The organism is uncultured Desulfosarcina sp. (genome assembly GCF_963664155.2).
Taxonomy (GTDB): Bacteria; Desulfobacterota; Desulfobacteria; order Desulfobacterales; family Desulfosarcinaceae; genus Desulfosarcina.
In genome coordinates, this window is the sequence record NZ_CAXXXH010000001.1 from 1383451 (window position 1) to 1441121 (window position 57671).

Annotated in this window: 53 protein-coding genes and 1 tRNA gene (2 of these 54 only partly in view); 31 read left to right on the top strand and 23 right to left on the bottom strand. The window is 55.6% G+C overall.

All coding sequences use genetic code 11. The features are described from left to right. The 10 genes from ACHZBS_RS06160 to ACHZBS_RS06205 form a co-directional block, all read right to left on the bottom strand. Positions 1-537: the 5' portion of a lysophospholipid acyltransferase family protein gene (locus ACHZBS_RS06160; protein WP_319405646.1), read on the bottom strand. The gene continues 339 nt to the left of window position 1, outside the view; only the first 537 of its 876 coding nucleotides appear in the window; it begins with the start codon at positions 535-537; its stop codon lies beyond the left edge, outside the window. A gap of 4 nt (positions 538-541) precedes the next feature. Beyond that, complete coding sequence (locus ACHZBS_RS06165) at positions 542-1303, bottom strand: glycosyltransferase family 2 protein (RefSeq protein ID WP_319405647.1); 762 nt, start codon at positions 1301-1303, stop codon at positions 542-544. Continuing rightward, the gene (locus ACHZBS_RS06170) at positions 1300-1722 is read right to left on the bottom strand and encodes a hypothetical protein (RefSeq protein WP_319405648.1); all 423 of its coding nucleotides are present in this window, start codon (positions 1720-1722) and stop codon (positions 1300-1302) included. The genes ACHZBS_RS06165 and ACHZBS_RS06170 overlap by 4 nt, the downstream gene beginning before the upstream one ends. Then, positions 1712-2014 (bottom strand): TRL domain-containing protein, encoded by a 303-nt coding sequence (locus ACHZBS_RS06175; protein ID WP_319405649.1) that lies wholly within the window; start codon positions 2012-2014, stop codon positions 1712-1714. The genes ACHZBS_RS06170 and ACHZBS_RS06175 overlap by 11 nt, the downstream gene beginning before the upstream one ends. Positions 2015-2176: 162 nt before the next feature. Next, entirely contained in the window at positions 2177-3919 is a 1743-nt protein-coding gene (locus ACHZBS_RS06180) for a DegV family protein (RefSeq protein WP_319405650.1), read from the bottom strand. A 2-nt stretch (positions 3920-3921) separates the two neighbouring features. Beyond that, positions 3922-4329, bottom strand: a complete 408-nt coding sequence (locus ACHZBS_RS06185; RefSeq protein WP_319405651.1) for a thioesterase family protein — start codon at positions 4327-4329, stop codon at positions 3922-3924. 277 nt (positions 4330-4606) lie between these two features. Then, entirely contained in the window at positions 4607-5008 is a 402-nt protein-coding gene (locus ACHZBS_RS06190; RefSeq protein ID WP_319405652.1) for a response regulator, read from the bottom strand. Between the two features lie 17 nt (positions 5009-5025). Continuing rightward, positions 5026-9054, bottom strand: coding sequence for a response regulator (locus tag ACHZBS_RS06195; RefSeq protein WP_319405653.1), 4029 nt, complete (start codon positions 9052-9054; stop codon positions 5026-5028). A 531-nt stretch (positions 9055-9585) separates the two neighbouring features. Further along, positions 9586-10362, bottom strand: coding sequence for an enoyl-CoA hydratase-related protein (locus tag ACHZBS_RS06200; RefSeq protein WP_319405654.1), 777 nt, complete (start codon positions 10360-10362; stop codon positions 9586-9588). 195 nt (positions 10363-10557) lie between these two features. Next, a complete protein-coding gene (locus tag ACHZBS_RS06205; protein WP_319405655.1) occupies positions 10558-12189 on the bottom strand; it encodes an AMP-binding protein in 1632 nt (543 codons plus the stop codon). 476 nt (positions 12190-12665) lie between these two features. Here ACHZBS_RS06205 and gatB point away from each other — a divergent pair, with 476 nt between their 5' ends. The 3 genes from gatB (at position 12666) to ACHZBS_RS06220 (ending at position 16583) form a co-directional block, all read left to right on the top strand. Continuing rightward, entirely contained in the window at positions 12666-14093 is a 1428-nt protein-coding gene (gatB, locus tag ACHZBS_RS06210) for an Asp-tRNA(Asn)/Glu-tRNA(Gln) amidotransferase subunit GatB (protein WP_319405656.1), read from the top strand. A gap of 440 nt (positions 14094-14533) precedes the next feature. Continuing rightward, positions 14534-14719 (top strand): four helix bundle protein, encoded by a 186-nt coding sequence (locus ACHZBS_RS06215; protein ID WP_319405657.1) that lies wholly within the window; start codon positions 14534-14536, stop codon positions 14717-14719. A gap of 136 nt (positions 14720-14855) precedes the next feature. Next, positions 14856-16583, top strand: a complete 1728-nt coding sequence (locus ACHZBS_RS06220; RefSeq protein WP_319405658.1) for a VCBS repeat-containing protein — start codon at positions 14856-14858, stop codon at positions 16581-16583. 193 nt (positions 16584-16776) lie between these two features. Here ACHZBS_RS06220 and ACHZBS_RS06225 read toward each other — a convergent pair whose 3' ends face one another. Together ACHZBS_RS06225 and ACHZBS_RS06230 are read right to left on the bottom strand one after the other, a co-directional pair. Next, complete coding sequence (locus tag ACHZBS_RS06225; RefSeq protein WP_319405659.1) at positions 16777-16905, bottom strand: hypothetical protein; 129 nt, start codon at positions 16903-16905, stop codon at positions 16777-16779. 270 nt (positions 16906-17175) lie between these two features. Beyond that, positions 17176-18264 carry a hypothetical protein gene (locus ACHZBS_RS06230; RefSeq protein ID WP_319405660.1) on the bottom strand — a complete coding sequence of 363 codons (1089 nt, stop codon included), beginning with the start codon at positions 18262-18264 and terminating at the stop codon, positions 17176-17178. 538 nt (positions 18265-18802) lie between these two features. Here ACHZBS_RS06230 and ACHZBS_RS06235 point away from each other — a divergent pair. Further along, complete coding sequence (locus ACHZBS_RS06235) at positions 18803-18925, top strand: hypothetical protein (RefSeq protein WP_319405661.1); 123 nt, start codon at positions 18803-18805, stop codon at positions 18923-18925. A 44-nt stretch (positions 18926-18969) separates the two neighbouring features. Here the strand turns inward: ACHZBS_RS06235 and ACHZBS_RS06240 are convergent, their stop codons facing one another. The 3 genes from ACHZBS_RS06240 to gltX all read right to left on the bottom strand — a co-directional run bounded on the left by ACHZBS_RS06240 (position 18970) and on the right by gltX (position 21486). Further along, on the bottom strand, positions 18970-19455 hold the full coding sequence (locus tag ACHZBS_RS06240; RefSeq protein ID WP_319405662.1) for a hypothetical protein: 486 nt from the start codon (positions 19453-19455) through the stop codon (positions 18970-18972). 283 nt (positions 19456-19738) lie between these two features. Next, positions 19739-19812: transfer RNA gene (locus tag ACHZBS_RS06245), tRNA-Gln, on the bottom strand. Positions 19813-20076: 264 nt separating this feature from the next. After that, positions 20077-21486 (bottom strand): glutamate--tRNA ligase, encoded by a 1410-nt coding sequence (gene gltX, locus ACHZBS_RS06250; protein WP_319405663.1) that lies wholly within the window; start codon positions 21484-21486, stop codon positions 20077-20079. A 407-nt stretch (positions 21487-21893) separates the two neighbouring features. Here gltX and rpmF point away from each other — a divergent pair, with 407 nt between their 5' ends. The 18 genes from rpmF to ACHZBS_RS06340 all read left to right on the top strand — a co-directional run bounded on the left by rpmF (position 21894) and on the right by ACHZBS_RS06340 (position 39111). Continuing rightward, positions 21894-22076, top strand: a complete 183-nt coding sequence (rpmF, locus tag ACHZBS_RS06255) for a 50S ribosomal protein L32 (RefSeq protein WP_319405664.1) — start codon at positions 21894-21896, stop codon at positions 22074-22076. A 23-nt stretch (positions 22077-22099) separates the two neighbouring features. Continuing rightward, on the top strand, positions 22100-23752 hold the full coding sequence (locus ACHZBS_RS06260) for an acyl-CoA dehydrogenase family protein (protein WP_319405665.1): 1653 nt from the start codon (positions 22100-22102) through the stop codon (positions 23750-23752). Beyond that, complete coding sequence (fabG, locus tag ACHZBS_RS06265) at positions 23749-24495, top strand: 3-oxoacyl-[acyl-carrier-protein] reductase (protein ID WP_319405666.1); 747 nt, start codon at positions 23749-23751, stop codon at positions 24493-24495. Before ACHZBS_RS06260 ends, fabG begins: the two co-directional genes overlap by 4 nt. 97 nt (positions 24496-24592) lie before the next feature. Continuing rightward, entirely contained in the window at positions 24593-24820 is a 228-nt protein-coding gene (acpP, locus tag ACHZBS_RS06270) for an acyl carrier protein (RefSeq protein ID WP_319405667.1), read from the top strand. 135 nt (positions 24821-24955) lie between these two features. After that, complete coding sequence (gene fabF / locus ACHZBS_RS06275; protein WP_319405668.1) at positions 24956-26197, top strand: beta-ketoacyl-ACP synthase II; 1242 nt, start codon at positions 24956-24958, stop codon at positions 26195-26197. Between the two features lie 246 nt (positions 26198-26443). After that, the gene (rpiB, locus tag ACHZBS_RS06280) at positions 26444-26896 is read left to right on the top strand and encodes a ribose 5-phosphate isomerase B (RefSeq protein WP_319405669.1); all 453 of its coding nucleotides are present in this window, start codon (positions 26444-26446) and stop codon (positions 26894-26896) included. Positions 26897-26916: 20 nt separating this feature from the next. Next, entirely contained in the window at positions 26917-28179 is a 1263-nt protein-coding gene (gene glyA, locus ACHZBS_RS06285) for a serine hydroxymethyltransferase (protein ID WP_319405670.1), read from the top strand. A 13-nt stretch (positions 28180-28192) separates the two neighbouring features. Further along, positions 28193-28702 (top strand): dCMP deaminase family protein, encoded by a 510-nt coding sequence (locus ACHZBS_RS06290; RefSeq protein ID WP_319405671.1) that lies wholly within the window; start codon positions 28193-28195, stop codon positions 28700-28702. A gap of 63 nt (positions 28703-28765) precedes the next feature. After that, positions 28766-29227: a transcriptional regulator NrdR gene (gene nrdR, locus ACHZBS_RS06295; RefSeq protein ID WP_319252498.1), complete on the top strand. Its 462-nt coding sequence runs from the start codon at positions 28766-28768 to the stop codon at positions 29225-29227. A gap of 9 nt (positions 29228-29236) precedes the next feature. Further along, positions 29237-30337, top strand: a complete 1101-nt coding sequence (gene ribD / locus ACHZBS_RS06300; RefSeq protein WP_319405672.1) for a bifunctional diaminohydroxyphosphoribosylaminopyrimidine deaminase/5-amino-6-(5-phosphoribosylamino)uracil reductase RibD — start codon at positions 29237-29239, stop codon at positions 30335-30337. Positions 30338-30376: 39 nt separating this feature from the next. Then, positions 30377-31042 carry a riboflavin synthase gene (locus ACHZBS_RS06305; RefSeq protein WP_319405673.1) on the top strand — a complete coding sequence of 222 codons (666 nt, stop codon included), beginning with the start codon at positions 30377-30379 and terminating at the stop codon, positions 31040-31042. 264 nt (positions 31043-31306) lie between these two features. Beyond that, complete coding sequence (locus tag ACHZBS_RS06310; protein ID WP_319405674.1) at positions 31307-32533, top strand: bifunctional 3,4-dihydroxy-2-butanone-4-phosphate synthase/GTP cyclohydrolase II; 1227 nt, start codon at positions 31307-31309, stop codon at positions 32531-32533. An 18-nt stretch (positions 32534-32551) separates the two neighbouring features. Next, positions 32552-33025, top strand: coding sequence for a 6,7-dimethyl-8-ribityllumazine synthase (gene ribE / locus ACHZBS_RS06315; protein ID WP_319405675.1), 474 nt, complete (start codon positions 32552-32554; stop codon positions 33023-33025). Positions 33026-33027: 2 nt separating this feature from the next. Next, positions 33028-33468 carry a transcription antitermination factor NusB gene (nusB, locus tag ACHZBS_RS06320; protein ID WP_319405676.1) on the top strand — a complete coding sequence of 147 codons (441 nt, stop codon included), beginning with the start codon at positions 33028-33030 and terminating at the stop codon, positions 33466-33468. Between the two features lie 167 nt (positions 33469-33635). Next, on the top strand, positions 33636-34286 hold the full coding sequence (locus tag ACHZBS_RS06325; RefSeq protein WP_319405677.1) for an MBL fold metallo-hydrolase: 651 nt from the start codon (positions 33636-33638) through the stop codon (positions 34284-34286). Between the two features lie 57 nt (positions 34287-34343). After that, positions 34344-35426 (top strand): flavodoxin-dependent (E)-4-hydroxy-3-methylbut-2-enyl-diphosphate synthase, encoded by a 1083-nt coding sequence (gene ispG, locus ACHZBS_RS06330; RefSeq protein WP_319405678.1) that lies wholly within the window; start codon positions 34344-34346, stop codon positions 35424-35426. A 23-nt stretch (positions 35427-35449) separates the two neighbouring features. Next, positions 35450-36970 carry a proline--tRNA ligase gene (gene proS / locus ACHZBS_RS06335; RefSeq protein WP_319405679.1) on the top strand — a complete coding sequence of 507 codons (1521 nt, stop codon included), beginning with the start codon at positions 35450-35452 and terminating at the stop codon, positions 36968-36970. Beyond that, on the top strand, positions 36970-39111 hold the full coding sequence (locus ACHZBS_RS06340; RefSeq protein WP_319405680.1) for a bifunctional (p)ppGpp synthetase/guanosine-3',5'-bis(diphosphate) 3'-pyrophosphohydrolase: 2142 nt from the start codon (positions 36970-36972) through the stop codon (positions 39109-39111). Before proS ends, ACHZBS_RS06340 begins: the two co-directional genes overlap by 1 nt. A gap of 4 nt (positions 39112-39115) precedes the next feature. Here ACHZBS_RS06340 and rpmB read toward each other — a convergent pair whose 3' ends face one another. The 4 genes from rpmB to ACHZBS_RS06360 all read right to left on the bottom strand — a co-directional run bounded on the left by rpmB (position 39116) and on the right by ACHZBS_RS06360 (position 42004). Further along, the gene (gene rpmB / locus ACHZBS_RS06345; protein ID WP_319405681.1) at positions 39116-39307 is read right to left on the bottom strand and encodes a 50S ribosomal protein L28; all 192 of its coding nucleotides are present in this window, start codon (positions 39305-39307) and stop codon (positions 39116-39118) included. Between the two features lie 152 nt (positions 39308-39459). Next, a complete protein-coding gene (locus ACHZBS_RS06350) occupies positions 39460-40137 on the bottom strand; it encodes an outer membrane protein assembly factor BamD (protein WP_319405682.1) in 678 nt (225 codons plus the stop codon). A 135-nt stretch (positions 40138-40272) separates the two neighbouring features. Further along, positions 40273-40602: a thioredoxin gene (gene trxA, locus ACHZBS_RS06355; RefSeq protein ID WP_319405683.1), complete on the bottom strand. Its 330-nt coding sequence runs from the start codon at positions 40600-40602 to the stop codon at positions 40273-40275. Between the two features lie 184 nt (positions 40603-40786). Beyond that, positions 40787-42004, bottom strand: coding sequence for an HDOD domain-containing protein (locus ACHZBS_RS06360; protein WP_319405684.1), 1218 nt, complete (start codon positions 42002-42004; stop codon positions 40787-40789). 206 nt (positions 42005-42210) lie between these two features. On the opposite strand from ACHZBS_RS06360, the gene purN reads away from it, so the two are divergent. After that, the gene (purN, locus tag ACHZBS_RS06365; RefSeq protein WP_319405685.1) at positions 42211-43047 is read left to right on the top strand and encodes a phosphoribosylglycinamide formyltransferase; all 837 of its coding nucleotides are present in this window, start codon (positions 42211-42213) and stop codon (positions 43045-43047) included. Between the two features lie 53 nt (positions 43048-43100). Here purN and ACHZBS_RS06370 read toward each other — a convergent pair whose 3' ends face one another. Next, positions 43101-44270, bottom strand: coding sequence for a TraB/GumN family protein (locus ACHZBS_RS06370; RefSeq protein ID WP_319405686.1), 1170 nt, complete (start codon positions 44268-44270; stop codon positions 43101-43103). Positions 44271-44443: 173 nt separating this feature from the next. On the opposite strand from ACHZBS_RS06370, the gene ACHZBS_RS06375 reads away from it, so the two are divergent. The 3 genes from ACHZBS_RS06375 to ACHZBS_RS06385 are packed head-to-tail and all read left to right on the top strand — an operon-like array spanning position 44444 to position 48502. Next, entirely contained in the window at positions 44444-45256 is an 813-nt protein-coding gene (locus ACHZBS_RS06375; protein WP_319405687.1) for a CbbQ/NirQ/NorQ/GpvN family protein, read from the top strand. A 1-nt stretch (position 45257) separates the two neighbouring features. Continuing rightward, on the top strand, positions 45258-48029 hold the full coding sequence (locus ACHZBS_RS06380; protein ID WP_319405688.1) for a hypothetical protein: 2772 nt from the start codon (positions 45258-45260) through the stop codon (positions 48027-48029). 32 nt (positions 48030-48061) lie between these two features. After that, positions 48062-48502 carry a hypothetical protein gene (locus ACHZBS_RS06385; protein WP_319405689.1) on the top strand — a complete coding sequence of 147 codons (441 nt, stop codon included), beginning with the start codon at positions 48062-48064 and terminating at the stop codon, positions 48500-48502. Between the two features lie 36 nt (positions 48503-48538). Here ACHZBS_RS06385 and ACHZBS_RS06390 read toward each other — a convergent pair whose 3' ends face one another. After that, a complete protein-coding gene (locus ACHZBS_RS06390) occupies positions 48539-49951 on the bottom strand; it encodes an FAD-dependent protein (RefSeq protein WP_319405690.1) in 1413 nt (470 codons plus the stop codon). 198 nt (positions 49952-50149) lie between these two features. Here ACHZBS_RS06390 and ACHZBS_RS06395 point away from each other — a divergent pair, with 198 nt between their 5' ends. After that, positions 50150-50281 (top strand): hypothetical protein, encoded by a 132-nt coding sequence (locus tag ACHZBS_RS06395; RefSeq protein ID WP_319405691.1) that lies wholly within the window; start codon positions 50150-50152, stop codon positions 50279-50281. Positions 50282-50398: 117 nt separating this feature from the next. On the opposite strand, the gene ACHZBS_RS06400 is transcribed toward ACHZBS_RS06395, so the two are convergent. Next, positions 50399-51889 (bottom strand): ABC transporter substrate-binding protein, encoded by a 1491-nt coding sequence (locus ACHZBS_RS06400; RefSeq protein ID WP_319405692.1) that lies wholly within the window; start codon positions 51887-51889, stop codon positions 50399-50401. A 219-nt stretch (positions 51890-52108) separates the two neighbouring features. Beyond that, a complete protein-coding gene (locus ACHZBS_RS06405) occupies positions 52109-52615 on the bottom strand; it encodes an ATP-binding protein (protein WP_319405693.1) in 507 nt (168 codons plus the stop codon). Positions 52616-53075: 460 nt separating this feature from the next. Here ACHZBS_RS06405 and ACHZBS_RS06410 point away from each other — a divergent pair, with 460 nt between their 5' ends. The 4 genes from ACHZBS_RS06410 to ACHZBS_RS06425 form a co-directional block, all read left to right on the top strand. Beyond that, positions 53076-53942 (top strand): ParB/RepB/Spo0J family partition protein, encoded by an 867-nt coding sequence (locus ACHZBS_RS06410; protein WP_319405694.1) that lies wholly within the window; start codon positions 53076-53078, stop codon positions 53940-53942. A gap of 14 nt (positions 53943-53956) precedes the next feature. Further along, the gene (locus ACHZBS_RS06415; protein ID WP_319405695.1) at positions 53957-55048 is read left to right on the top strand and encodes a hypothetical protein; all 1092 of its coding nucleotides are present in this window, start codon (positions 53957-53959) and stop codon (positions 55046-55048) included. 534 nt (positions 55049-55582) lie between these two features. Further along, positions 55583-56491, top strand: coding sequence for a hypothetical protein (locus tag ACHZBS_RS06420; protein ID WP_319405696.1), 909 nt, complete (start codon positions 55583-55585; stop codon positions 56489-56491). 71 nt (positions 56492-56562) lie between these two features. After that, positions 56563-57671 carry the 5' portion of an ATP-dependent helicase gene (locus ACHZBS_RS06425; protein ID WP_319405697.1) on the top strand. The gene runs 826 nt beyond the window's last position, so the window shows 1109 of its 1935 coding nt (coding positions 1-1109); its start codon is at positions 56563-56565; its stop codon lies beyond the right edge, outside the window.

Consider the following 57671-nt stretch of genomic DNA (forward strand, 5'->3'; position numbering starts at 1 on the left):
GCGGAGAAACCGGATGCCTTCGACGATATCGAAGGGGGACCCACCGGCATCATCCACACCGACGATGTGGATATCGCTCCCGCGGACAGTCCGCTTCTGCAGGCCTTCGATCTGTTCTTTCTGTTTGACGCCCATGAAAAGCAACAATTTCAGGTCCGGAAGCGTCTTTTTGAGCAACCTGGCCGCCACCTCCCAGTTGCCCATGTGGGACATGAGCAGAATGCCGCCCCGGCGCTCCATGGCATCCCGCAGACGCTCCCACCCGTCGAATTCAGTGGTGATTTTCCCCGGATCGGACAGCAGCAGGCGATCCCGGAACACGTGGGTGAAATCCAGGAACTGGCGAAACGTACACCAGCGGTGATAGGCCCGGCTTTTTCCGGGAAAAAGCGCCCGATAGAAGCGCATGCCCACCGCCACCCGCCTGGGAAAGAGAATAAAATACCCGGCGGCGATGCCTCCCGCAATCAGGCTGAAGAACCACAGCCCCAACAGACGGGTCAACAGGGAAAGGAGTCGATAGAAGAGGGCTTTCATAAGATTAACCGGACCGAACGCGTCTACCGACGGGGGGCCACAGGGTCGGCGTGAAGACCCGGCGGGTGATCAGCCGGCTGAAGACGCCGACATTGCGCATAAAATCGACGAACGGGTGAAAATGAGAGATCCGGGGAAGCGACGACCCGTAGTCAGCGGAGATGGTCACCTCTACCACCGGAATCCCCTGCCACGCGGCCCTGACCAGCACCTCCACTTCGAACTGGTACCGTCTGGCAACGACACCCAGGTCAATCGTTTCGGGCAGCGGGTAAATCCGGAATCCGCTCTGGGAGTCGTCCAGCCTGGGGCCGCCGGACACCCGCACCCAGAAATTGGAAAAGGCCCGGCCCTTGCGGCTGGTCCACGGGGCGTCGGCCATTTCGCGGCGGCCGGCCACGATGACCCGCCGGTTGGCGGGGATGGCCGCCATCAGGTTCAGGGCCTCCGCGGGGTCGTGCTGGCCATCGGCATCGATGGTGACGGCGTAATCCGCGATCCCGGCGGCCGCACGCATGCCGGTAACCAGGGCGGCCCCTTTTCCCCGGTTCAGCGGATGGGCCAGCAGGCGGATGCCGGGAACGGATCTCAACAGGGATGCCGTATTGTCGGTGGAGCCGTCATCCACCACGAAGACGGGGCATCCCAGCGACATCGCCTGGCGCGCCACCGCGGTGACCCGATCGCCGTGGTTGTAAGTGGGAATGATCACGGCAAACCGGGGTTTACCGGGCCGGTTTTCAGCGGATGCCGGGTCGGTGGTCATGGGCCTGTTGTGGTTGCGCCGTCTTCGTGCCGTAAAGGTACGCCGGCGGTCTCCCCGTAGAGAAAGACACGCTGGGTCTTCCAGATGCCCAGGATGCTGAACACCTCCTGATCGGCAAAGTATAGGGGGTCAACACCGTTTTGCCGGGCGATGTCGCCAAGGGCATTGGAGTTCACCCGGGCATACATGCCCAGACCGGTGAACGGCTCTTTGATCTCGATGATGCGGTCGGAACCGGGCGGGTGTGCCGACATCGGCGTGGACTTCAGGTCCAGCGTCAGGGGCAGCTTCACGTGGGTGTAGACCAGGCCCACCAGCGGCCCCGTACCGCAGCCGGACAGGCCCACCAGCATGGCCACCACAGCCGCCAGGAACCCGACGATTCCCGAACGGGCCGGCAGTCTTGAATCAGTCGCCATAAACCACCACCCGCCAGCGGGTATAGAGACCGAACAGGACGTTGAAGACCTCCTGATCCGCATGCCGCAGGGTGGTGATGCCGCCGTTGGCGGCGGCGGCGGCATAACTGGCATCGCCCCAGGCAAACAGCCACAACAGGCTGCGCGCCTCGGCCACCCCCGTCTTTTCACCCAGGGTGGTCCGGTCAAGATCCAAATCCAGGGGAGATTTCACATTCACATAAGCGCAGCCGGAAAGGACCATCAGGCCGGCTGCAACGATCAGCACCACTACCATTCGGGTCTGTTTCATAAGTGATCCTCTTGATTATTTTCTTCTTTATCCGTGCCCATTCAGAATTGGCAGGTTAGGGCTCAGGCCAAGGCCGCAGCGTTTTCGCAACCACAGGCGTAGCAGCGCTACGTCGAGGATTGCGCAAATGTGAGAACGCCGGCCTGGGCCGCAACCTGCCAATTATGGATGGGCACCAGCTAAATCAGGGCAAAACGCCACCCCCCACGTCCCCGGCCCCATATGCGCCCCGGCGGTCAGGGAAAGACGGCTGACGGTGATCGCCGCCTGCGGGAATTGCATCTGAATTTCAGGCCCAATGGCTTCTTGAACCCGCTGCTCGTTGTCGGAAAACTGCAGCAGGATAGTCAACCGACGGTCCGGCGAAAACCGCTGCTTCAAATACCCCAATGCAAAAGAGAGCTGGTCGGCGCGCTTTCTGACCGTGCCCACCCTGGCGGCACCGTCGGCTGTAGGACTGATCACCGGCTTGATGCCGAACAGGTCGCCGAAAAAGCCCTTGGAGGTGGAGATCCGTCCGCCGGCGGCCAGAAATTTGAGCTGATCCAGAAAAATAAGCTCACCGCAGCCGTCGATGGCCTGGCGGGCAAACGCCGCCACGACCTTCAGCGGCTCTCCCGACCGGGAAAACCGGGCTACCATCCTGGCGATAAGGCCTAACCGGCCGGATGCGGCGCCGGTATCCATCACCATGAAACGGTCTGCCATGCCGCGCGTCTCCCGCCAGTCGCTGGCAGTGGCAAAATTGCCCGTATAAACCGATCCCACGGTCAGGTACAGCACAGCATCATGGCGGCCCAGTACGCTCTGGTAGCTTTGATGCTTCTGGAAAACGGAGGCTTGGGCAGTGGATACCCGCCGGCCGGCAGCCATGGCCCGGTACATCCGGGGTGCCTCGAACAGGGTTTCCGGAACGCTGCGATCGTCCACCACCAGCTGACTGTCCAGCAGGGTGATGCCCAGCACACGGGCCTCCTCCCGGGTAATGGAGCCGGCCGCGTCGGTCATCACGTGAACCGATTGACTATCACCCCTGGAAAACGAAATGGCGCCACGGGGGTCCATGGGTTCCACCTGCCAATCGACAATTTCTCCGAGGGTCTCGATCCGCGACCGGGTTGCCTGCTGATTGCGGGTGTGGAGGTGAAGCCGGAGACGATGTCCGTCCGCAACGGCCACCACGCTTTCCCCCAGGCCGGCAGTTCCCGGCGCCAGTCTGGCTGAATCCGCCGCACGGATGATCGTGTTCACGCAATACCCCGGAAATTGCCCACCTTTGATATCGCCCGCCACATCCAGCAGGCCGGCAAATCGCTCGGTCACCGGCATCATATCCGCCGTCTCGCTTTCCAGCCGGCAGAAAAAACCTTCGAAGAAGATGAACATGCCCAGGGCACCGGCGTCCACCACGCCGGCCCGTTTCAGTTCCGGAAGCAGTTCCATTGTTGAGCGCACGGCCCCGTCCAGATGGTCGACGATGCCGTCGACATCGTGCTTGAAAATACGGGCCGGCCAGTTCTCCGTGGCCTGGACCAGGGCGTCGAACAGGGTCAGCATGGTGCCGGGTTTGGGATCGGCCACGGCATGCCACGCGGCATCCCTGCCGGCGGCGAACGAAGGCGGCATTCCGCCGGATTCCGCTTCCGTCAGAAACCGGCAAAAAAACGCGGCGGCGATATTGCCGGAATTACCCGTGGCTGATCGGATCAGCGCCTGGGGAAGCGCGGATGGAACACTCTTGGCGCCACCCAAAGGGCCGAGGCTGATTTTCAGGTTGCGGCCCGTGTCGCCGTCGGCAACGGGAAAGACGTTGATCTCATCCAGCAGGTCCGCCCAGGCGGCCACCCGCTCACAACCGGCCACCAGGGCACGGATGAAGGCCGGAGGAGTGAAGGATCGATCCATGGTCACCCCCCCAGTGCCCGGGTGATCTCCGGGGGAATTTCGAATTCCAGGGTCATGTCCGGAAGCTTCACCGCCACCTGTTCGCCCCTTCCCCGGGTGCAGATCTGGCCGGTGTCTGTGCGGCGGATCTCAAAATCCATGGCGATCTTGTAGCGGGCTTCAGTGACTGTCGCGCGACAGATGAAGGTATCGTCAAACCGCAGCGGCAGGATGTGCTTGATGGAGGACCGGGTAATGGGAAACACCATTTGCCGGGATTTGAGATAGCCGTAAAGATCGACGCCCACGGATTCAAAGAGGCCGAAGCGGGCCACGTCAAAGTACTTGAAGTAATTGCCGTGCCAGACCACCTGCATGGGGTCCAGATCGTGGAAAGGGACTTTCATCTGAATGTCGTGGGTGACGGCCATCCATCTCCTTGTTGCATGGCAGGTTCAATTCGATCTATTTTTAAAGGAATTCACAGGCCAGAGCAATACTAAAAGGGACAGGATAACCGGATTCCAGGATCCGGCAGGGCTACAACCTACGGAAACGGCCCGGCCGGAATCCTTCAGGCCACCGGCAATGGGAACGGCCGATTTTATGTGTTAAGAAAACAGCGCATCATACCTTATTATCCTTTTTCATCAGCCGTCACCGGTTACCTGAACGCAAGCGGATGTTTTGAAATCGATTTCATGGCGCCTAAGTCGGTGTGGTTAAACCTATTTTGTTCAGTTTCCGGGTAACCCGCTCCAATGAAAACGGTTTTTTGATGTAATCATCGCATCCAGCCTCGATGCTGGCCATGACGGTTTCCTGATCGGCATGGGAGGTTACCATCAGTATCTTAACCTGCTTGTCTTTGGGAATGGAATTCTTGCGTTCCAATATCCGTATCATTAAAAGCACTTCCGTCCCCCCCATGCCCGGCATCGATACGTCAAGGGTGATCAGGTCAAACGGTTCCCGGATTAACAGTGCTTGCGTGTACGCCTCAATAGCCGCCTTGCCGCTGTCAACGGCATGGCACACGCCGTAGTGCTGCAGGATCTTTTCCATTTTTTTTCGGCTGACCAACTCATCGTCCACGACCAACATTTTCATCGGCACCCCCTGAACCATTATGCGACCAGCAATTGGGCAAAGGCTTCGATCCGCTGGAGTTCTTTTTTCAAATTCTCAACTTTTTCGTTTGCTTGTGTCAATACCCCGGTCTTGCCGTCCTTCTCAAGGTCGGCCGCCGCGCGGGCCAGCGCATCGGCCGTCAGGTTGGAGGCACCCCCTTTGATGGAGTGGGATTCGCTGATGACGGTATCTGCCTCCCCGTTAGCCACCGCTTCGCGCAATGTTTCAATCTGGCCGGTCACGTTTGTAAGGAATCCGGTTAGGACTTCCATCAAAAATTCCCTGTCATTGTCGAACTCTTCAAGCGCTCGCACATAGTCCATTGGCGCCGCATCCGGATCGTGATGCGTTTTATTCGCTGAAGAAATGGACACGGCGGGCAGCGGATGCGCGGGATCAACCCACTTGGCCACCATGGAAAGCAGCTTGTCCTTTTTCAGCGGTTTGGAGATATAGTCGTCGGCCCCGGCGCTGAGGCACTTCTCACGGTCCCCTTCGAGCGAATGGGCAGTCATCGCGATAATAGGGATACGGCAGGTTTCAGTGCCGTCCCCCGTCTTGACCGCTTCCATCTTCCGGATGGTGCTTGTGGCCATATACCCATCCATGACAGGCATCTGGATGTCCATTAATATCATACTGTATTCATTGCATTCGTATGCCCTCACCGCCTCCTGGCCATTTTCGGCCAGATCGACCAGGAAGCCGGCGTGGCGAAGATGGTTCAACGCAACCTGCTGATTGGTCGGATAATCTTCGACCAAAAGTATACGAACAGGTTGATTTCTGTTCTCAACAATCGAATGCCGGGTCACCAGCCGTCTCGATGCCGGATCGGTCCCCTGGCAGAATCCACAGATCAACTTGATGGCCTGTTCGAGCTCGGCCATCTTGACGGGTTTGTGCAGATACGCGTTAACACCATGTTGACGGCATTTTTCACCGTCACCGATGGTGCCAATTCCGGAAAGGAGAATAATCGGAATCTCCTTCAGGTCGTCATGGGCTCTTATCCTGGCGGCTAACCCGAATCCGTCCATTTCAGGCATACGAATATCCGATACCAGCAGGTCAAACGGGCGCGACGATGCAACCGCGGCTTCTAATCCGTTCAAGGCCGCTATGGAGCCGTCGCACTCGTGGACCTCGCATCCGAACAGAGTAAGGTATTCCATGATGATCATTCTGGCAACCTCGATGTCATCGACGACCATTACCTTCAGGCCGGAAATTCCATTTTCACTTGGCTGCCGGGCCGAATTTTTCTCGGGTGCTTTTTCAAATACCGCCGTGAACCAGAAGGTGGATCCTTTGCCCGGGTCGCTGACCAGACCGATCTCTCCACCCATCATTTCGACCAGTTGCTTGGAGAGGGTCGTCCCGAGGCCGGTGCCGCCATACTTGCGCGTGGTTGACCCGTCGGCCTGGGTGAACCCCTCGAAAATGGATTCCTGGCGATCCAAGGGGATGCCGATTCCCGTATCGGTAACTTCGAAGTGAACCCTGACGTGGTTTCCCCGATCCTGTACCGTTTTCGCCCGTATAATGATCTCGCCGGCTTCAGTAAATTTCAATGCGTTGCCGGCCAGGTTGTTCAACACCTGGCGGAGCCTTCCCGGATCGCCGATCAGACGCGAGGGAACACCCGGAGAGACGAACGAGGCAAACTCCAACCCGTTGTTTTTCGCTCGCATGGCAATGCTGCTGGTTAAATCTTCGATAAGCCGCCGGAGGTCAAAGGGCGTGTTGTCGAGTTGAAATTTTCCGGCTTCGATCTTGGAGAAATCGAGAACGGTGTTGATCATTTCAAGGAGGTGGCTGGATTCCTTATCGATGGTTTCGATGATCTTGCGCTGCTCCGCCGTAAGCGTCGTATCCATGGCTAGCTCGGCCATGCCGATGATGCCGTTCAGCGGGGTGCGAATCTCGTGGCTCATATTGGCAAGGAACTGGCCCTTGGCGACGTTGGCCGCCTCGGCAGTAATTTTCGATTGGTGCAGTTCCTGTTCGGCACGTTTGCGGTCCGTGATGTCAATGAATGTCTTCAACAGCACCGGCTCATCGTCAAGGGTCAGTTGAATAACGCTGTTCAGAATGGGAATCGTTTCTCCGGAGCGGGTCTTGAGGACCCACTCGCACCGGTCCATTTCCCGGCCTTCATCCATCACCGGGCATTCACCCGTTTTTGAGGGGCTGAAGGTATCGTGACAGACCTGCCCCTGAACCGCTTCCTGTGTTTCGTAGCCCATCAGGGAAAGCGCGGATTGATTGGCATAACGAATCACTTTGTCGATGCCGACAATGACCACGCCATAAGGCATGGAATCCAGGATTGTCTGCAGCACGGCTTTTGAGCGCCGAAGCTGGGAGGTCTGGTCCGCTACCATGCCCTTGAGGTTGTCACGATGCTGGACCAGCTCTGCTTCGATCTGTTTGCGGTGGGTAATATCCTTGACGATGCCTCGGAAGCCGACGGGTTCCCCCTCGCTGTCGTTTTTTATGGAAGCGGACGTTTCTACGTGAACCACCGTGCCGTCCTGCCGGGTGAGGACATAGTAAACGGCCTTTTCCGGCAGCCCGGTTTTATATACGCGGGAAAACATGTCGACGACACCGGAAATATTGCCTTCATCCACAAATGCACTATAGTTCATGCCCAGAATTTCATCCCGGCCGATTTTGACAAGATCACAGAGCGCCCGGTTGCAGAAAGTGATGTGTCCTTTGAGATCCACCTCAAAGAAGGCATCGTTGATCTCCTCCAGGATCGTCCTGTATTTCTTTTCGCTCTCCTTCAGCCGTTTCTCTGCGGTCTGGCGGGATTTGAACAACCCGTCAAGGTCGTCTTTAATCATCGAAATAGCGTCAAAAACGGGCAGAAACGGATGGGACGGATCGATTTCAAGGCGACTTCCCACGCCGGCCTTCTCCCATTCGATACGCCCGACAAAATGCATCAGGTCATCGACATAATCCTGCGTGGTGCCTTCGGCCGACATGAATCGGTCGGACGGTTTTCCCGGATCGTTGGCATCCGAAGCCGTTTTCCCCTGCCGGTCCAGGCTGACCAAATCGGTGGCCTCGGTAAAATCGTCTACCAATCGGACACCAAAGGGCACGAAACTGATGCCCATCAGAATGGCTGCCCGAAGGAATCGATTGGCGCCATAGATGACAAGCTGCTGGAAAGGGGATTCCTTGTAGAGGGATTTGAAGCCTTTCAGGTGCTGCTTTCGGGTGCTTAAATCCTTTACGCCGGTTCCCTCGACACCGTGCACCAGGTAAAAAGAGCGGTCGCCCGGACCCAGGGCACGTATGGCTTCCCGCTGGGCTTCGAAAATGGGCGCTATGTATTCCTGCGTTAAGACGCCCTTTGCGACACAGTGGATGATATTCGGCTGGATTACCTCCACGGAAAAATGAAAATCGTCAAAGTGGAGTCCCCTGGAAAATCCCCGGGGTGAAGCGACCGGCAAGGGCGCGTTTTTTTGAGCCGGCCGTTCGGGCAATCGGAAAAAATCGACACCGAGCAACTCCCCGGCTCTTTTCAGGGCCAGTTCATAGGTATCCAGCAACTCGACATTGAAATTCATGATGTGCAGGGCTCTGCCCAGCCGCACACTCAGGTTCATCTGGAAAGTCGTGTTATAAAAAATCACGGCCAGAAGATGACGGTCCTGTTTGGCAAAATAGTCGATGTACGTTTTCCGTGCGGCGGAATCAGCCCCCTTCAGTTCGGAATAATCTTCCAGAAGAATATATTTGTGATTCTCATGCGGTTTGGCGGCAAAGATGCCGTCCATAATGCGGCAATATTTCTGCACCCCAGCAAGGTCCGTATAACCCGTTGCCTTGGTCGTAATCAAAACGCCTGCAATCACCCCCGTGGTGTAGGCATGCTGCTTTGAGACATAAAGCCAATCCGCCTGGCGAACAATCGGCAGGCCGGTCTCCGGGCAGGCAAGCTGGTATGCATGAATTTTTTCTACTGCTGCCGATGAATATCTCAATTCCTTTTGACGCATAACCCCTCGTGTCTCAGTTCGTTAAAGAACATCTCTGCAGGCAGCGGTCGATGCAGTCGCTTTCACGGTTCAACCCGGTGTCCAAAAATGGATGCCTGCCTGGGCAAAAGGCCAAATTGCTTTCGCCACACAACGCTACTATCGGCATCATGTCTGTTTTCTTGAAGGGATGAATTTAGCGGAAGGCAAGGGAATCGGTCAGTGCATAATCGGGGACTAAAGCCAACGGGGGGAAGGTGGTGCCGATGGTTGCGGTCATGGGCGAGTACGACCTGGTTTTTAACCTTGATTTTACTGATGCGGAAAGCGCCTTCGCCATCAGCCCCGACTAGTTCCGCAACTTCCGGGCCTCAACGGGTTAATCGTGATCCGGGCATGACACCCGGGGAGGATCAATGCTGTCCGTATCAACTTAAAATAAGCCGCCGCAATCCGTCGCCGGCGCACGTGCATATGGAAAAAGGCCAACCGCCGCAAAGGGGGGTTGGCCTTTCACACCCGGCCAACCGATCGATCTTCAGCCGGGCGCCGCTACTTTTCCTGCCATGTCGGCTGGCGCTTTTCCAGAAAGGCCGAAACCCCCTCTTTGGCGTCTTCGGTGGAGCACAGCCGGGCAAAGGCCTCGTTCATATAGGCAAACGCTTTGTCGTAATTCAGGTCGGCGGCGGCATAGAAAGCCGACTTGGCGTTCTGAACGGCAACGGGGCTCTTGTCGGCCAGCACGGTAGCCCAGCGCCGGGCTTCCATCTCCAGGTCGGCCGCCGGCACCACCTTGTTGATCAGCCCCATGTCCAGGGCTGCCGGAGCCTTGAGCAACTCCCCGTAAAGCAGCATTTCCATGGCCCGCTTACGGCCCACGGAGCGCGTCACCGGGATCACTGGCCCCACGCAGTTGAGGCCCACATTGATGGCGGTCAGGCCCATGCGGGCGTTGTCGGCGGCAATGGCCAGATCGCAGGCGGCGACCAGGCCGGCCCCATTGGCCGCTGCCACGCCGTGTACCTGGGCAACCACCGGTTTTTTCATGCGGCTGATGGTCACCAGGGGGGTCTCCATGCATTCGATCCACGCCTGGTATTCCATGGTGCTCTTGCCGAAGAAATCGCTCACATCAATGCCCGCGCAAAAGGCCTTGCCCGCACCTTTGAGGATAATCACCCGCACCGCCGAATCGCCCTCCAGTTGAAGCAATGCGGCGGTGAGTTCGGATGCCAGGGTCAGGGTAAAGGTATTGAGGCTGTCCGGACGGTTCAGGGTGATTTCGCCGATGTGATTCTCCAGGATGTCGACAATAACGGTTTCGGCCATTTCAATCCTCCTTTGGCGGTGATGGGTTAAAACATTCATGCAGCACAGCGTTGGGTCCGATGGCCGCCGGTTGAAAAGCCGCCACCGGGTGCATCCGGATCGGATCCGTTGCCCAGTTTTCCCCTGTATACCAGAAAAGGGAGGCGGATGCCTCCCTTTTTTAAAAACCGGCAATGAATGAAAAACCCACCCGTTTCAGCGCTTGCCCCATTCCGCATCCCGGAGTTCGATGCGGCGGATCTTGCCGCTGACGGTCTTGGGCAGTTCGGTCACGAAATCGATTTTGCGGGGGTATTTGTAGGGTGCCGTGACTTTTTTCACGTGGTCCTGAAGTTCCCTGGCCAGGGCGTCGCTGCCCTCGAACCCGGGAGCCAGGATGACGAAAGCCTTGACGACTTCACCGCGGGTGGGGTCCGGACTGGACACCACGGCCGATTCGGCCACCGCCGGATGCTCGATCAGGGCGCTTTCCACCTCGAAGGGGCCGATCCGGTATCCGGACGTAAGAATCACGTCGTCGGCCCGGCCCACGAACCAGAAATATCCGTCTTCGTCCACGTAGGCCCGGTCGCCGGTAAGATACCAACCGTTGCGGTAGCTGGCCGCGGTGCGGTCCGGCTCTTTCCAGTACTCCTTGAACAGCCCCACGGGACGTTCGGGCTTGACCGCCACGGCAATGTCCCCCTCGGTGTTGGGGGGCAGCACGTTGCCCTGGTCGTCGATGACCTTCAGGGTAATGCCGGGGGTGGGCTTGCCCATGGAGCCGAAGCGCGGCTCGATGCAGGGAAAACTGCCGCACAGGCAGACGGTTTCGGTCTGGCCGTAGCCGTCGCGGATCGTGCAGCCGGTGGCCTTTTTCCATACCTCGATGATCTCGGGGTTCAAGGGTTCGCCAGCGCCCACGCAGTGGCGCAGGGAGGGGAAGGTGAACCGGCTCAGGTCCTGGAGCACCAGCATGCGATAGATGGTGGGGGCGCCGCACATGGTGGTCACGGGGTACCTGGCCAGCAGGTCCAGCGTGGTGAGGGGGTCGAAACGATCAGTATGGTGGATGAACTGGGCCGCCCCCTGGCTCCAGGGGCCGAAGTAGCTGCTCCAGGCGGCCTTGGCCCAGCCGGTATCGCTGATATTCCAGTGCATGTCCTCGGGTTTGAGGTCCAGCCAGTATTTGCCGGTTACCTGGTGGCCGATGGGGTAGGAAGCGTGGGTATGAAGGGCCATCTTGGGAAAACCCGTGGTGCCGGAAGTGAAATAGACGATGCAGTTGTCGTCGCTTCTGGTCCTGGCGGTCTCGAAATCAGCCGGCGCGGCGCTCACCGCATCGGTGTAGAACGTCCAGCCGTCTCTGGCCTGGGTGATGACGATTTTGCTCTTGACCGTGGGACACGCGGCGGCCACCTCATCGAACCGGGCGGCGATCTCCGGGTTGGTGATGATGCAGACGGCCTCCGAGGTGGTGGCCCGGTATTTGAGGTCCTTGGCGGTCAGTTGAGTGGTGCCCGGGGCCACCACGGCACCCATGCGGATACAGGCGGTGAATGCTTCCCACCACTCGATGTTTCTCGGCAGCACCATCATGACCACGTCACCGGGTTTCACGCCGCCGTCGGCCAGGACATTGGCGACCTGACGGGAGGCCCGGCCGACGTCCGCGAAGGTCTTTTTGATTTCCGTGCCGGCGTCATCCACCCAGAGCATGGCCAGCTTGTCCGGATTTTCGGCCCAGCGATCGATCACGTCGCCGGCAAAGTTGTAAAAATCGGGTACCTGCCAGGTGAAACGGCTGTATTCGATGTCATAATCGGTCATGTTGGGCAGTTGGGTCATGGTCTTTCCGCCTCTCTGTTTGAATCGTTGCAAGGATACCGGCGACGACGGTGTGTCCCACCATCGGCAAGGTTGCCGGGTGCAGGGGCCAGGGATGTAATTATCAAGCCTGTTTTACCGATTGGTGTTTACTAAGGCGGCCGGAATAATACCATCGGCGGCATGCCGATTTTATTGTGAGCCCGAAGACCTACCCGGCGATGGGAAGTTTTCCGATCGATCATCGGTTTTCCGCCTACTGGATTCCCCCGCCAACGCGTGAAACGTTCCCGCCTGCGCCTAAATGGCGCAACCGGGAACGTTTCACGCGATGACCCGACGATATTGATTTTTACATGGCCCATTCATTCCAAAGCGCCGCCACACCAACCTTTACAATCCCTGCCGTTGGTGATAGTGCATGCTCTTGCGACGCATCGGGAAGACTTTCACCGATAGCCGAAAACCCGAAAAAAGAACCGCAATGGAATGATCAGATGGAATTTACCCCCGTCATCGGCCTTGAAGTCCACGCCCAGCTGAAAACCCGGACCAAAATTTTCTGCGGCTGCTCCACCGCCTTCGGTGCCCCCCCCAACACCCACACCTGCCCGGTGTGCCTGGGGATGCCCGGCGTGCTGCCGGTGCTCAATAAAAAGGTGGTGGACTACACCATCAAAATGGCCCTGGCCACCCACTGCGCCGTTCAGCCGGAAAGCCGGTTCGCACGCAAAAACTACTTTTACCCGGACCTGCCCAAGGGCTACCAGATCTCCCAATACGAACTGCCCATCGCCACCAACGGCTACCTGGATATCGAGGTCGAGGGCAGATCCCTGCGCATCGGAATTACCCGCATTCACATGGAAGAGGATGCCGGTAAGCTCATCCACGATCCGGACCGCCCCATCAGCCGGGTGGACCTGAACCGGACCGGTACGCCGCTGATGGAGATCGTCAGCGAGCCGGACATCCGCAGCCCCGAGGCCGCCGGCGAGTACCTGCGCCGGCTCCGCGCCATCCTGCGCTACCTGGACATCAGCGACGGCAACATGGAGGAAGGCAGCTTCCGCTGCGACGCCAACATTTCCATCATGCCCGAGGGGTCGACGGTCTTCGGCACCCGCACTGAAGTGAAAAACCTCAACTCATTCAAGCACGTCGAAAAAGCCCTCTATTATGAAATCGCCCGCCAGAAGGAGATCCTGCTCGATGGCGGCCAGGTGGCCCAGGAGACCCGTCTGTGGCAGCCGGACAAAGGGCAGACCGTATCCATGCGCGGCAAGGAGGATGCCCATGATTATCGCTATTTCCCCGATCCGGATCTGCTGCCCCTGGTGGTCGACGACGCCTGGGTCGACCGCATGCGCGCGCAGATGCCCGAGCTGCCGGCCCAGCGCCAGGCCCGGTACATAGCCGACTACGGTCTGTCCTCCGCCGATGCTAAGGTATTGACCGGCAGCCGCGAACTGTCCGACTATTTCGAGGCCTGCCTGACTGAATTCGACCAGCCCAAAACCGTGGCCAACTGGATCATGGGCGACCTGCTGGGCCTGCTCAACGCCAAGGGGGTGGAGATCGAAAATACACCGGTCTCACCCGAAAACCTGGCCGGCCTGCTGAAGCTGCTGGATGCGGATGTGATCAGCGGGAAAATCGCCAAAACGGTCTTCGAGGCCATGGCGGCAACCGGCCAGCCGGCTAAAACCATTGTCGCGGAAAAGGGCCTGGTCCAGGTATCGGACACCTCGGCCATCGATCCCGTCGTCGATGCGGTCATCGCCGGCCACCCCAATGAAGCCGATCGCTATCGCGGCGGCCAGAAAAAGCTCATGGGGTTTTTCGTCGGCCAGGTGATGAAGCAGACCCGGGGAAAGGCCAATCCGAAGGTAGTGAATGAGATACTGAGGAAGAAGTTGGGATAAAAAAGGTGGGATTAAATGGGCACGAATTAATGCATTTGGAATGCCGCAAAGATAAATGGTCAAATAACAATATTCAAATGACAAATTCCAAATAAATCACAATGACCAAATTCCAAATATCAAAAAAGGCCGATCTTCATTCCCGTTTGGAATTTCGATATTGAGATGTGGAGTTTATTTGGAATTTGGATCTTGTGATTTGTAATTTCTTAAATCGTCATCTTTTTACTGCTAAGAGACAAATCAAATAATTTATCAAAATGCCCGAAATCAGCAATGAAAAACCTTATGATCTTGAAGAAAGAACATTCCAATTCGCCAAAAAAGTGAGGCTTTTTGTAAAAACATTGCCCAAGACGATTGCGAATATCGATGATGGCAGACAACTGGTCCGAGCTTCAGGTTCGGTGGGTGCGAATTATATATAAACCAACGAATCTTTGAGCAAAAAAGATTTTTTGATGCGAATCAAAATCAGTCGCAAGGAAGCCAAAGAAAGCGCTTATTGGCTCAAGCTAATAAATGAAACAAACAATTCGCAGAACATCCATGAAGCCAAAGATTTGATCCAAGAGGCACTGGAACTGAAGAAAATCCTTTCATCAATATTGGAAAAATCAAAGTAGTTGCCGACCGCCGAGATTCTCTATTGTTTGAGATTTTGATATTGTGATTTGGAATTTATTTGAAATTTGGATATTGTAATTTGGAATTTTTTAAGTCTCCCTGGTTAAAAACAACATTCAGATACAGGAGCCTCCATTGAAGAACCCATCATATCGTCTGATCCGCAACACCCTATTGACCCTATTCTCCCTGCTGCTGCTTTTCGCCGCCGCTCCGGCCCTCGCCGCCCCTGCGCGGGTGGCCATCCTCCCCTTTGACGTGCATGCGGAAAAAGACATGACCTTTCTTCAGGAAGGCATCCTGGACATGCTCGGATCCCGACTGGCCTGGCAGGACAAGGTGGAGGTGATCAATAAGAGTGAAACCAAAGCAGCCCTGGCATCCGTGGAAGGATTCGACGGCCAGAGCAGGGCGCTGCTGGTGGGCGGGAAGCTCCAGGCGGACTACGTCCTTTTCGGCAGTCTGACGGTGTTCGGCGAGAGCGTGAGCATCGATGCCAAGATGGTGGATGTCAGCGGCCGGCAGGCCCCCCTGCCCTTTTTCGCCCAGACCCGCGGCATGGGCGAGGTAATTCCCCAGATCAACCAGTTCGCCACCACCATCAACACCAGCGTATTCGGCCGCGAAGTGGCCCAGCGGCCGACGGCGGCCCCGGCACCGCAGACGGGCAACGTCGCGGCACCCCAGGTCCAGCCGGCATCCCAGGCGCAAAACCCGCGTATGCATCCGGAAAAAATACTGATCTCTGGCGGCACCCAATCGGATTCAACGCCCATCATTGCGAGTCAGGCCGATACACCCAATCCCGCCTTTCTTTCCACCGCGCCGGCGGGAGCTGTCGGCGGCGGCAGTACGACCTGGAAAAGCCGGAATTTCAAAAAACTGATCACCGGGCTGGATGTCGGAGATGTGGACAATGACGGTTTCCAGGAAGTGGTGCTTCTCACGGACAAGCTGGTTTCCATTTATCGCATGCAAAACGGCCAGTTTCTTAAGGTGGCCGAAACCGCGCCTACCCGCACCAGCACCTATATCGGAGTAGATATAGGCGATGTCAACGGCAACGGGATACCGGAAATCTATGTCAGCAGTCTCGGCCCCAATAAAAACACCGTGGATTCTTTTGTCTTGGAGTACACCGGGAAAGAGTACAACCGGATTTACGGTCCCGACAACTGGTACTACCGCATCGCCCGGACCATCGACCATGGTGTCGTTCTGCTGGGACAGCGCCAGCTGACCGCCGATAACAGCGTTTTTACCGAGGCGGTCCACGAAATGATCTGGCAGGGCAGCAGCATAGTACCCGGCACACGGCTGTTGTCCGGTGGCAAGACCAACCTTATCGGAGGAACGTACGGTGACGCGACCAACAGCGGGAATAGCCAGATCCTGGCTTACGACAGCTCCGATCGGCTGCGTCTTTACAGCGGCCCGGGTGAAGCAGACTGGGAAGACAGCGATATTTCCGGCGGCAACCTGCTTTTCTATACCCCCCGAAAAACGGAACCGGGGTATGAGAAAAAGATCTACTATCCCATGCGGGTTCGAATTACCGATATCGACCGGGATGGCAAAGCGGAAATTATGATCGCCAGCCACGAGGACAGGCTGAGAAATATGCTCGAGAACCAGCGAAGCTTCAATAAAGCCCATTTGGAGTGTCTCCAATGGGATGGCGTTACATTTGCTTCACAATGGAAAACCCAGACCGTCAAAGGGCGCATCGCCGATTTCAAAGTGGCCGATTATGATAACGACGGGCAGGATGAACTGCTTATCGCCCTCGTTACAAAGGAAGGTGCCGCGATCTTCACCGATTCTATCAGCAGACTCATTGGTTTTGATCTGAATCAGCAATAACGATGTAAAATTTCCGATACGTTTAGAAAGTAAAACCGCCGCTTGACCTTTAGAAAAGCGGCGGTTTTTTATTCTCATTTCGGGTAGCATCAAGACGCTTTCCACTTTTGGTGGCAACATGATATAGGCAGCGACTTCTCTTTATGATAGCGTCAGGAATTTTTCACACTTTTGAGTGCGGTGGCAAAATGGTTCAGGCAGCGGCTTCTTCTTTCTCCATCTCCTTGAATAATTCCATATTCAGATAGCGGCGGGTTCCCCAGCGGGTACCGGCAATATGGCGAAGCCAAAAGCTCCCCACGCATAAGGGCTGAATTGTCATCGGGAAAGGCACCCGCCGCTCAGGTTCGTCGCCGCACCTATCCCAGAATGCGTTCCGCTTTTTTTCAAGCGCGAAGGGTTGCGGATATCATTGCGAAGGGAGGCCGTAAGGGTACGATCATTTGAAGAGGCCGGATGACGCCACCCCTGTGGAAACGGCCGAGAACCACAAGGCCGGGAAATACGGAAACCAGCAAAAAAAAACCCGGGGCAGTTGCCCCGGGTTTTTAATTTTTGGTGCATCTAATCAGACAGTCATGAGAACGCCTGCTTAGAAGTTGATCTGCCACTTGGCGCCGAAGTAAGTGAAATCACCATAGTCTTCGTCAAACGCTTCGTAGTCCACCTTGCCGATTTCAGGAACGATAAAGAAGCCGGGAGCGATGTTAATGGTGGCATTCACGTAGTACTGGGTGGCATTGACATCTTCGGAATCGTCAATATCCCACTCGTAGGACTGATGGCCGTAGCCAGCCTCGATGGTGATCATATCGGAAGCTTTGAAGCCCAACACGGCCAGATAGCCCAGAGCGTCGCTGTCAACCAGGTCACCATTGGCATCAACGCCCGCATTGTTGGTTGCGAACATATCAGCGTCGCCATTGTAAGGAGCCAGGAAGCCGGAAGCGCCGTAGTTGCCCAGGTTCTGGCCCATATGGACACCTAAATTGAAGAAAACAGGACCGAAGGTCACGCCGCCACCGACGCCGACAACATAGGAGTCGACATCTTGATCATCACCGACGTCAGCATCCAGCGTGTAGGTCTGGTAGCCACCGAACACGTCGACGAAGAAGGCGTCGGTTTTGAACTGGTAGGAGACCTCCATTTTCGGCAGGTCGACATCGACATCGCCGGCATAGGTCAGAACATCGTCGGCAGTTTCATCGTAGTAGTCCAAGCTGGTCAGCGGCTGAATCAGGGCCACCTTCAAGGATCCCATGGTCCACTGGACCATGGGTTTGCGGCCGACGTAGAACTGGCCGACGCCCAGCAGGTCACCGTCAGCGCCGTACACGCTGTTGGAGTAGAAAATGCTGCTCGGGGGCTCGGTCTGGCCAAACAACAGCTGGCTGCCGTTGCCCAAGGTGTAGGTGCCATACAGGTGTCTCACGTTGACACCCGTGCCGTATTCAAACCGGCCGCCAATCTCGTCGTTGACCTTCACGTTGGCGCCGATACGGCTGTTGCCCTGCTGATTCCAGGTAGTGTCCTCGTCATCGGCCTGGGCACCGTCAAATCCGATGTCATTGGAGTCCCGCCAGGTCTGCATACGGGAGCTGCCGTAGAAGCTCCAGTCGGCTGCCATGACTGGTGCGGCAAGGCAGATAATCGCAAAAATAATAAACAGTTTTTTCATCTTGGTCTTTCCTCCTTAACGGAAATTCATCTGGTTTACTGCAACCTAATAATTGTCACTGGTTAACTGTCAAACAGGTACTGCAACGAGCTCCCGAATCACCTCCTTTCGCTTGGGTGTTTATTTTAAATTTTCAGGTCTTCAGCGAAGGAACGAAAACCTGAAATCTCAAAATACAGAAATTCCACTTTCGAAGTTGGTTTTACAAGAGCGATCGGCGGTGACGAACCTATTGAATTTACATTACAATTTCATCAAACCGCACATATACACCTAATAATTTAGCTGATTTCTACCAGCGGCACTGACGCCTGTCAAGGGTTTTTACCGTTTCGCCACCCGTCGGGGCGTTGTTCATCGCGGCCATAAACAGCCGCGTGGCGTGCAACGCCACCATATCGTGGGGGTTTTTCCATGCCTGCCGTCATATTTGGTATGTTCCTCACTAACGGCCTGCAATTAATCGTTAAAGAAATATTTCTATATTTAATTACCTATAATTAAGCTTAACGGTGTTTCCGGGTATTGGGTACCGTTTGTGGCCGTGGTTCGTGAACAGGGAGGGGTGAGTGGCGGGGAAGCTGCCCAGAAAAGAACCGATGTCACCATCGTTTCGATTGTCGGTCTGGATACGCTTTGGAAGATGGGAGACCTGTTTTAATCTGCCCCCCGCTTAAAACCCCATGCCCGTTGGGTCGGGATACCCTACTTCGCCAGTCCCGGACGATCGTCATTTTCCGGGTTGTTGAACAGCACCTGAACCGTGTGCTGCGCTTGATCGACCTTTACGCTGCAGTTGTAGACGGTGGAATACCAGACACCGATCGTTTTGCCGTCGGGGCCGAGGATGAAGGCCCCGTAGGGTCGGTCTGAATACGCGTTGTACACGTTTCCGCTCATTTTCCTGAGGGTTTCCGGCTCCGGATAAAAGGGGATCCAGTACCGTGAAGGGACGGTATAACTGCGGTCGATGCCGATGATGGCGTAGGGCATGGTCTCCCTGCCCGCGAAGTAGTATTGAAATTCCGGTTGAACCGTTCCTGTTCGAAAATCTCGTTCCACCTGCCGGTCCAAGTTGAATCGGCCGTAATTTTTCATACACCCGGTAAGAAGCAGCATGAGGGCGACCAGGGCGACACGCATGATGATGGCAAGGTTGATCCGTGCTGGGTTGGATCCAAGAACAGACATGACGACCTCCTTTGTCTAAGAACCTCAAGAACGTCTATAGATCGGGAATATAGGCACGGACCGCAATAATAAAATCCATTCGGTTCGGCATTTATTCCTTTCGGATTTCATGCGGGAGCGGCTTCCAGCTTCTTAAAATGGTTTTTGGACGATTTTATATCGCGGCAAGATGGCACGCCTGCGGCCGACGCCAACCACCGTTGGCCTTACAGCAGGAACGTTCAGGCAATCGGCGGCATAAAAAAAGGGTTTACGACAATCGCCGTAAACCCTTGATATGCGGTGGCTGAGGGACAAGGATTTGAACCTTGATTGACGGAGTCAGAGTCCGCTGTCCTGCCATTAGACGATCCCCCAGCATCGAATGGTGCCCGTTTACACAAAAGCGGCGGGGGAGTCAAGACTTAATGTATACAGCTTGTGGGCTCCCATACGTATAGCAGCCGCACGTCGCAAAGCAATTTAATATCGGGAATCCAAAATCCCAAATAAGTCCCAATAACCAAATCTCAAAAAAGATAACCTGCCATGGGCGATCACCCTTGTTTGGGATTTCGATTTTAAAGTTTGGAATTCATTTGAAATTTGGATATTGTTTTTGGGAATTTATCTGCGCTGCAGTCAACTACCGCTCGATTCAATAAACGCCACCGCTGCCCTCAGCCTTGCCAGCACACGCTCCTTGCCCAGCACCTCGATCACTTCGAAAATGCCGGGACTCACGGTCGTGCCGGTCAGGGCCACCCGCACCGGCTGGGCGATCTTGCCGAAGCCCAAGCCCGTTTGATCCATCACCCGTTTAAAGGCGCCCTCCTGGGTCTTTTCCGCCAGATTGTCCAGTGCCTCCAACTGCTCGACTAGCAGGGCCAGCACCTTTGCCGTCTCCGACGTCAGGAACTTCTTGGACGCCTTTTCGTCGTAGGGCCGCACATCGTCCCGGTAGTAAAAATGGGCGCCGTCGGCCATCTCCACCAGGGTCTTGCTGCGGGTGTGCAGGGTGCCGATAACCCCGGCCAGGTATTCGTCATCGGCGGCATCGTATCCTTTTTTCCTGAAAAATGGCAGCACCCGGGGGGCGAGCTGCCGGACGGATGCGGCCCGGATATGGTCGGCATTCAGGGCGGTGAGCTTGTCCGTGTCGAACACGCCGGCTGACTTGCCGATGTTCTTCAGGCTGAACTTTTCCACCAGCTCCTGGCGGGTGAAGAACTCCTGATCGCCGTGGGACCACCCCAGCCGGGCCAGGTAATTGATGAAGGCATCGGGCAGGTAGCCCATGTCCCGGTAGGCGGTCACCGACATGGCACCGTGGCGTTTGCTCAGCCGGGTCTTGTCCTTTCCCAGCACCATGGGCACATGGCCGAACACGGGCAGGGGGGATTTCAGCGCCCGGTATAAAAGGATCTGCTTGGGCGTATTCATCACGTGATCGTCGCCGCGGATCACCGTATTGATGCCCATGGTGATGTCGTCCACCACGACCACGAAGTTATAGGTGGGCGTTCCGTCGCTGCGACAGATCACAAAATCGTCCTGCTCGGTGTTCTGAAAAACGATATTGCCCTTAATCACGTCTTCCACCACCGTGGTCCCGACCAGGGGGGACTTGAAACGAATCACAGCGTTGTCCGACTTTGGCAGGCCGCGTTCCCGACAGCGTCCGTCGTATTTGGGCTTGCCGCCGTCGGCCATGGCCTTCTGGCGCATGGCCTCCACCTCCTGTGGAGTGCAGGTGCAATAATAGGCATCCCCCGAGTCCAGCAGCTTCTGCAGGTACTCCCGGTAAATGTCAAATCGCTGCGTTTGAAAATAGGGTCCTTCGTCCCAGTCCAGTTCCAGCCAGTTCATGGCTTCGAAAATGGCATCCACGGATGCCTGGGTGGAACGCACCGCATCCGTATCTTCGATGCGCAAGACAAACTTGCCGTGATTTTGACGGGCGTACAGCCAGTTGAACAATGCCGTGCGAGCTCCGCCCACATGCAGGTAGCCCGTAGGGCTCGGTGGAAATCGGGTAATGATGGTTTCCATTCTGATATACCTTGTTTGAGTCGTTGATGAACGGATGGAAATGACACATCTAGCAAAATAGCAAGTTATTTGCCGGTCACGGTCATTCGGCCGCTTCCCTGGCCGACGGCAGCGGCGGGCGCTTCATCCGATAGCCGACCGCCGTTCTGTCCGTGACGAAACCTTACCCTGGCAAAAACGGTAACCACTCGTAATAACAATCAATGAAATCATGGCCGCTCGGTCCCGGCCCTTCGCCGGCCCTCTCATTATCACATCGCCACAGCCGGAACAAGGGTGCACAGGAAAAGATTTTTGGGAAAATCCTTGACATTCGTCGGCATTTTAATTACTAGAGGCGCTGTCAATCGAAAACAGGGCTGATTCTGGAATTTTTATAAATATTTTAATAGTTTAGGAGACTACTAATGGCTGTACCAAAGCACAAGACATCCAAGTCAAAACGGGATAAACGACGCACCCACAAAAAAACCGACGCCCCAGACGTGGGGACCTGCCCTGAATGCGGAGAAGCCAAACTTCCCCATCATGCCTGCCCCGAATGCGGAGAGTATAAAGGGAAAAGCGTTATCGTTAAAGACGAAGACTGATCAACCCAAAGGATAAGCCGATCATGACCGACACTGGAGCCCATCGCCCGCAGGGAGGATTGGACGAGGAGACCCGGCAGATGGTGGTCCACACCGTGCGCCAGCTGTCCAAACGCCTGCTGACCAAAAAAGCCGTCCTAGAATGGGACCGTGGCGAAATTTTCCCCGAAGCCGCCGTCCGGGAGATGCTGAGTCCGGAGATCGGGCTCCAGCTGCTGTTCATTCCCGAAGCCTACGGCGGCATGGGCGGCGGGGCCATGGACTGCTGCGTCGTCACCCGGGAGATGAGCAAGATCTGCCTGGGCGTAGGAACGGCCTTTTTCGCCATCCAGCTGGGGTCGGACCCCATCATCGTCGGCGGCACCGAGGCCCAGAAGCAGAAGTGGCTGGGCGCCGTTGCCGAGGGCCACAGCCTGGTAGCCTACGCGGTGACCGAAGCGGAGGCCGGCAGCAACCTGGCCTCCCTCAAAACCAAGGCCGAGCCGGTCATTGACGCGTCGGGAACCCTCACCGGTTACCGGATCAACGGCTCCAAGCAGTTCATCTCCACCGGGGGATATGCCGATTTCGTGACCGTCCTGGCGCAGACCCCCGAAGGCCCCACTTTTTTCGTGGTCGAAAAAGGCACGAAAGGCTTCGAGCAGCACAAGGGTGAAGAAAAGCACGGTATCCGGGCATCCAACACCTCTCCCCTGACCTTTACCGATGTATTCGTCCCCGCGGAAAACCTGATCGGCGACGTCCCCGGCAGAGGCCTCAAGCAGGCCAACCAGGTGTTCGGCTACACCCGGCTGATGGTGGCGGCCATGGCCCTGGGGGCCGGAGAGGCGGCTTTAGAGGGAATCGCCATTCCCTACGCCCACGAACGGGTGCAGTTCGGCGGGCCCCTTTCCGAGAAAAAAGGCTACACCAACAAGCTGATCGTTCCCCACTGGGTCAACCTGAAGGCGGCCGCCGCCCACATCGAAGCCATTGCCCGCCGACTGGACAGCGAAGACGAGGACCTTCAGGTGGAAGGTTCCATCGCCAAGCTCTTTACCTCCGAAGCCGCCAACCGCGCGGCGGACGATGCCATGCAAGCCCTGGGCGGGTATGGCTACATCAGCGAATTCGGCGTGGAAAAGATCAAAAGAGATGTAAAAATCACCTGTATTTACGAAGGCACCAGTGAAATCCAGCAGAACATCATATCCACCTTCCGCTGGAAGAAAACCCGCAAGACCAAAGGAGCCTTCTACGAAGCCATGGCCAGCGGATTGGACGAGCTTCACGGCGAGTGCGGTCAGGCCAGCTGCCGGACCATGGCCGCCTGCGCCCGGACGCTGAACCGCACGATTGATTTTGCCCACGAAAACCGCCTCACCCGCCACCAGCAGGTGATGTTCGCCCTGGCCGATATGATGGCCCACGTGGAAGTGGGGGAAAGCATGGCCCGACTGGCCGTGAAGCAGGCGGACGAAACCACCCTGGCCACGGCGCGGGTTTTTGCCAGCACCTGTGCCCGACTGGTAGCTGAAAAAACGCGGCTGATCGTGATGGGCAGAGATGTCGTCCCTGCCGAAACGGCGGATCAATTCCTGCAGTCGTTGGATCTGCCCGTTTTGGAGGGCAGCTACCGCGGGTTGATCGACGATATGGACCGCATCGCCGACCGGATTTTCGAGAGGACATCATGACCGAATCGGACCATCGGATTGTCGTGGTCACCGGCGGATCGCGAGGCATCGGACGGGCCATCTGCACCGCCCTGAGCGCACCGGGAACCACCGTCTATTTCAACTACAACAGCGATCGGGTTGCGGCCCAGACCACGGCCGCGGGCGTTGAAGCCGCCGGCGGCAAGGCCATCTATCACCCGGTGGACGTGGCTTCGGAAAGTGCCGTATCCGACTTCCTGGGCACCGTCCTGAAGGAATCCGGACGGATCGATGTGCTGGTGAACAACGCCGGCATCACCCGCGACGGCCTTCTGGTGCGCATGAAGGAAGCCGACTGGGACGCGGTGATGGACGTCAACCTGAAGGGAACCTTCAACTGCATGAAGGTGGCCGCCAAGGCCATGATGAAGCAGCGCTATGGGCGGATCATCAATATCTCATCGGTGGTAGGCGTTTCCGGCAACCCGGGTCAGGCCAACTACGTGGCTTCAAAAGCGGGCATCATCGGCCTGACCAAGGCCGTGGCCCGGGAACTGGCCAGCCGCAACATCACGGTGAATGCCGTTGCCCCCGGCTATATCGATACCGATATGACCGGCGATCTCGACGACAAGGCCAAGACGGCCATGATCGGCCAGATCCCCATGGGACGCATCGGCACGCCCCGGGACATCGCCGGCGTCGTCGCTTTTCTCGCCTCTGCAGCGGCGGATTACATTACCGGCCAGACCATCCATGTCAGTGGAGGCATGTATATGTGAGTATTGGGGAATTGAGAATTGGGGCACTAAGACACAGCGCCCTGAATTCCTCAATCCCTGAATTCCTCAATTTTATTATTCGTGAAAGGAGATTGTCATGTCAGTAGAAGATAAAGTCAAAAAGATCATCGCGGAGAAACTCAGTGTAGACATTGCCGAAGTGGTTCCGGAAGCCTCTTTTGTGGACGACCTCGGGGCCGACAGCCTCGACCTGGTGGAACTGATCATGTCCATGGAAGAAGAGTTCGACGTGGACATCTCCGATGAAGACGCCGAAAAGATGGTCACCGTCAAAGACGCCTTCGACTACATCAAAAACCACTAAAATTAATTCTGAATTGAGAATTTTAAATGTTGAATTAAGGATTTCTGCGTGTTTCTTTTGATGAAAGAATACCTTCATTCAAAATTAGGAATTCATAATTACTAATTGTCTATTGCCCCAGAAGGGAAGGAATCGTTGAGCAGACGGGTTGTCATTACCGGATTGGGACTCGTAACACCGCTGGGTATCGGCGTCGATGAAACCTGGTCGGCCTTGTGTGAAGGCCGGTCCGGTATTGGCCAAATCACGCGTTTCGATACCACTGAATTCACCACCAAAATCGCGGGAGAAGTAAAGAATTTCAATGCGGAGGATTTCCTTCCCAAAAAAGAGGCCAAGCGCACCGAAAGATTCATTGCCTATGCGGTCGCAGCCGCCCGGATGGCCGTTGAAAACGCCCGTCTTACTATCGATGGCACCAATAGCCCCCGCGTGGGCGTGATCACCGGATGCGGACTGGGCGGCCTGGAAATGCTGGAGTTCACCGCCCGCACCGTCCAGGAAAAAGGACCCAAACGCGTCAGTCCCTTTTTCATCCCCATGATCATCGGCAATATGGCCCCCGGAATGATCTCCATCCACCTGGGGGCCAAAGGGCCCAACATCTCCGTGGCTACCGCCTGTGCCGCCGGTGCCCACGCCATCGGCGATGCCTGCAACACCATCTTGCGGGGACAGGCGGACGCCATGATCACCGGCGGTGTTGAATCCGTCATCACCCCCACCTGCATTGCCGGTTTCAACTCCATGAAAGCGCTGTCCACCCGCAACGACGATCCCCAGAAGGCCTCACGGCCCTTTGATAGCGACCGTGACGGGTTCGTGGTGGGAGAAGGCGCCGGCATGCTGATTCTCGAAGACCTGGAGCATGCGCTCGAGCGGGGCGCAACCATCCTGGCTGAAATGGCCGGCTACGGCCAGAGCGGTGACGGCTATCATATGACCTCCCCGTCTCCGGACGGCGATGGCATGATCCGGTGCATGCAGGCCGCCATCGACAGCGCAGGCATTTCCTGTGAAGCCATCGACTACATCAACGCCCACGGCACCTCCACCCCATTGAACGATCTCTACGAAACCCGGGCAATCAAAAAGGTATTTGGCGTTGGTGCTGCAAAAGTGCCTATTTCTTCGACCAAATCCATGACCGGCCACCTGCTGGGCGGTGCCGGCGGGATCGAAACCTCGTTTACCGTTCTGGCCTTGAAAAACGGCATCATCCCGCCCACCATCAATCTGGAAAACCCCGGTGACGAATGCGATCTGGACTATGTACCCAAGGTTGCCCGCAAGGTGGACATTACCTACGCCATGTCCAATTCCTTCGGCTTCGGAGGCACCAACGCCTGCCTGGTGGTAAAGCGGTACATTCCATGAATCCCGAACAAACGGTCGGTCTGGATTCAAAGGTTCAGGGTTAATCCCCACCGATCCCTTTTCAACCGTCCTCCCACCCCGGAAATACCGGAAAATTACATTTTTAAAAGCGTAAAACATCGGGTATAAAGCCCTAACCAACCTAAACACTTCCTTTTTTTTCTTGCGGTGTTCGATGGTTCTGGATATGTAAACAGGTCAGTCCTTTTATCGATCACACGTTTTCACCGAAAGGAACCGAGGACCATGACCGAAGCACCCGGACCCCAGCGAATCATCATCGGCTGCGACCATGCGGCATACCGGCTCAAGGAGACACTCAAAACGGCATTGGAGGCGCAAGGCATCGCCGTTACCGATGTCGGCACCCACGACGAGGCGTCCATGGACTATCCGGACACCGGCAAGATCGTAGCCGAAAAGATATCCTCAGGCGAATACGAGCGGGGCATTCTCATCTGTGGCACCGGGCTGGGCATGTCCATGGTGGCCAACAAATATCCCCACGTACGCGCAGCCCTCTGCAACGACCTGTTCTCAGCCGCCATGAGCCGCCGGCACAACAACGCCAACATACTGGTCATGGGTGGCCGGGTGATCGGCGATATTCTGGCCCTGGAAATTTTGAAAACCTGGCTGAAAACCCCCTTCGAAGCAGGGCGGCATCAGCGCCGGCTGGACATGTTTGACACGATTTGAATGGAAAGTGAGCGTGCCCGTTGAATACCGACTTGATTCGAAAGACCGACCCCGAGATCGCCCGTGTCATCCAGGACGAAGCGATACGCCAGCAATCTCACCTGGAGCTGATTGCATCGGAAAATATCGCCAGCCCGGCCGTCATGGCGGCCCAGGGCAGCATCCTGACCAACAAATACGCCGAAGGCTATCCCGAAAAACGCTACTACGGGGGGTGTGAGTTCGTCGACCGGGCCGAACAACTGGCCATCGACCGGGCCCTGGCGCTGTTCGGTGCCGACAGCGCCAACGTGCAGCCCCATTCGGGCTCCCAGGCCAACATGGCCGCCTACTTTGCCCTGCTCGAACCCGGCGACACGGTGCTTGGAATGGACCTGGCCCACGGCGGCCACCTGACCCACGGTGCCAAAGTCAGCTTTTCCGGCCGGTTTTTCCACTTTTTCCACTACGGCGTCAGCCGGGAGACGGGAACCATCGACTACGACCAGGTCGAACGCCTGGCCAAACAGCACCGTCCGAAAATGATCGTGGCCGGAGCAAGCGCCTATCCCCGGTTTTTCGATTTCAAAGCGCTGTCGGAAATTGCCCGATCCATCGAGGCGCTGCTGCTGGTGGATATGGCCCACATCGCCGGACTGGTGGCGGCCGGGGTGCACCCCTCACCCATCCCCCATAGCGATGTGGTCACCTCCACCACCCACAAGACCCTGCGCGGCCCCCGCGGAGGACTGATCCTGGCCCGGGAGGCCTATGGAAAGAAAATCAACAGCCAGGTTTTCCCCGGCATTCAGGGCGGTCCGCTGATGCACGTCATCGCGGCCAAGGCCGTGGCCTTCAAGGAAGCCCTGGGCGCCCCCTTCCGACAATACCAGAAAAACATCGTAACCAATGCGGCAGCCCTGGCCGACAGCCTGAAAGATAAGGGCCTGGACCTGGTGTCAGGCGGAACGGACAACCATCTCATGCTGGTCGACCTCACCCGTCTGGGCATCACCGGCCGGGATGCGGAAGAGTCCCTGGGACGGGCCGGCATCACCGTGAACAAGAATGCCATCCCCTTCGAAACCCGCGGTCCCCATGTAACCAGCGGCATCCGCATCGGCACCCCCTTTGTGACCAGCCGGGGAATGCTGGCCGAGCAGATGAAAACCATCGGGGGGCTCGTGGACGATGTCCTGCGCAACCCGGAGAACGAAGCCCTGCTGAAAAAGACCCGGGATCGGGTGCAGGCGCTGTGTGATGCATTTCCCCTGTATCCCCAGGCATATGGCTACGGGCGGTAAAGGAACTTTTGCAATGACCCCAACCAACAAGGGAAAACGATCGGGCTATCTCTCCTGGGACGACTACTTCATGGCGGTGGCCCTGTTGTCGGCCCAGCGCAGCAAAGACCCCAGCACCCAGGTAGGGGCCTGTATCGTCAATCGCCAGAAGCGCATCGTCGGCGTCGGGTATAACGGCTTTCCCACCGGGTGTTCCGACGACACCCTGCCCTGGAACCGCGAGGGAGATTTTCTGGACACCAAATACCCTTACGTCTGCCACGCAGAGCTCAATGCCATTTTAAACAGTGTTCCCGGCAATCTTACCGGCTGTCGTATCTATACGGCTCTGTTTCCCTGTAACGAGTGCGCCAAGGTAATTATCCAGGCGGGTATCCGCGAGGTGGTCTACCTTTCTGACAAGTATGCCGGCACCGACTCCGTCCGCGCTTCCAAAAGGATGTTCGATCAGGCCGGGGTGGCCTGTCGCCAGCTGGTGCCGGCCAGTCCGGTGGTGACCATCCCCTTTACGGAAAACGGATGATGTCCGATCCGTTGCATGATAAGTCGGTTCTTCACCATTACGCAGCCACCGGGAGGGTTTTTCATGAAATGTCCATTTTGCGGAGAGCTTGACAACAAGGTTATCGATTCTCGAGTAAGCAAGGACGGCAGCGTGATCCGACGCCGGCGGGAATGCATCGACTGTACCCGGCGCTTCACCACTTACGAGCACATTGAAGAAATTCCCATCATGATCATCAAAAAGGATGGCCGCAGGGAAGTCTTCAGCCGTGAAAAAGTGGGTTCCGGGATCCGCAAAGCCTGCCAGAAGCTGGACATCAGCATGAACACCATCGAAGAGTTCATCGAAGACCTGGAACGGGACCTGAGGGAAACCGGCGAAAAGGAAATTCCCTCCCACGAAATCGGTGAGCGGGTCATGGTCAAATTGCACGAACTCAATGACATCGCCTATGTGCGCTTTGCCTCGGTGTACCGCGAATTCAAAGACGTGAACGATTTTGTGTCCGAACTCAAGCGGCTGTTGAGCCATCCGGCCAAATAATGCCAAATAATGAATGATCAGGACTACATGCAGCAGGCCTTGGACCTGGCAGAAAAGGGTCGGGGCTGGACCTCACCCAACCCCATGGTCGGGGCGGTGGTGGTCAAGGACGGTCGTGTCGTGGGCCGGGGGTATCATCAGCGGGCGGGTGGCCCCCATGCCGAGGTCAACGCCATCGATGATGCGGGTGAACGAGCCCGCGGAGCGACCATCTATGTCACCCTGGAACCGTGCAACCACGTTGGCCGCACGCCGCCGTGCACCCGTAAAATTCTCGATGCCGGTATCCGGCGCGTGGTGGTGGCCATGACCGACCCGAACCCCGGCGTCAAGGGGGGCGGCAACGGGTACCTTCGGAACCAGGGCATCGACGTGGTCACCGGCATCTGTGAAAAGGAATCCCGGACCCTCAACGAGCATTTTATCACCTGGGTCACCACCGGCAGGCCCTTCGTCATTGCCAAGTGCGCAGCCACCCTCGACGGACGAATCGCCACACGCACCGGCGATTCCCGCTGGGTCACCGGTCCGGCCTCCCGCCAGTTTGTCCATCGGCTCCGCCACGCAATCGACGGCATCATGGTAGGAGTGGAAACCGTAAAAAAAGATGACCCCAGCCTGACCACACGCCTTGACGGGCAACACGGCTCGGACCCGACGCGCATCATCCTGGACACGCATTTGTCCATCCCTCCGGAGGCAAAGATGCTGAACCAGGCGTCCGATGCTCCTACGTGGGTGGTTTGCGGGACCGATGCACCGGCAGATCGGCGGGCAGTCCTGGAGGCCGCCGGCGCTCGGGTGGTTGACGCCTCGATGAAATCGGGTCGGATCGACTTGCAGGCCCTCATGGACCTGCTGGGCGCCATGGGGATCACCAGCCTGCTGATCGAGGGCGGGGGCTCGGTCATCGGTTCAGCCTTTGCGGCCCGCATCGTAGATAAAATCTGTTTCTTTTACGCGCCGAAGATATTGGGGGGAGACGACGGGGTTCCCATTTGCCGCGGAGCGGGACCTGAAAGCATGCAGCAAAGCATCCCCGTCCACGATCTGTCGGTGATTCGATTCGACACGGATGTAATGATCCAGGGCTATCTGGAACCCCGCTGATCCATTGACAACAAGCATTTACACATTATTTTTACGGTCATGTTCACAGGAATCATCGAAGGGCTGGGCACCATCGCCGCCATCCACCCGTCCGGGCAGGGAAGCCGGTTTTCAATCACCTCGGATTTCGATCTCACGGGAACCCGCATCGGAGACAGCATTGCTGTGAACGGTGCCTGCCTGACCGCTGTGGTCCTTCAGGGGAGACGGTTTACCGTGGATGTTTCCCCCGAGACCCTGAAACGGAGTGTATTGGGCCAGATCAAGATCGGCGAACCGGTCAATCTGGAACGGGCATTGCGGCTGTCGGACCGGTTGGACGGCCATCTGGTCGCCGGCCACGTGGACGGTATCGGTATCCTGCGCGAAAGAAAAACGCTGGCCAACGCCATTGTCATCACCATCAGCGTCCCCGAGGCCCTGTCCCGGTACATGATTGAAAAAGGTTCAGTGGCCGTGGACGGCACCAGCCTCACGATCAACCGCTGCGACAGTGCCTCATTCGATGTAAGCATCATTCCCCACACGGCCGGCCTTACTACGATCGGCCTGAAAAAGGTGGGGGACGCGGTCAATATCGAAACCGACATGATCGGCAAATTCGTCGAACGCTTTGTCTTGAACCGGGATTCGGGGCACGGTAAGGCCGAGGAACCCGGTGGCGGCATCGATATGGCGATGCTGGCCAAATCCGGATTTATCTGATAATGACCCCCAGACTTAATTGGACCTGAAGGCCATCCCGGTTCCTTCGGAAACTTGAAGCCGATGCACTTTTTTGTATTGGGAAACTAACCAGTGTCCGTCCACAATATGGTATATTTTGGTTCAGGCCAAGGCCGCAGCCATGTTGAAATCACAGGCGTAATAGAACTACGTCGAGGATTTCAACAGAGTAAGAACGCCGGCATGGTCCGAAAAATGCCATTTGTGGATCGACGCTAACGAACTGCAGGAGAATGCTCCACCATGCCAAAGATTACCATCGACCAGGCCATTGAAGATATCCGCGACGGCAAAATGGTCATCCTGGTCGACGATGAAGACCGCGAGAACGAAGGCGACCTGACCATGGCGGGGGAGAAGGTGACCCCCGAAGCCATCAATTTCATGGCCAAATACGGCCGCGGCCTCATCTGCCTGTCGCTGACCGCCGAAAAATGTGCCCAGCTGAACCTGCCCATGATGGTCCAAAACAATACCAGCCCGTTTGAAACCGGATTCACCGTCTCCATCGAGGCCAAATGCGGGGTCACCACCGGTATATCCGCCGCCGACCGGGCCACCACCATCGCCGCGGCGGTGGCCGACGACGCCAAACCCGGCGACCTGACCCGACCCGGGCACATCTTTCCGCTGCGGGCCCGCAACGGCGGGGTGATGGTGCGGGTCGGACAGACCGAGGGAAGCGTGGACCTGGCCCGGCTGGCCGGCCTGAACCCATCGGGTGTGATCTGTGAGATCATGGATGAGGACGGCACCATGGCCCGCATGCCCACGCTTGAAAAATTCAGCGAGCAGCACGGCATCGGCATCTGCACCATCGCCGACCTGGTGGAGCACCGCATCCGGACGGAAAGCTTCGTTCACCGGGCTGCTGAAACGATCATCCCCACCCTTCACGGCGGCGACTTCAAAATGATCGCTTTTGAAAACGATGTGGACAACCTCACCCACATCGCCCTGGTAAAAGGGGAAATCGATCCGGAAACGCCCACCATGGTGCGGGTACACTCGGAATGTATGACCGGGGATATCTTCGGTTCCAGGCGCTGCGACTGCGGCGACCAGCTTCACAAGGCCATGGAGATGGTGGCCGCCGAAGGATCCGGGGTCATTCTCTACCTGCGCCAGGAAGGCCGGGGCATCGGCCTGATCAATAAGCTCAAGGCTTACGAACTGCAGCGATGCAAGGGCATGGACACGGTGGAGGCCAACCTGAAACTGGGATTCAAGGATGACATGCGCGATTACGGCATCGGCGCCCAGATGCTGGTGAACATCGGCGTCCGTCAGATGCGCCTTTTAACCAACAACCCCAAAAAGATGGTCGGGCTTCAGGGTTATGGGCTCAGTGTAGTCGAGCAGGTGCCCATCGAGGTTGAGCCAAACGAGCACAATCGGTGTTATCTCGAATGCAAGAAGCTTAAAATGGGCCATCTGCTCAGTTTTGACGAAACCGTAACCCATCAATAAGGAGAGGAAACCCACCCTATGCCGAATATCATCGAAGCCGGCCTGATCGCCAAGGGTAAGCGGTTCGGCATCATCGCCAGCCGTTTTAACGATTTCATTACCGACAGACTCGTTGGCGGCGCCGTGGATGCACTGACCCGCAGCGGTGCCAAAGACGCCGACATCGACATCGTCAAGGTTCCCGGTGCCTTCGAAATTCCCATGGTGGCCCAACGGATGGCCAAAAGCAAAAGATACCATGCCATCGTGTGCCTGGGGGCGGTGATTCGCGGCGCCACTCCCCATTTTGACTACGTATGCGCCGAAGCCTCCAAGGGAATCGCCCAGGTGGGCATGGAGACCCAGATTCCCGTTATCTTCGGTATCGTCACCACCGATACCATCGAACAGGCCATCGAGCGCGCCGGCACCAAAGCGGGCAACAAGGGCTGGAGTGCGGCCGTGGCCGCTATCGAGATGGCCAACCTCATGGAAACGGTGGCCAAGGGATAACCATGGGAACCCGTCGAATCTCCAGAGAACAGGCCCTGCAGGCCCTGTTTTATATGGACATGCACCGTGATCCGGTGGAGGACCCCGTCGGTCTGTTCTGCAGCTGTTTTACCCAGGACAAACCCGCAGAACCGTTTTTCCACCGTCTGGTCGACGGGGTACAGGAAAACCGCCAAAGGATCGATGCGGTGATCGAACAGTTCTCCAGCAACTGGAAACTCACCCGCATGTCCTGCGTTGATCGCAACGTACTGCGTATCGCCGTGTTCGAACTGCTCTTTTGCGCCGACATCCCGCCAAAAGTCTCGATCAACGAGGCCATCGATGTGGGTAAACGCTTCGGCACCGAAGAATCCGGCGCCTTTATCAACGGCATCCTGGACAGCATCCGGTTGGCCATGCAGGAAAACACGGTGTCCGGTGTCCCGAAGACCGCCGGATGATTCATCCTAAAAGAAAGCCGATGCCGGTTCAATTTGGGATTTAAATTTTGAACGAGGGCATGCTATCGTTTTAGCCGATAAAACAAATTCATTGATTTCAACTATTACCAATACGTTTGGTTCGCTTTTCGGATAGAATCAAACGTATTTCCGTCAGGAGGAGCACCTTGATTATCCGCCAGATGGCCTTAGGCCCCATTCAGGCAAACTGTTTTATTCTGGGATGTGAAGAAACGCGCCAGGCGGTGGTCATCGACCCTGGGGACGATAACGACCGGATCCTCGCCACCTTGGCCAAGGACCGGTTGACCGTCGTTCACATCGTCAACACCCACGGCCACTTTGATCACGTGGGCGCCAACAGGCGGCTCAAGGAGGTAACCGGCGCCGATATTCTCATCCACAGCGCCGACGCCCCCATGCTCACCCAGTTGTCGGCAGCGGCGGCGGCCTGGGGACTGGCGGCGGAAAATTCACCGACGGCGGACCGACTGTTGAAAGACGGAGATACCATCACCTTCGGCACGCACACCCTGACGGTGCTCCACACCCCCGGCCATACCCCCGGCGGCATCTGCCTCTATATTGAATACACCCATGCGGGTGCTCCGAAAAAGGCAATCTTTGTAGGCGATACCCTGTTTGCCGGCTCCATCGGCAGAACCGATTTTCCGGGCGGCAATTTCGATACCCTGATCAACAGCATCCAAACCAGGCTCTTTTCCCTGGAAGACGAAGTCAAGGTTTATCCGGGTCACATGGGCAACACCACCATCGGCGTTGAAAAACGAACCAACCCGTTCTGCGGTATGGGATAACCCCAAAATGGGCATCAATACCGAAAGCAATCCCTTCGGAGGCTCGATAAAAAGAAGATGCCTCTATCGATAATGCGAAAAAAGACCCGCCGGATCATGGTGGGAGAGATAGCTGTGGGTGGCGGGGCACCCATCAGCGTCCAGTCCATGACCAACACGAAAACCGATGACGTCACGGCAACCGTGCGACAGATCCAGCAGCTGGCGCAGGCCGGTTGTGAAATTGTGCGCGTGGCAATCCCGGACAAATCGGCGGCGAATGCCGTCCCCCGCATCAAAAAGCAGATCGCCATTCCCCTGATTGCGGATATCCATTTTGACTACCGCCTGGCCATCGCGTCGGCAAAGGGCGGCGCGGATGGCCTTCGGTTCAATCCCGGAAACATCGGCAGCCCTAAACACATCAAGGCCCTCGTCGATTGCGCCAGGGACTGCCGGATTCCCATCCGCATCGGTGTCAACGCCGGTTCGCTGGAAAAGGATATCATAGCAGCGTACGGGGGGGTAACTGCTGCGGGCATGGTGGAAAGCGCCCTGCGGCATGCGACCCTGCTGCAAGACCTGGATTTTCACGACATCAAAATTTCCATCAAGGCATCTGATGTGCCCCGGACCCTCGAGGCCTATCGGCTGCTGTCGCAAAAGACCGATCTGCCCCTTCACGTGGGGGTTACCGAAGCCGGTTCGCTGTATTCGGGCATCGTCAAATCGGCGCTGGGAATCGGCACCCTGCTGGCCGAGGGTATCGGGGACACGCTGCGGGTTTCCCTCACCCGGGACCCGGTAGAAGAGATCCGGGTGGGCTATGAAATCCTGCGGGCGCTTGACATCCGCCACCGGGGACCGGAAATTATATCCTGCCCCACCTGCGGACGGTGCGACATCCCCTTGTTCGACATCGTGGACAAAGTGGAGAAAGCGCTGATGACACGCACCACCCCGGTAAAGCTGGCGATCATGGGATGCGTGGTCAACGGCCCCGGAGAGGCTCGGGAAGCCGACATCGGCGTTGCCGGCGGCAGCGGGGTGGGCATCCTGTTCAAAAAGGGGAAAGTAGTAAAAAAATTCCCCGCGGACCGGTTGGTAGAAGTGGTTCTGGAAGCCGTAGACGAGTTTGAACAGCAAACCGATGAGCATTAAACAAAAACAGTTAGGACACACACATGGGTAAACCGCAGAAAAATGCCATCTCTCCCTCTCGAGAGGAGGATTATCCGGAATGGTATCAGCAGGTCATCAAGGCCTCTGACATGGCCGAACGCTCCCCGGTGCGCGGCTGCATGGTCATCAAACCCTGGGGATACGCCCTGTGGGAAAACATCGTGGCCCGGATGGACCGGTTGTTCAAGGCCACCGGCGTGAAAAATGCCTATTTTCCACTCTTTATTCCCATTCAATTTCTGGAAAAAGAGGCCGAGCATGTGGAGGGGTTTGCCAAAGAATGCGCCGTAGTCACCCATCACCGGTTGGAGCAGGCACCCGACGGCAGGCTGGTTCCCGGCGGTCCCCTCACCGAACCCCTGGTGGTCCGTCCCACCTCGGAAACCATCATCGGCGACTCCTTTTCCAAATGGGTCAGCAGCTACCGCGACCTGCCCCTTCTCATCAACCAATGGGCCAACGTGGTGCGCTGGGAGATGCGTACCCGGATCTTCCTGCGCACCAGCGAATTCCTGTGGCAGGAGGGCCACACCGCCCATGCCACGGACACCGAGGCCATCGAACGGACACAGATGATGCTAAAGGTTTACACTCGCATGGTTCAGGACGATCTGGCCATGCCGGTCATCGAGGGCCGCAAGACGGCGGCGGAGCGGTTCCCCGGCGCCGTGGATACGTTGTGCATCGAAGCCATGATGCAGGACCGCAAGGCCCTGCAGGCCGGGACCTCCCATTTTCTGGGGCAGAACTTCGCCAAAGCCTCCAATATCCGTTTCCAGACCGAAAACGAAACCGAAGACTTCGCCTGGACCACCTCCTGGGGTACCTCCACAAGGATGATCGGCGGCCTGATCATGACCCATGGCGATGACGACGGCGTCATCATGCCGCCCCGGGTAGCGCCGGCCCACGTGGTGCTGCTGCCCATTTTCAGAAGCCCGGACGACCGGCAGAAAGTGATGGACTACGTCAATGGAATAGCCGCTGCCCTGAGGGATACGGCCTACGCCGGTCGGGAGCTGGTGGTAGAAATTGATGACCGGGATATCGGCGGCGCCCGAGGGTGGGACTGGGTTAAAAAGGGCATCCCCGTCCGGGTGGAGATCGGGCCCCGGGACATGGCCGAAGATTCCGTGTTCGTCGCTCGTCGCGATCGATCCCACCGGGATAAAACCGCCATGAAGCGGGAAGCCTTCGTGGCCGAACTACCTTCCATCCTGGACGACATCCAGGGGCACCTGTTCGACCGGGCTTGCCGTTTCAGGGATGAACACACCCGCCGCGTGGACGACCGGAAGGATTTCTACGACTGGTTTACGCCGAAAAATCCGGAAAAACCGGAGAATCACGGCGGCTTTGCCATGTCCCACTGGTGCGGGGACGGGGCCTGCGAAGCCAGGATCAAAGATGATCTCAACGTCACCATTCGCTGCATCCCGTTAAATGCGGAAAAGGAAACGGGGACCTGTATCTGCTGCGGTAAACCCAGCGACGCGCGCGTGGTGTACGCCAAGGCGTATTAATGATTCGAATTACCGACATCATTGACAAGGTCATTGAAAATCACCCGGATGCGGACGTGGACATCGTCGACCGGGCCTACATTTTCTCGGCCCGGGTGCATGACGGCCAGATGCGCCTGTCCGGGGAGCCGTATCTCTCCCACCCGCTGGAGGTAGCTGGCATCCTGGCGGAAATGAAACTGGATTCGGTAAGCATTGCTGCCGGTTTGCTCCATGATGTCATTGAGGACACCCATGCCACGGAAGATGAAATCGGCGAAATGTTCGGCCGTGATGTCCTTCATATCGTCTCCGGCGTCACCAAACTGAGCAAGCTGCCCTTTAACAGTGCCCAGGCCAGGGAAGCGGAGAGTATTCGCAAGATGCTGCTGGCCATGGCCGACGACATCCGGGTCATCCTTATCAAGCTGGCCGATCGTCTCCACAACATGCGGACCCTTCAATTTCACAGAAGCGCGGCCAAAAAAAAGAAGATCGCCAGGGAAACCCTGGATATTTATGCTCCCATCGCTTCCCGGCTGGGCATCTACTGGATCAAGAACGAGCTGGAAAACCGATCCTTTCAATTCCTGAATCCCGAAGCCTACGAAGATATCCGCCAGCGGGTGGACAAGGACAAGGAAGACCGGGAAAATTATGTGGAAACCGTCAAGCGCTACATTCAGAAAAAGCTGGACGAAAACGGGCTGAACGCCGAGGTCAGCGGACGCTACAAGCATTTTTACAGCATTCACCAGAAGATGCTGATCCAGAACCTGCCCTTTGAAGAAGTTTACGACATCATTGCCTTCAGGATCATCCTGGACACCATCCCCCAATGCTACGAAGCCCTGGGACTCATGCACAGCCTGTGGCGCCCCATTGCCAAGAAATTCAAGGACTACATCGGCATGCCCAAGCCGAACATGTACCAGAGCCTGCACACCACCGTCATCGGCCCCTTCGGGGAACGCATCGAGGTTCAGATCCGCACTCATGAGATGGACCGGGTGGCCAAATCCGGCATCGCCGCCCACTGGAGTTACAAGGAAGGCAAGGTTATCGACGAAAATGTCTCGAAAACCTTTGCCTGGGTGCAGAATCTGGTGGAAAATCAGGAAGCCTTCAGAGACCCCAATGAATTTCTCGAGAATGTGCGCATCGATCTCTTCCCCGACGATGTCTATGTGTTTACCCCCCAGGGGCAGATCAAATCCCTGCCTAAGGGTGCCACCCCGGTGGATTTTGCCTACCTGATCCACTCGGAGGTGGGCGCTCAGTGTGTCGGGGCCAAGGTGAACGGCCGGATGGTCCCGCTGAAATACGAGCTTCAGACCGGTGAAATCGTTGAAGTGATCACCAGCAAGGGGCACCATCCGTCAAAGGACTGGCTCAATTTTGTAAAGACGGTCAAGGCTCGCTCCCGCATCCGGCAATGGATCAAAACGCAGGAAAAGGAACGCAGCATCTCTTTGGGACGGGAGATGTGCGAAAAAGCCTTCCGCAAGTATCGACTGAACTTCAATTCCCTGATCAAGACCGAAGAGATGGAAAAGGTCGTGGAGAGCTTCGGGTTCAAACAATCCGAGGACCTGGTTGCCAGCGTAGGCTATGGCAAGATCACCCCGCTCCAGATCATCCGGAAGATAACCCCCAAGGAAGCGGTGGACGACACCGAGTCCTTCTTTAACAAAATCGTCTCCAAAGACCGGAAAAAAAAAGAAAAGGGCGGGGTGGTGGTCAAGGGCGTGGACGACATCCTGGTCCGTTTCGGCAAATGCTGTCAGCCGGTGCCCGGCGATCCCATCACCGGTTATATCACCCGGGGATACGGCGTGACCGTTCACCGCACCACCTGCGTCAACGCCATGAAGTTAAACCCGGAACGCCAGATCGAGGTGGAGTGGAACCAGGAGATGACCGAATCCTACCCGGTCAAAATTGTGGTGCGATCCCTCGACCGGGTAGGCTTGCTGGCGGACGTGGCGGCCAATATCAGCAAAAGCGGCGCCAATATATTGAGTGCCAATACGGAGACCAAGGACAACCAGACCGTGGACAGCTACTTTACGCTCTCGGTCCAAGGCACGGAACATCTGAACCGTGTGGTGGAGTCGCTAAAGCAAGTCAGGCAGGTGCTGGAAGTCAAGCGGTTGGGTTAGGGCCTCAGGCGGCTTTGACCACATTGCCTGACTTGATGCATTGGGCGCAGACCACCATTTTTTTCACCTGCCCGTTGTGAAACGCCCGAACGCTCTGCAGATTGGGGTTGAACCGGCGTTTGGTGATGTTGTGGGCATGGCTGATGTTGCTTCCCACCATGGGTTTCTTTCCACATATTTCACACATCTTTGACATGACTGATAATCTCCGTTGCTTGGCTTTGATAAAATCACGGGCCATTCGGCCCCAACTGTTTTTCAAACTTGGATTGGTTACATTAAATCGTAGCGCATGTAAAGCCTTTTTGTATCGGCACCGCTGACCGCGAAAACCGGCGCCGACGGGAATCATGGCGCCGATGGCACTTCCGATGGCTGCGAGCGGGATTGATTCCAGGAGTCACAGTTGGCCAGATAGGTGAGGGCTTTGTAATGGTTGCCCACATCCGGATATTTCTCAACCACCGCCGTAAACCGTGCCTTGGCCGCCTTGTAGTTCTTATTCTTGTAGTAGAACAGCCCCACGTAGAACTCATGTCCGGAGAGACTCTGGTAGCAGGCCAGCATGTCACTCCGGGCCATGCCGGCATAAGCATCTTCCGGATATTGCTGGACCAGTCGCTGGTAGGTTTCCAAGGCCTTGGCGGCATTGGACTGATCCCTGTCGATCGTATCAATCTGGTTGAAATAAGAACGGCCGATGCGGAAAATCACATAAGGGATGGCCTCGTTACGAGGGTGGAGCTGCTCGAACTCTTCGTAGGCAAAGATGGCATCGGCATAGGATTCCAGATTGAAATAGGCATCGGCAATCTTCAGCTCGGCCAGAATGGCGTATCGGGAAAACGGATACCAGTCCCGCAGTTTCTCGAAGGATTCAACGGCTTTTTTATATCTACCGTCCTCGAAATAATCGACGCCGTCCTGCACCAGCTCTTGGGCGGACTTCTCCTCTTTGGATTCGAACCATGCGCACCCGGAACAAATCAGCACCACACCCACACAGGCAAACAGCAACCGTTTCATGATCAGCGTCACTCCGTTGCGTAGGGGAACACGAGGGTTCCCGTTGGCAGAACCGACACCGGCGGTGTTCCCTTTCGGGGCGCCGCCGGCCAATCACCTACTATAGAAAAGGGTGGAAAAAAAGACGATGTCGCATCATGACAGAACGTTTTTCAGAGCCTCTTCCAACTTCGATTTGGCCACCATGCCGGTAATCTGGTCCGCCACTTCACCGTCCTTGAAGAAAATCAGCGTGGGAATGGCTTTGATGCCGAATTTCCCCGGTGTCACGGGATTATCGTCAACATTGCACTTGGTGAATTTGATTTTATCCCCATAGGCCTTGGCTAATTCGTCAAGAATAGGACCGATTGCCTTGCATGGGCCGCACCAGGGAGCCCAAAAATCGACCACTGCGGGCTTATCGCTTTTCATTACTTCTGCATCAAAGCTGCTGTCTTCTATTTCCTTAATACCTTCTGCCATGATGAGATATCCTTTCAATTATTGTTGGGCAAGGTGAAAATTCTAATTAAGATAGTAATATGGCTCTTGATTGTCAACCGTTCCTCTTTGTTTTTGGAATCGCCGGCCCGGTGGCACGGCGGCCGATCGGTTTTCTGCCCGGCAGGCAGGTTAACGCTAAAAGAATCACAGACGTGGCTTATTCTCAGGAGGCTTTTGCGGTGATGTCGCTCCATTGGCAGGCTTGCAGGTACAAGGCCGGGAGGGTTTTTCCATCGAGCTTCAACGCGTGTGCCAGGCGGGCCACCCGGTCCCACCGCCCGGTCTCATAAGACCGCACCAGCTCGATGTGTCCGGCAAGGCGGCCCTTGGCATCGACCAGGGCGTGCTTGATCTGATTGGAAAGGGGAAGTTCACCCAATATCTTGTCCATGGGCTGGTCGATAACGGCATCGATGAGGGAAAACATTCCCAGGGTGAACATCTCCGACGGAGATGTCTGCTCATTTGCTTCGCCGCCCAGCAGTTCACAGAACTTGCCCCGAATGCAGGCCAGCCTGATCAGTTCGTCTGGCTTTCCTTCCGCCAGCCGTGACATCGCAACGAGAGAAACAAAGCGGCGGATCTCCTTTTCTCCCATAAAAACAAGCGCCTGCTTCACGGAAGTCACTTTGGTGGCACGGGCAAAAAAGGCGGAGTTGAGATACTTGAACAGCTTGTAGGAGATGCCCATGTCCCGGGCAATCAGCCGTTCCAGTTCGTCGCAGCTGAAGGTGTCGCTGTTGATCTGGGCCATGATCATCATCTGGGTAAGCTGGGATCCTTGGATTTCCCGCCCCTGAAGGATCTCCGGTCGGCAGAAAAAGTAGCCCTGGAACAATTCGAAGCCCATTTTCCGGGCCGCCTCAAATTCGTCGTGGGTTTCCACCTTCTCGGCCAAAAGGCACAGGTGGTTGCTGGAAAGTTGCTTCAGGTAAGCATCGATCGCCTCTCTCGGCGTCAGCCGGAAATCGAATTTGATAATGTTTGCCAGGGCGACAAGCGGCGCCAACTCCGGTTTATACACGAAATCATCCAGGGCAATGGTATAGCCATCGGCAGCCATTTGCGCGCAGGCATCGATCAGCGCAGGGTCGGGCTTGACGTCTTCGAGGATTTCGATCACCGTGGTTGCGCTGGGTAGCAGAAGAGGAACTTTTTTTTCCAGAAGGTTCTGGGTAAAATTAATAAATAATTTTCTTCCAGCGGCCAGGGTGTCCATCCCAATGGTGAAGAAGGTGTTGGCCAACAGGGTGGTGGTAGCCACATCCCCGTCGATATCGGGAACATAGTTGGCCGTTCCGTCACGAAATAGGAGCTCGTAGGCGTAAATATTCTTGTTTTTGTCGAAGATGGGCTGTCGGGCAACGTAAATATCTTCCATACGGGTTTCTATCACGTTATCGTCGTAAGGTTGTTTGTCGAAGGGCACTGACCGGGTCCCGCAAACTTTATTATCGGCCCCAAGGGCCACAACTTGAACCCACAGCCACATCATCTGGAAATTGACATGAGCCGGCTATCTCTGCTACCTCTTTTTCAAAGGCGCAACCGGCCGGAAACCGACCTCAAAGAGAAAAGGGGATGCAAATGGTTGAAAAAATTCGCATCGGTGCACTGATATCAGGCGGCGGGACCAACCTTCAGGCCATTATCGACGCCTGCGAAGAAGGTCGTATCGATGGGGAGATGGCATTTGTGGCATCGGACCAATCCGGGGTAAAAGGCCTGGAGCGGGCCCGCAACCACGACATCCCCAGCTTCGTGGTGGAATATGGGCCATTCATTCAATCCTACCGGCAGGATCCGGCGCAATTTACCCTGCCTGGCGATTTCGACTTCTCGGAGATACAGGCCAAACAGCACCTGTTTCCCGCCGATGTCCCCGAGGTCCGCGTCCGGACATTTTTCTGCACCCGGGCCGCCGCCGAGAGCCGCCTGCTGTCCGAAATGGAAGCCCACGGTCCGGTGGACCTGCTCGTGCTGGCCGGCTTCATGCGCAACCTGACCCCCTATTTTATCGACCGCTTCAACATCGATCCGGCAATTCCGCGCATCATGAACATCCATCCGGCCATCCTGCCTTCATTCCCAGGCGTTGACGGCTACGGGGACACCTTCCGCTACGGCTGCAAGGTGGGCGGATGCACGGTGCATTTTATTGATTATGGGGAGGATTCGGGACCCATTATCGGCCAGCGGTCCTTTCCCATCCTGGAAACCGACACCCTGGACGACGTAAAGCGAAAGGGCCTGGAGCAGGAATGGCAGCTCTATCCGCAGTGCATTCAGAATTTTGCCCGGGGGCGCTTAAAAACCGTGACCCTGACCCATCGCCTCGACGACGGCCGGATCTGCCAGCGCACCGTGGTAAAAACCGCTCAATCCGCTGAGGGTGAATTCAGGGATGACGGAGTGGCGCGTTGAGGATCAGGTCAAATCAATTGACTAATCCCAGCAGCCCTTAATTCCGCGATTCGTTACAGGTATTTCATCATCATGGGAATGGCCACGAAGGTACCGGCGGCGCTGCCCAGATTGGTAAACACCACCACCAGCAGAATGCGGGTAACCTTATTGCGCCAGAAGCCTTTGACCGACAGGATATCGATGGGCAGACTTTCGAAATCTTTTACCTTGGGCCTGCGGGAAAAAGCCTCCACCAGGCCGGACACCCACCCCGCGGCAATCATGGGGTTGAGCGAGGTCAACGGCGCCGCCAGAATGGACGAGAGGATCGTCAGCGGGTGGCCCAGGGCGATCAGGGCACCCAGGCCGGCCAGTATGCCGTTGGCCAGAATCCACCAGACTACCATGTCCGCACCGGCGCTGGCACCGCCACGGAAAAAACCATAGATGATCAGGGTGCAAATACAAAAAGGAATGAACCATTTCAAAAACCCGGGCAGCGGGCCTTTGGGGGGCAGCGTCTCCAGGGCGTTGATGTCGATGGGCTGGTCCCAGTACTGCTTGATGCCGGGCACATGGCCGGCGCCCACCACGGCGACAATGGTCTGCCCTGGCGCCGACCGGATCTTTTCCGTCAGGTAGCGGTCCCGTTCGTCGATGAGGCAAGTGCGCACCTGGGGCATGGATTTGCCCACCTCATCCAGAATAGAAGCCAGCATGTCCTGCTGCTTCATCTTTTCCACATCCGCCTCGCTGATCTCGTCCACCTCTCCCAGGGACAGAATCAGCTGGAAAAGCAACTTGATCTTGCCCCACAGCCCCATGCTTCGCCACGTTCGCGACAAGGTGATGCGGATATCCCGGTCGGCCAGATGGACAGCGGCGCCCACCGTTTCGGCAGAATCCATGGCCTGGATCATCTCTTGGCCGGGAGCCACCTCCAAACGGTTGGCAATGCGTTTTTGAAATGATGCCAGCATCAGGTTGGACAGCAGGAGAAAAGCCTTTTTTTCTTTGATCACCTTGATGATGTCCATCTCCTGCCAGCGATCCTTCTGGCGAATGGACTGGGCGCGGCCTTCGCAAAGTTCCACACAGACCGTATCGGGTTTGACGTCGGCGATGATGGCTTCGACCAGATCCACGCTCTCTTTTGACACATGCGCGGTGCCGATAAGGATAACCCGTTTGCCGTCATGCTCCAGATGGTGGAGCATCTCGCTGTTGAATTTATCGTTCATCGAATATATGCTACTTTCCCTATGGTCGGGGTATTTCCCGGCAGTTAAAAGCTGAGCCAATATATACGCTCTACCGGTGATGTCAAATATTGATTCCCGAGGCATGGCTTCCCCGGAGGCATTGCCCCGGCATCCGTGGTGCCGGTGGACATGAAACAGGGCTGGATAGTCTGATGCAGAAAAATCGCGCTCCGAAAAATCCATACACCATCGACACCGAACCCTTTTACCTGGACACCGGTGACGAAATCCGCATGTTCGAGGCAGCGGCAGCGGCCCGGCTGCCCGTCATGCTCAAAGGCCCTACCGGATGCGGAAAGACCCGATTCGTTGAGCACATGGCCTTCCGTCTCAACCGCCCGTTGATCACTATTGCCTGCCACGAGGATTTGTTTGCTTCTGACCTCATCGGCCGCTACCTGCTTAAAGACGATGAAACCGTCTGGGTGGACGGCCCCCTGACCCGGGCCGTAAGAATGGGCGCCATCTGCTATCTGGACGAAGTGGTCGAGGCACGCAAGGATACCACCGTGGTCATCCACCCGCTGACCGACAACCGTCGAACCCTCTCCATCGATAAAAAGGGGGAGGTCCTCCGGGCGCACGCTGATTTTCTCATGGTGATCTCCTACAACCCGGGTTACCAGTCGGTGCTCAAAGACCTGAAGCAGAGCACCCGCCAACGCTTCGTGGCCCTCGCCTTCGAATATCCGAATCCGCAAGACGAATCCCGAATCGTGGCCGTCGAGGGAAATGTGGACGACGACACCGCTGCGCGGCTGGTGACCCTGGCCGGAAAGATCCGCAATATCAGGGAACACGGCCTCACCGAGGGCGCGTCCACCCGGCTGCTCATCTATGCCGCCGGCCTGATCCGCGAAGGTATCTCCTTTAAAAGCGCTTGCACCGCCGCCCTATGCCAACCGCTCACCGACGACGACCGGCTGCAGGAAACCCTCAACGACCTGATCGACGACCTGATGTGATATGCAACCGGCCCACCCCCCCGCCCCAGGCCATAAGACCCCGGATCAGGCACTCCGGCACCTCATGGACCATCTGACGATAGCCGACCCGAGAGCCGCGCAACTGATGCTCGCCCATCTGACCGGCTCGGAACCGTCAGCTTACATCCACCGCCTTTCCCGGGTGGTGGACGAGGTAATCGAAGCCCTGGCCGTGGAGGTCTCCTTCGGGCGCAACCTGGCCGAGGGGATGGGCCGGATGCTGGCCGGCGGCGCCAGGGTCGATCTGGACAGATACCGCCGCCTGGTAAAAAAGGCCGCCGCCAGAGGACCCACCCTGGCCGGTCTGATTGCCCGGCATCTGGTGCCGGTACTGGTCTGTGGTGACGCCGGCCTTGCGGACCGGTTCGAGGAAACCACCCGGCTCATGCTGCAAAAAGGCACCTATACCCTCAACGCCCCCCTGGAGACCCTCTCCAAATTAATCCAGGAGAAAGACCTGGCCTGTGCCCACGCCTTTCTCGATCTTCTGGCCACCACCTATTCTCTGGAAACCTCATACAACCGCACGGTTTACCTGACCCACGCCCTGCCTCGCGCCGTGGACGGGTTTACCCGTTCCCGCCGCTTATGGCAGATCCGGGGGTTGACGCGCACCATCCGGGTAGATGAACGGCTGGCCGACAACTACCTCGAGGGGTTGGCCTCCGGCCTCCACCTGCTTTCGGAGCCGGCACTGAATCAATTTATCGACCGGGCACTCCAACAGTATAAAAAGTCCCCTGATCTGGGGGCCCGATTTCTTTCCTTAGAATCCCGCCCCGCGTTAGAAAGTTGCCGTGAGCTCCAGGTGGCCGTGCCCCTGTCGGTGGTCCGGGCTCGGCTTGAAAGATACCTGCACGCCCGCACCGGCTTGGCCGTGGCCATCCGCCCCCTCTCCTCTCTATCGGGAAAGCACCGAACCAGCGACCCGGGCATGCCGCTGGTCCGATGCGATGGCCGGTCCATCTACCTGCCCGACGAAATGGACTTGATGGAACGGAAAGCGGACAATGTCAGCTTATTTAAACTGCTGGTCAGGCTGGAGGCCGGCGCCATCGAATTCGGCACCTATGACCTGGATGTCGAAAAAGCATTGAATACCGCATCCATCGCCCCCCCGTCGGACATGTCCGAATCCCGCGCCGCCGAATCCGACCTGAACCGCTTCCTCCGCGGGTTCGAACATCCCATTATGGCCTTGGACCTGTTCACCCTCTGCGAACACGGCCGCATCGCCCGCAAGGTCAGCCAGCGCTACCCCGGCCTTTATCGCCGGCTCACCCAAGCCCTATCCGATGATCACCTGCAGGCCAAAACCGGCTCGACAATCGGCGGCACCTGGTTTCCCCTCTACCGACAGTTGGTGATGAATGAAGGACCGGTGGAGAATCCGGCCCTTAAATCGGCGGGGCAGGCCTTGTCTGAACGATTGAACCGGGCGACCTCATCAGGCAACGACACCGCCGATACCAGTGCACAGCTGACCATGGAATTCTATCCGATACTGGCCGGCCACACGGCTGCAAAGGGAATGCCCGCCTTTCTCCCCCTGAATCTGCCTTTCGGCCGTCGGCTGGAACCGACTTTTTTTGGCCCCTTTCACATCACCTGCCACCGCCTGGCAGCGGATATCCAACAGCGCTTGGCCCAACGGGGAATCCGCGTCTACCGCTCGGACATCCAGCGCCTTATCGTCCGGCAAAACGGCCAGGTCTCGACAGCGGATATCCACCCCCTGATCGTGAAGCCATCATCGACACCCAGCGTATCCGACGTCACCGACCTTTCCTGGCTGGATCTCGAATCCCTGGTATGCAGCCACGGCCTTGGACAGCCGACAAACAACGCCGACGATGCCGATGCCTTTCGCTACCGGGAATGGGACTGGTGCATGGGCGACTACCTTCCGGACCGGGTCCGGGTACGGGAGCAGCAAATCAACGGGTCGGACCCCGGATTCTATCGGCAGACTTTGAACACTTACCGCGGGATGGTCAGACGTATCCGCTATGCCTTCGAACTGCTGCGACCCGAAGAGATGACCATCCTGCGCCAGTGGCGGGAAGGCGACGCATTCGACTACCGGGCGCTGCTGGACTACGCCCTTGATAAAAGGGCGGGATTGATGCCATCAGACCGTTTGTTCATCAAACGGATCAAACGGGTAAGAGATGTGGCTACCCTGCTCCTGGTTGATCTGTCACGGTCCACGGGGAACACGGTGGATGATCGGGGGATACGGGTGCTGGATGTAGAAAAACAGGCTATCGTATTACTCTGTGAAGCCCTGAAGGTGGTGGGCGACCGGTTTGCCATCGCCGGCTTTTCAGGTACCGGCCCGCTAGGGGTGGATTATTACCGGATCAAGGACCTGGATGCGCCCTTTGATGATTCCGTAAAAGGACGCATCAGTGCCATGGCCCCCCAGCGCAGCACACGTATGGGGGCCGCCATCCGCCACGCCACCGCTCTGCTTTCGCCGGTGCAGGCCCGGGTGCGGCTAATCATCATCCTGGGAGACGGGTTTCCCAACGACTTGGCTTACAAGGGGCCCTATGCGGTGGAGGACACCCGCCGGGCTGTCATGGAAGCCCGCGGCGCCGCCATCCACGTCAAGGCCATCACCGTCAATGCCAGCGATAACGGACAACTGGACCGTCTCTACGGCGGCAGCCATCACACACTCATCGGCAATATCCGTGACCTGCCGGACAGGCTAGTAAGGGTTTACAGCGCGCTGACCCGGCATTAAAATGGATCCATGATAGATATAAAGGAGCGCCTTTGAAAATTTTCGACGACATCTTGAATTGGGACGGGTATGGCGGCAAGTTCAACCTTGCTGCCGGGCGCTGCCGGCTGCGGCTGTTCGACCTGTCCAGGGACAACACAGAGGGGGTGCCCCTGCTCAAGCCGATCATCGCCGTGGTTTCCGACCTGCCCGGTGACCGGCTGTCCGCAATGAAAAAGGTTTCCGTGCGGGCATGCATCGGCCACGTCGCCACCACCATCGTCCACCGATTTAAAATCGACCACAACCGCATGGTGCTGGTCGAGTACTATCCCCGGGAGACCTACGGCAAGCAGTCCGAAAAGGTCATTCCCGAAAAATTCGACGCGGTAGACCTGAAATGGCACGGCGACAAGGCCTTGTTTCCGGGCTGGCGGCCCCTGAAGCCGCCCCTGTTGGACATCGTCCGCGCCCTGGTGACCGGCAACCCATAACGCAGCCGGACGTTAAACGGCACAATCCCCCCATGCTTATTTAGATATCTGTCTAATTTCCAAAATTGCCTTGGCCGGAATCAGGCCGGTGGCAGCAGCCGACACAATGTTGCCGGCCACACCAGGCCCGTCACCGGCCACGTACATGCCTTTGATTTGGGTTTCCAGCTGTCGCGACGTCTCCACCTGGGTGGCGAAGAACTTGATTTCCGGGGCGTAGAGCAGGGTTTCGTCGTTGGACACACCCGGCACTACCCGGTTCAATTGCTCCAGCCCGTCGATGATATTGGTGAGGATGCGCTCGGGAAGCGCCATGGCGATGTCACCGCACACCACGTTGGTGAGCGTCGGTTCGATGTACCCTTTGCGGATGCGGTTCCAGGTGCTGCGACGGCCCCGCTTCAGGTCGCCGAAACGCTGCAGGATCGGTTTGCCGCCGCCGATAAGGGTGGCAAGGCGTCCGATGGCCTCTCCATAGGCCTGGTTGTCGGTGACCGGTTCGGTAAGCACCACCTTGGAGAGAAAGGCGAAGTTGGTGTTGGTGGATTTACGGTCGTGGTAAGCGTGGCCGTTGACGCAGACGAAGTCGCTGTAACTCTCCAGGGAGACAAAACCGCCCTGGTTGGTGCAGAAGGTTCGGGTCTGGTCGTCGTATTTTCCGGTCTGGACGAAAAAGGTCGGGTCGTAGATCACATTGCACAAGTCCTGCATGATGTCATTATGCACCTCCACCCGCACCCCGACCTCGATGCCCCGCTGGGTCAGGCCGATGCCGTTTTTTTCCGCCAGCCGTGCCACCCAGTCCGCCCCGATCCGCCCCGGTGCCAGGATCACATGGTCGCAGCGGTGCTCCCCCCGGCTGGTTTGAACACCCACGACCCGGCCCTTTTCGACGATGACACCCTTCACTTCTTCGGAGGTATGAATCGTCACCCCGGTGGATTTGATATGATCGGTCATGGCGGCGATGTAACCGGGCAGACGATCGCTGCCCAGGTGCTTCTGCTTGATCAGCAATAGATCGATGCCGAACCGCTTGGCAAACTTTCTGATCGTCTTGGCCTGGTCCATGTCCGTGGGATAGACCGGACCGTCCATGCCGAACCGGTTGAAGATCGCTTCGGTTTCGTCGATCAGGGCCTCGGCGCTGGAAATGGACATGAACTGGGTTAGGTCGGTCTTCCCCAGCTTGTGGATAAAATTGAGTTTGCCGTCGGAAAAAAGCCCGGCTCCCCCAATGCCGCACAGGATGTTGCAGGGCCGGCACTGGGTGCAATACTGCCGGTCCGCCACCGGACAGACCCGCTTGAGGGGTCCCTTTCCCCGCTCCAGAAGCAGTACCTTGAGGTCGGCATGTTCACTGAGATAATAAGCGGAAAAGAGCCCGGCGGGTCCCCCGCCGACGATAATCACGTCATAAAAACCAACGTTCGCAGGTATGGCTGACAATGGACGACGCTCCCTGGTTGACTTTTCAAGGCATTTCCCGCAACATGCATGAAAATGTCAACTTGTTTTCACCATCATGAAAAAAAGAGGCCCTCCCCTTCCAAGCGGCGCCTTACCCCCCAGGTTATCAAAAAGGGGGATGTTCCGCCGTGCCTCCATACCGGATGTCAATGCCGGGGATGCTTCGGATGGCAGAACATGCTGCAGGCCGCAGAAAACAGACCGGCGTGGCGGGAATACCCCCTTTGCTGCCAGATGACCGGACTGACGCTGAAATACGGAAAGCGATCCATTCGAAGCCGCTATACCCTTTCTCACTTTTTCGGATAGCGATTGCGGGTCGAACGGCTTTTGAATGAATCCGCTGCACCCCCGGTTCATGCTTGCCGAAGCTTGTCCATCGATGCTGCAGCCACTGGAGAACAGCCCGTTGATCCCGGGCAGCCGTCAAGGCTTTGCATGCAGCCGGGTCTTTTCGGTAAATTGCGGATACAGGGCCATTGTGGAAACCAGAGGGTGTCCGTATTCCACCCCGGTTCTACGGGCGTAGCACTGTTTGGTATACATGATCGGATAAGCGGCCATGTCGTCCAGGATCCGAATCTGGGCCTGTAACCAAAGCTGGGTCTGCCGTTGCGGATCGATCTCCAGGCGCGCCGCCTCGATCAGTTGGTCAACCTTGTCATAATGAGAGAAATTGGTGTCCGGCTTGGCGCCGCTGACGACAATAGCGTCGGAATGGAAAAATTGGCTCAGATAGGCATCCGCATTGGGGCGCCAGGCGACATAAATCACAAGGGGTGCCGGCGCCCGACGAATCCGCCTGTGCATGTCTGAATGGGTCTCGACGGCGATCCGGCAGTCGATGCCGATCTCCGACAGCTGCCGTTTCATTTCCGCATAATAGGTTCGGTAAAGCCGCTTTTCAGAGGTCACCAGGTCAAGCGTAAAACCGTCAGGATAGCCGGCGTCCGCCATCAGTCGCCTGGCCTTGACGAGGTCCTGATCATAGGTCAGATGAAGTTGTTCGGCCTCCGCTTCCGTGAGACCGCCAGGCATAAACTGCTCCGGTACCGGCGAATAGACGCTTCCCACGAATTGTTTGCTCATGGTGTCCATAAATGACTCCCGGTTCAAGGCAAACGCAATCGCACGCCTTATGCGGAGATCGTCCAGCGGCTTCATCCTGGTGTTGAGATAGATGGTGGCCACCTCTCCGACACCATGGGTATCGATCGTTATTCCTGGTTCGCGGGCCATCTTTTCGGGCCAGCCCTTCTCGCCGGAGCCCATGATCACATCCAGTTCTCCTGCTTTAATAGCCGCTTCACGCCGGTCGATTTCAGGCATGAAACGGAACTCGATCCCATCGAGCGCCGGCCGGCCGCGAAAATAGCCTTCATGGGCCTTTAAGACCAATTTTTCACCGGCTGTATATTGGCTGAACATAAAAGGACCGGTTCCCACCGGATGCCGCTTGAACCGATCATACCCCATGATTTCAACGGCCCGCCTGCTGACGATAAAGCCCCCGGCATAATTGGTCAGCTTCGGCAGGAAAATAATGGATGAAGCGGGTTTAGCCACGGTAATACGAACCGTATATCGATCTACCGGGACGACGGTCATTCCCTCATATTCCCCGGCATATGCGCAAAATACACGACGGGCTGATTTTTGAAGGGAAAAAGCCACATCTTCGGCGGTCAACTCGTAGGCCGCGGTTTGCGGACCGGGATGAAACAAAACCCCTTTTCGAAGCTTGACGGTCCACACCTGCTGACCACCGATCATTTCAAACCCGGGGATCTGTTCGGCCAGGTCGGGTTCGATTTTTGGCGCGTTTCCCGGCTGGTAACGCAGCAGTCCATTGAACACCATGTCCGCCAGGGCCCGATCCTGCGAACCGGCGGCAAAATGCGGATCCAAATTGCCCATTTCACTCACATGGATCCCGAACCGAAGTATATCAGGGATGTTGCTCGGACGGAGATCCGGGGATGCAGGCAGGACGGGATGAATCAGTGGTCCACAAAGAAAAAAAACAGAGAGCAACAGCAATGTCAGTACCCGGGTCCGCATGGTGGAAGCTCCACAATAAGGTTGATCCCAATGACGGCTTTAATAATTGCCTCATTATCCCAATGGGGTCAAGAATTAGAGATTATGCCGGTTGCGATCCAGACTCCGGTATTGGATTGCCTCGGTAATATGGTAGATCTGGATGTCGGCCATGGCGTCCAGATCGGCAATCGTCCGGGAAATCTTTAATATTCGGTTGTAGGCCCTGGCCGACAGCCCCAGGCGGTCGATGGCCGATTCCAAGAGGCGGCTGGCATCATCACCGATGCGACAGTGGGCACGGATATGTCGGCTGGCCATCTGGGCGTTGCTGTAAATTTTTGTACGTTTGAACCGCTGGATCTGGACCTGGCGCGCCGCCACCACCCGCAGCCGGATGGCATCGGAGGGTTCGGCATGCACACCCACCCTCAACTCTTTGTAAGGAACGGCCGGTACCTCCACATGGATGTCAATGCGATCCAGCAGCGGCCCGGAAATTTTGGAGCGATAGCGATGGATCTGGTGGGCCGTGCACCGGCAGGCATGGCGGGGGTCGGCAAAATAACCACACGGATGTGGTTTCGAACTATAGAGACTCATCTAACCCCACCATATTTCTGAAGATACCCGTACGTCCTCCCTACTCCAAAGAACCAGAGTTACTTACCAACGACCTCGGGCTTCAGATTAAGCCTTATTACACAACCCGTGATGTATGTAAAGTGTTAGGATTACGAGCAGATACGTTCAGATACCGTCTCCGACGTGGAATCTATCCGGAACCGGAAAAAGTAGGCGGCAAAAGACGGTTTAGTGAATCCGATATTATCCAACTATCGAAAGCCACAAAGGTCCTTTAAAAGAAGGGGGTGATAAAGCCAAGTTAGATTCTGAACAAAAGTGCGCACAACTGACATTAGGTAATCGCTGGTTTTTAGCTCCCAGACAAAGATGACAAACACCCCTTAGTCCTTCCACACGGACACCGATCTAAATCACGTAACACAGATTGCTAAAAATCAATCACAAGCAATGCTTTTGATTTAGAGGAGGTGTCCTCATGGCAATCGTATCTATTAAGAACATAATTTGTGACCCACAGGTTATGCCGCGAGAAAAAATCGATGAAAATCACGTGAACGAGTTGGTTGAAGATCTAAACTCAGGCGCGGTTTTTCCCCCTGTGGACCTGTTTCATGATGGCAAGCACTACTATGCAGCTGACGGTTATCACCGAATTGAAGCTTTCAAGAAGGTTGGTCGAGATGAAATCGATGCGATAGTTCACGATGGTGATAAACGAGATGCTTTGGTGTTCGCCAGTGGAGCGAATGCATGTCATGGTAAAAGACGAACCAACGAAGATAAACGCAAGGCAGTAACAAACCTGTTGATGGACCCGGAATGGCGTCAAGAGAGCGATGTGACGATTGCTGAGCACTGTAAGGTTTCGCAACCATTTGTTTTGAAAGTACGTCGTTGGCTTGAATCAACTTATAACGGTTATAAGTCACCCTCCCGTCGAAAGACTAAGACGGGCGGCACTATGGAAACCAAAAACATCGGCAAAGGTGAGTCAAACTCAACAGAACAGAAAAAAACAGTGTCGATAAAAATAATTCCCACTAAAGAAGATTTACCGCCAAAACCTTTCGCTAAGAAAACATCAGTTGATAATGATGATGACAATGGTAGCGACGACACAGAAATTCCTTCTCCCCTTAAAGATTTTGCCAAAGCCCATGCGGAAATCTGTAAAATGATCAAGGATCTTGAGACAGCACTGCATGATCTTAAGAAGGCCATGCCGTCTAAAGAAAATTCCAACTTGCTATCAGAAATTGACATTTCAAACCATTGGAATCGATTCAGTCACCTGCATATATCCATGGCTGCCTGCCTGGCTAAATATTTTGACTTAGGTTGATTGAGGAGGAACAGATGGACTTGAAATTTACACCTGTTTTAAGCAGGAAGGACAAGTTGATTTTTCCGTACATCCAACATTTCTTTATCAATGGTGTACGTTCTCCTCCTACGAAAGCAATGCTGCAAGAACTGAATGCCCCCCCATGTATTTACAGCGATAGTGGAGGATATCAAATATATTTAGCAAAAGACCGGTTAATGAAAGGGAAAAAAACGAATCCCGTCGTTGTGGCACCAGGTGAAGGAAACCGACAATCTAAAGGGCTCCAAATCATAGACCCTATCGCTCTTTGTACTATGTATGGTCAGCTTAATGTTGTATGCGGGTTCACTCTTGACTTTCCTATCGTCGATGGATCGATTGAAGAATACACCGCCAACTTATCAAAATCATATAAATGTGCCGAAATTATGTTTGGATGTCGTTCACGGCTTTGCCCTGATACCGATTTACTCATTCCGCTACAATTTTCGACGAAGGAACAGCTTTATAATTATTATACTGAAATGTCTGTGTTGTGTCCCGACGGATACAGCTTTCCAGTTAGAGAGCGCACAAATTGGAAGTATCTGTTGAGGGTTGCCTTCACGTTGATGTTCCTCCACCATAAAGGCGTCCAAATCGTTCACATGTTGGGTAGCTCGAAACCTGAGATCATAATCATCGGTGCGGTAGCGGCAAGCCTTAATATGTTCCACCGGGTGACTTTCGATTCCAGCACGTGGGACACCGCGCGCATGGTTCCGCCAAAGTACATTAGCCCCGATGATTTGACTCAAAAGGATATTAGACGTCTCGGTTCTTTTCAGGCCGAACTCCCAAAAGGTTTGGTCGATGAATTGGGCACTGGCAAGAAAGAATTACCAAGGCAGGACTTCTATAAGCTTATTCCGCTATCCAATATAATGACGATAAATCGATACACTAACAAGATGCTTGAACTATCAAAGGACTTGGAAGAGCTGAAATTGTTTGTAAGAAAGCATCCCCATTTCAGACGCACCAATGAGATGTTAATAGATGCGCTTAATGTTTTACAATTGGGATTGGTTAACGGGTATCCCTTTGTCGAGAAACATTTTGAATGGATCTGGTATTCATAGCGATTCATTGGTTTCATCCATCCGAAACATTACTGGTATAGAGGATGGAAATCATCAACTGAAAATTCAAGCTATTAACGTTTCTCGATACTTAATGGCTACACCGGATCGTGGTATCAAAGTCTGAAGTGAAACTGAAATTTCGAATGCCTTTTGCTTGCTCAAAGAAAAACCGTAAGTCGTTATACCGTCTTGCAATGCAATCCATCACACCATGGTATTATTAACAACTATTATTTCAGTATGTTATACAGCAGTTAACTTTTTTGGGAAGTCGTTTTAGGTTTCCTTGATTCAATCATACTATTTAGTAAAACAATTAAATCAAAATAGTCGATGGATGGGCATCAGATCTAACAAAGATGCAAAGGCTGTACTGGATAAGTACACAATAATATATATATGTAATTAAATCAAAAGATACTCCATTCATCTCCTAAACATCTTCACTCCGATACGTCTTATTTCAAAAACATCGTTTTACAATAAGGCATGTTATTATGCATACATTCCATGTCGAACAAGGAGGATGTCATGTACGCAGAAGCAAGCAACGATAAGCTAATCCTATCATCCGGGAAAGGTGCGGATATTTACTATCCAATGAACAAATTACCCTTGTTTGAATTTTCGAATTACGTCGTCAAGAATGGCAAGAAAAGGAAAGGATACAAGTCATTAAAAAAGAAACATAAAAGTGTCTCAAAGTATCTTACTGTAATCAAATATAAGGAACCAAACACTGGCAACATCCTTATCATCTGTAATCGAAAGAAGGGCAAATCCTGGGCTGCTTCTCCACTTTACCTAATCTTCTATCCCAGTTTCCCGCATCCTGTCCTATATTCGCACGTCAAGGCGATAGAGCGGTTTTTTCTGGATGAGTGTGGCATCAAGTTACGTGTATCTGCTGTTCATATTGCAGTGGACATTATCGATGAAGGTAATAGAGATTTGTTCCGCCAGGTGGTCAGATCGATCAAACCAGGGACCAAACGTAAGCCTTGTAAGCTTTGTAAGCGTTACAAAGGTACAAGATATTTTGGCCATTTTCGATCCAGCAACCAGCTTATAGTCTACGATAAGAGCCGGCAATTAAGAAGGAAGAAAGGAATCGTTGTGCCGGTAGGGCGTGTCCGGGTTGAATGCCGGTTGAAACCGCCGCAACTATTCGACCTGCCTTCAACGGTAAATGAGCTTGCTAACTTTGATTGGTCGATGTTGATGCCAAGGTACTTTTCATTTCACATACCAACATCCAAATTTATGCTTAAAATGAATATGGCCGGCGAAAGCTGGCGTCGTCCCATTTGGCGTTTGCGGGATCTTGCTTGGGAATTGTTCGGAATAACCCCATCGAACTTTTACAGGGACTGCCTCATGGAACATACCCAATTCACCAAGCACGTAGCCGAGGCACTGGCTAATTTCCGCTGGGCTTGAAGACCCTTCCTGATCGATTCCAGTTGTTCCCTTTGTCTTTTTAATCAAATTCCACAACCGGAGGTACTATCATGTTCAGGATCATACCGGAGCAGGAGGCAGTCTATCAATCCGAATCCAATAGAATACTGGTTAATGCAGGACCGGGCACGGGCAAGACGGTTGTCGTAGTTTGCCAGGCCGTCAAATTTGCGAATATACTGCTTGATAGTGGTATCCCCCAGGTCAGCCGGGATGCAAAGGTGCTTGTCGTCAGCCTCACTAACTACACAGCGGAGAACGTCCAGTGCAAAGCAGAGAAGCTGTTAGGGGATCAATCATTCCGTAAATGCCTTGGCGTCAACCTCAGTACTGAAGCCATTATGGATCGAATTCGATTTAGTACGCTTCACAGCTTTTCCCTATCGATGTTGATCCGATACGGTCAGTTGTCATCTTCAGCTAAACTTTCAATCGTTGGCAACGAATACAACCTGAAATTGCTTGAGAAGGTATTAGAAAAGATGGCGCCTGCGTGGAAAGATGATGTTGTTGTCAAAGGGCATTTGCTTAAGTTCTGGTTGAACTGGCGGTCGGAGGAGCATCTCCGAAAGGTACTTCACAAGAGGTACCCTAAATACCGCTCCAATGGAAAGTTGATTGCCAAGGTGATTAATGAGTTGGTTAAACGGAAAAGGCATGAAAACGTTATTACATTCGATGATATGCTTAAACAATTCTATCAGCTTATAGTTGACAAACGTGCACGAAAAAACATCCGACGACTGTTTCCTATGATTATTGTTGATGAGTTCCAGGATATCACCGGTCTGCAATGGAAGATAATCCGAAGACTTGTTGGACCAAGCTCTCACTTATTGTGCACCGGTGATGACGGCCAAACCATATATTCATGGAACGGTGCATCATTTTCTCGCTTTCGCCAGTTCATGGAAAGATTTCCCGATTATAAAGCTTTTTATTTGACTGAAAACTTGCGAAGCACTCGAAGGCTTAGCAAAATTAGCAAGAGGTTAATATCACAAAGTCATTATGCCACTAAGAAGGATTACAATGCCAAGAGGAAGGGCAAAAAGCCAAAGGTAATACTCAATCCGAATCCTACGGATAACCGTCAGTATGTAATCGACGAAATCAAAAAGCTCACAGCCGGGGGTATGTCATTTGATGATATTGCGAT

Excerpts from the sequence above, each read along its gene's own strand:
- ACHZBS_RS06195 (WP_319405653.1), bottom strand. The coding sequence starts at position 9,054 with ATGCGTCAAAAGGAATTGAGATATTCATCGGCAGCAGTAGAAAAAATT.
- ACHZBS_RS06400 (WP_319405692.1), bottom strand. The coding sequence starts at position 51,889 with ATGGGCAATTTGGATCCGCATTTTGCCGCCGGTTCGCAGGATCGGGCC.
- rpmB (WP_319405681.1), bottom strand. The coding sequence starts at position 39,307 with ATGTCAAAGATGTGTGAAATATGTGGAAAGAAACCCATGGTGGGAAGC.
- ACHZBS_RS06380 (WP_319405688.1), top strand. The coding sequence starts at position 45,258 with ATGCAACCGGCCCACCCCCCCGCCCCAGGCCATAAGACCCCGGATCAG.
- purN (WP_319405685.1), top strand. The coding sequence starts at position 42,211 with ATGGTTGAAAAAATTCGCATCGGTGCACTGATATCAGGCGGCGGGACC.
- ACHZBS_RS06405 (WP_319405693.1), bottom strand. The coding sequence starts at position 52,615 with ATGAGTCTCTATAGTTCGAAACCACATCCGTGTGGTTATTTTGCCGAC.
- ACHZBS_RS06375 (WP_319405687.1), top strand. The coding sequence starts at position 44,444 with ATGCAGAAAAATCGCGCTCCGAAAAATCCATACACCATCGACACCGAA.
- ACHZBS_RS06175 (WP_319405649.1), bottom strand. The coding sequence starts at position 2,014 with ATGAAACAGACCCGAATGGTAGTGGTGCTGATCGTTGCAGCCGGCCTG.
- ACHZBS_RS06185 (WP_319405651.1), bottom strand. The coding sequence starts at position 4,329 with ATGGCCGTCACCCACGACATTCAGATGAAAGTCCCTTTCCACGATCTG.
- ACHZBS_RS06180 (WP_319405650.1), bottom strand. The coding sequence starts at position 3,919 with ATGGATCGATCCTTCACTCCTCCGGCCTTCATCCGTGCCCTGGTGGCC.
- ACHZBS_RS06360 (WP_319405684.1), bottom strand. The coding sequence starts at position 42,004 with ATGGAAGATATTTACGTTGCCCGACAGCCCATCTTCGACAAAAACAAG.
- proS (WP_319405679.1), top strand. The coding sequence starts at position 35,450 with ATGGGTAAACCGCAGAAAAATGCCATCTCTCCCTCTCGAGAGGAGGAT.
- ACHZBS_RS06420 (WP_319405696.1), top strand. The coding sequence starts at position 55,583 with ATGTACGCAGAAGCAAGCAACGATAAGCTAATCCTATCATCCGGGAAA.
- ACHZBS_RS06260 (WP_319405665.1), top strand. The coding sequence starts at position 22,100 with ATGACCGACACTGGAGCCCATCGCCCGCAGGGAGGATTGGACGAGGAG.
- ribD (WP_319405672.1), top strand. The coding sequence starts at position 29,237 with ATGAATGATCAGGACTACATGCAGCAGGCCTTGGACCTGGCAGAAAAG.
- ACHZBS_RS06340 (WP_319405680.1), top strand. The coding sequence starts at position 36,970 with ATGATTCGAATTACCGACATCATTGACAAGGTCATTGAAAATCACCCG.
- ACHZBS_RS06225 (WP_319405659.1), bottom strand. The coding sequence starts at position 16,905 with ATGACAATTCAGCCCTTATGCGTGGGGAGCTTTTGGCTTCGCCATATT.
- rpmF (WP_319405664.1), top strand. The coding sequence starts at position 21,894 with ATGGCTGTACCAAAGCACAAGACATCCAAGTCAAAACGGGATAAACGA.
- ACHZBS_RS06310 (WP_319405674.1), top strand. The coding sequence starts at position 31,307 with ATGCCAAAGATTACCATCGACCAGGCCATTGAAGATATCCGCGACGGC.
- ACHZBS_RS06200 (WP_319405654.1), bottom strand. The coding sequence starts at position 10,362 with ATGGCCGAAACCGTTATTGTCGACATCCTGGAGAATCACATCGGCGAA.
- ACHZBS_RS06165 (WP_319405647.1), bottom strand. The coding sequence starts at position 1,303 with ATGACCACCGACCCGGCATCCGCTGAAAACCGGCCCGGTAAACCCCGG.
- ACHZBS_RS06205 (WP_319405655.1), bottom strand. The coding sequence starts at position 12,189 with ATGACCCAACTGCCCAACATGACCGATTATGACATCGAATACAGCCGT.
- rpiB (WP_319405669.1), top strand. The coding sequence starts at position 26,444 with ATGACCGAAGCACCCGGACCCCAGCGAATCATCATCGGCTGCGACCAT.
- nusB (WP_319405676.1), top strand. The coding sequence starts at position 33,028 with ATGGGAACCCGTCGAATCTCCAGAGAACAGGCCCTGCAGGCCCTGTTT.
- ACHZBS_RS06230 (WP_319405660.1), bottom strand. The coding sequence starts at position 18,264 with ATGAAAAAACTGTTTATTATTTTTGCGATTATCTGCCTTGCCGCACCA.
- gltX (WP_319405663.1), bottom strand. The coding sequence starts at position 21,486 with ATGGAAACCATCATTACCCGATTTCCACCGAGCCCTACGGGCTACCTG.
- ACHZBS_RS06190 (WP_319405652.1), bottom strand. The coding sequence starts at position 5,008 with ATGAAAATGTTGGTCGTGGACGATGAGTTGGTCAGCCGAAAAAAAATG.
- ACHZBS_RS06350 (WP_319405682.1), bottom strand. The coding sequence starts at position 40,137 with ATGAAACGGTTGCTGTTTGCCTGTGTGGGTGTGGTGCTGATTTGTTCC.
- ACHZBS_RS06410 (WP_319405694.1), top strand. The coding sequence starts at position 53,076 with ATGGCAATCGTATCTATTAAGAACATAATTTGTGACCCACAGGTTATG.
- ACHZBS_RS06305 (WP_319405673.1), top strand. The coding sequence starts at position 30,377 with ATGTTCACAGGAATCATCGAAGGGCTGGGCACCATCGCCGCCATCCAC.
- ribE (WP_319405675.1), top strand. The coding sequence starts at position 32,552 with ATGCCGAATATCATCGAAGCCGGCCTGATCGCCAAGGGTAAGCGGTTC.
- ACHZBS_RS06170 (WP_319405648.1), bottom strand. The coding sequence starts at position 1,722 with ATGGCGACTGATTCAAGACTGCCGGCCCGTTCGGGAATCGTCGGGTTC.
- nrdR (WP_319252498.1), top strand. The coding sequence starts at position 28,766 with ATGAAATGTCCATTTTGCGGAGAGCTTGACAACAAGGTTATCGATTCT.
- trxA (WP_319405683.1), bottom strand. The coding sequence starts at position 40,602 with ATGGCAGAAGGTATTAAGGAAATAGAAGACAGCAGCTTTGATGCAGAA.
- ACHZBS_RS06395 (WP_319405691.1), top strand. The coding sequence starts at position 50,150 with ATGCTGCAGGCCGCAGAAAACAGACCGGCGTGGCGGGAATACCCCCTT.
- ACHZBS_RS06290 (WP_319405671.1), top strand. The coding sequence starts at position 28,193 with ATGACCCCAACCAACAAGGGAAAACGATCGGGCTATCTCTCCTGGGAC.
- gatB (WP_319405656.1), top strand. The coding sequence starts at position 12,666 with ATGGAATTTACCCCCGTCATCGGCCTTGAAGTCCACGCCCAGCTGAAA.
- acpP (WP_319405667.1), top strand. The coding sequence starts at position 24,593 with ATGTCAGTAGAAGATAAAGTCAAAAAGATCATCGCGGAGAAACTCAGT.
- ACHZBS_RS06370 (WP_319405686.1), bottom strand. The coding sequence starts at position 44,270 with ATGAACGATAAATTCAACAGCGAGATGCTCCACCATCTGGAGCATGAC.
- fabG (WP_319405666.1), top strand. The coding sequence starts at position 23,749 with ATGACCGAATCGGACCATCGGATTGTCGTGGTCACCGGCGGATCGCGA.
- ACHZBS_RS06415 (WP_319405695.1), top strand. The coding sequence starts at position 53,957 with ATGGACTTGAAATTTACACCTGTTTTAAGCAGGAAGGACAAGTTGATT.
- ispG (WP_319405678.1), top strand. The coding sequence starts at position 34,344 with ATGCCTCTATCGATAATGCGAAAAAAGACCCGCCGGATCATGGTGGGA.
- ACHZBS_RS06240 (WP_319405662.1), bottom strand. The coding sequence starts at position 19,455 with ATGTCTGTTCTTGGATCCAACCCAGCACGGATCAACCTTGCCATCATC.